49 protein-coding genes, 1 tRNA gene, 1 pseudogene and 1 riboswitch (1 of these 52 running past the window's edge) are annotated in these 57,671 nt (G+C 45.0%); of the genes and pseudogenes, 28 read left to right on the top strand and 23 right to left on the bottom strand.

Annotated elements, in window-relative coordinates; translation table 11 throughout:
• The 4 genes from yejK to asd form a co-directional block, all read left to right on the top strand.
• On the top strand, window positions 1-230 hold the end of the coding sequence (gene yejK, locus L4D74_RS11830; protein WP_428752305.1) for a nucleoid-associated protein YejK. 769 nt of this gene lie to the left of the window's left edge; 230 of the gene's 999 nt are visible here — the last part of the coding sequence; the start codon falls outside the window, past its left edge; the stop codon is at window positions 228-230.
• An 80-nt stretch (window positions 231-310) separates the two neighbouring features.
• A complete protein-coding gene (locus L4D74_RS11825) occupies window positions 311-1,810 on the top strand; it encodes an Hpt domain-containing protein (protein ID WP_428752304.1) in 1,500 nt (499 codons plus the stop codon).
• 119 nt (window positions 1,811-1,929) lie between these two features.
• Complete coding sequence (locus tag L4D74_RS11820) at window positions 1,930-3,132, top strand: chemotaxis protein (RefSeq protein WP_428752303.1); 1,203 nt, start codon at window positions 1,930-1,932, stop codon at window positions 3,130-3,132.
• A 193-nt stretch (window positions 3,133-3,325) separates the two neighbouring features.
• Window positions 3,326-4,438, top strand: a complete 1,113-nt coding sequence (gene asd / locus L4D74_RS11815) for an aspartate-semialdehyde dehydrogenase (protein ID WP_428752302.1) — start codon at window positions 3,326-3,328, stop codon at window positions 4,436-4,438.
• A gap of 79 nt (window positions 4,439-4,517) precedes the next feature.
• Here asd and L4D74_RS11810 read toward each other — a convergent pair whose 3' ends face one another.
• A complete protein-coding gene (locus tag L4D74_RS11810) occupies window positions 4,518-5,360 on the bottom strand; it encodes an ion transporter (RefSeq protein ID WP_428752301.1) in 843 nt (280 codons plus the stop codon).
• Window positions 5,361-5,462: 102 nt separating this feature from the next.
• The gene (locus tag L4D74_RS11805) at window positions 5,463-6,101 is read right to left on the bottom strand and encodes a YchE family NAAT transporter (protein WP_428752300.1); all 639 of its coding nucleotides are present in this window, start codon (window positions 6,099-6,101) and stop codon (window positions 5,463-5,465) included.
• Between the two features lie 663 nt (window positions 6,102-6,764).
• Here L4D74_RS11805 and adhE point away from each other — a divergent pair.
• Window positions 6,765-9,467 carry a bifunctional acetaldehyde-CoA/alcohol dehydrogenase gene (gene adhE / locus L4D74_RS11800; protein ID WP_428752299.1) on the top strand — a complete coding sequence of 901 codons (2,703 nt, stop codon included), beginning with the start codon at window positions 6,765-6,767 and terminating at the stop codon, window positions 9,465-9,467.
• Window positions 9,468-9,606: 139 nt separating this feature from the next.
• Here the strand turns inward: adhE and L4D74_RS11795 are convergent, their stop codons facing one another.
• The 3 genes from L4D74_RS11795 to sodB all read right to left on the bottom strand — a co-directional run bounded on the left by L4D74_RS11795 (window position 9,607) and on the right by sodB (window position 11,715).
• Window positions 9,607-10,281, bottom strand: a complete 675-nt coding sequence (locus tag L4D74_RS11795; RefSeq protein ID WP_428752298.1) for an SDR family oxidoreductase — start codon at window positions 10,279-10,281, stop codon at window positions 9,607-9,609.
• Window positions 10,282-10,485: 204 nt separating this feature from the next.
• On the bottom strand, window positions 10,486-10,989 hold the full coding sequence (locus L4D74_RS11790) for a VC2046/SO_2500 family protein (protein WP_428752297.1): 504 nt from the start codon (window positions 10,987-10,989) through the stop codon (window positions 10,486-10,488).
• Between the two features lie 141 nt (window positions 10,990-11,130).
• Window positions 11,131-11,715, bottom strand: coding sequence for a superoxide dismutase [Fe] (sodB, locus tag L4D74_RS11785; protein ID WP_428752296.1), 585 nt, complete (start codon window positions 11,713-11,715; stop codon window positions 11,131-11,133).
• 313 nt (window positions 11,716-12,028) lie between these two features.
• Between sodB and L4D74_RS11780 the strand changes: the two genes are divergently transcribed.
• The gene (locus L4D74_RS11780) at window positions 12,029-12,364 is read left to right on the top strand and encodes a Grx4 family monothiol glutaredoxin (RefSeq protein ID WP_428752295.1); all 336 of its coding nucleotides are present in this window, start codon (window positions 12,029-12,031) and stop codon (window positions 12,362-12,364) included.
• A 152-nt stretch (window positions 12,365-12,516) separates the two neighbouring features.
• A complete protein-coding gene (locus L4D74_RS11775; RefSeq protein WP_428752294.1) occupies window positions 12,517-15,483 on the top strand; it encodes a polysaccharide lyase family 8 super-sandwich domain-containing protein in 2,967 nt (988 codons plus the stop codon).
• A gap of 62 nt (window positions 15,484-15,545) precedes the next feature.
• Here L4D74_RS11775 and L4D74_RS11770 read toward each other — a convergent pair whose 3' ends face one another.
• On the bottom strand, window positions 15,546-16,871 hold the full coding sequence (locus tag L4D74_RS11770; RefSeq protein WP_428752293.1) for a Na+/H+ antiporter family protein: 1,326 nt from the start codon (window positions 16,869-16,871) through the stop codon (window positions 15,546-15,548).
• A 26-nt stretch (window positions 16,872-16,897) separates the two neighbouring features.
• Window positions 16,898-17,551 carry a ribonuclease T gene (gene rnt / locus L4D74_RS11765; protein WP_428752292.1) on the bottom strand — a complete coding sequence of 218 codons (654 nt, stop codon included), beginning with the start codon at window positions 17,549-17,551 and terminating at the stop codon, window positions 16,898-16,900.
• Between the two features lie 342 nt (window positions 17,552-17,893).
• On the opposite strand from rnt, the gene motY reads away from it, so the two are divergent.
• On the top strand, window positions 17,894-18,778 hold the full coding sequence (gene motY / locus L4D74_RS11760; RefSeq protein ID WP_428752417.1) for a flagellar protein MotY: 885 nt from the start codon (window positions 17,894-17,896) through the stop codon (window positions 18,776-18,778).
• Window positions 18,779-18,890: 112 nt separating this feature from the next.
• Here the strand turns inward: motY and proX are convergent, their stop codons facing one another.
• From proX to L4D74_RS11710, 10 genes are all read right to left on the bottom strand, one after another.
• Entirely contained in the window at window positions 18,891-19,892 is a 1,002-nt protein-coding gene (proX, locus tag L4D74_RS11755) for a glycine betaine/L-proline ABC transporter substrate-binding protein ProX (RefSeq protein ID WP_428752291.1), read from the bottom strand.
• Between the two features lie 93 nt (window positions 19,893-19,985).
• On the bottom strand, window positions 19,986-20,402 hold the full coding sequence (gene gloA / locus L4D74_RS11750; RefSeq protein WP_428752290.1) for a lactoylglutathione lyase: 417 nt from the start codon (window positions 20,400-20,402) through the stop codon (window positions 19,986-19,988).
• Window positions 20,403-20,476: 74 nt separating this feature from the next.
• Window positions 20,477-21,112, bottom strand: a complete 636-nt coding sequence (gene nth / locus L4D74_RS11745) for an endonuclease III (protein ID WP_265675251.1) — start codon at window positions 21,110-21,112, stop codon at window positions 20,477-20,479.
• Window positions 21,113-21,260: 148 nt separating this feature from the next.
• Window positions 21,261-21,950: an electron transport complex subunit E gene (locus L4D74_RS11740; protein WP_250616963.1), complete on the bottom strand. Its 690-nt coding sequence runs from the start codon at window positions 21,948-21,950 to the stop codon at window positions 21,261-21,263.
• Window positions 21,947-22,579, bottom strand: coding sequence for an electron transport complex subunit RsxG (rsxG, locus tag L4D74_RS11735; protein ID WP_428752416.1), 633 nt, complete (start codon window positions 22,577-22,579; stop codon window positions 21,947-21,949). The genes L4D74_RS11740 and rsxG overlap by 4 nt, the downstream gene beginning before the upstream one ends.
• 5 nt (window positions 22,580-22,584) lie before the next feature.
• Window positions 22,585-23,631: an electron transport complex subunit RsxD gene (gene rsxD / locus L4D74_RS11730; RefSeq protein ID WP_428752289.1), complete on the bottom strand. Its 1,047-nt coding sequence runs from the start codon at window positions 23,629-23,631 to the stop codon at window positions 22,585-22,587.
• Entirely contained in the window at window positions 23,631-26,390 is a 2,760-nt protein-coding gene (gene rsxC / locus L4D74_RS11725) for an electron transport complex subunit RsxC (RefSeq protein WP_428752288.1), read from the bottom strand. Before rsxC ends, rsxD begins: the two co-directional genes overlap by 1 nt.
• A 7-nt stretch (window positions 26,391-26,397) precedes the next feature.
• Window positions 26,398-26,979: an electron transport complex subunit RsxB gene (gene rsxB / locus L4D74_RS11720; RefSeq protein WP_428752287.1), complete on the bottom strand. Its 582-nt coding sequence runs from the start codon at window positions 26,977-26,979 to the stop codon at window positions 26,398-26,400.
• Complete coding sequence (rsxA, locus tag L4D74_RS11715) at window positions 26,979-27,560, bottom strand: electron transport complex subunit RsxA (RefSeq protein ID WP_250616967.1); 582 nt, start codon at window positions 27,558-27,560, stop codon at window positions 26,979-26,981. Before rsxA ends, rsxB begins: the two co-directional genes overlap by 1 nt.
• A 312-nt stretch (window positions 27,561-27,872) precedes the next feature.
• Window positions 27,873-27,948 (bottom strand) — tRNA-Asn (locus tag L4D74_RS11710).
• A gap of 487 nt (window positions 27,949-28,435) precedes the next feature.
• Here L4D74_RS11710 and uvrB point away from each other — a divergent pair.
• From uvrB to L4D74_RS11695, 3 genes are all read left to right on the top strand, one after another.
• Complete coding sequence (gene uvrB / locus L4D74_RS11705; protein WP_428752415.1) at window positions 28,436-30,466, top strand: excinuclease ABC subunit UvrB; 2,031 nt, start codon at window positions 28,436-28,438, stop codon at window positions 30,464-30,466.
• Between the two features lie 124 nt (window positions 30,467-30,590).
• Window positions 30,591-31,991, top strand: coding sequence for a quorum-sensing sigma-54 dependent transcriptional regulator LuxO (gene luxO, locus L4D74_RS11700; RefSeq protein ID WP_428752286.1), 1,401 nt, complete (start codon window positions 30,591-30,593; stop codon window positions 31,989-31,991).
• Window positions 31,988-32,335 carry an Hpt domain-containing protein gene (locus tag L4D74_RS11695; RefSeq protein WP_428752285.1) on the top strand — a complete coding sequence of 116 codons (348 nt, stop codon included), beginning with the start codon at window positions 31,988-31,990 and terminating at the stop codon, window positions 32,333-32,335. Before luxO ends, L4D74_RS11695 begins: the two co-directional genes overlap by 4 nt.
• Before the next feature lie 144 nt (window positions 32,336-32,479).
• On the opposite strand, the gene yvcK is transcribed toward L4D74_RS11695, so the two are convergent.
• Window positions 32,480-33,373, bottom strand: coding sequence for a uridine diphosphate-N-acetylglucosamine-binding protein YvcK (yvcK, locus tag L4D74_RS11690; protein ID WP_428752284.1), 894 nt, complete (start codon window positions 33,371-33,373; stop codon window positions 32,480-32,482).
• Window positions 33,374-33,546: 173 nt separating this feature from the next.
• Window positions 33,547-33,694, top strand: a riboswitch (molybdenum cofactor riboswitch).
• Here yvcK and moaA point away from each other — a divergent pair.
• From moaA to moaE, 5 genes are all read left to right on the top strand, one after another.
• Complete coding sequence (gene moaA / locus L4D74_RS11685) at window positions 33,683-34,672, top strand: GTP 3',8-cyclase MoaA (protein WP_428752283.1); 990 nt, start codon at window positions 33,683-33,685, stop codon at window positions 34,670-34,672. Its footprint overlaps the riboswitch before it by 12 nt.
• 55 nt (window positions 34,673-34,727) lie before the next feature.
• Entirely contained in the window at window positions 34,728-35,240 is a 513-nt protein-coding gene (gene moaB, locus L4D74_RS11680; protein WP_250616973.1) for a molybdenum cofactor biosynthesis protein B, read from the top strand.
• Between the two features lie 10 nt (window positions 35,241-35,250).
• A complete protein-coding gene (gene moaC / locus L4D74_RS11675) occupies window positions 35,251-35,730 on the top strand; it encodes a cyclic pyranopterin monophosphate synthase MoaC (RefSeq protein WP_239941082.1) in 480 nt (159 codons plus the stop codon).
• Complete coding sequence (gene moaD, locus L4D74_RS11670) at window positions 35,727-35,972, top strand: molybdopterin synthase sulfur carrier subunit (protein WP_428752282.1); 246 nt, start codon at window positions 35,727-35,729, stop codon at window positions 35,970-35,972. The genes moaC and moaD overlap by 4 nt, the downstream gene beginning before the upstream one ends.
• Before the next feature lies 1 nt (window position 35,973).
• Window positions 35,974-36,435: a molybdopterin synthase catalytic subunit MoaE gene (gene moaE, locus L4D74_RS11665; RefSeq protein WP_428752281.1), complete on the top strand. Its 462-nt coding sequence runs from the start codon at window positions 35,974-35,976 to the stop codon at window positions 36,433-36,435.
• Between the two features lie 158 nt (window positions 36,436-36,593).
• Here the strand turns inward: moaE and L4D74_RS11660 are convergent, their stop codons facing one another.
• A complete protein-coding gene (locus tag L4D74_RS11660) occupies window positions 36,594-37,400 on the bottom strand; it encodes an HAD family hydrolase (protein WP_428752280.1) in 807 nt (268 codons plus the stop codon).
• A gap of 82 nt (window positions 37,401-37,482) precedes the next feature.
• The gene (locus tag L4D74_RS11655) at window positions 37,483-38,253 is read right to left on the bottom strand and encodes a family 16 glycosylhydrolase (RefSeq protein ID WP_428752279.1); all 771 of its coding nucleotides are present in this window, start codon (window positions 38,251-38,253) and stop codon (window positions 37,483-37,485) included.
• A gap of 267 nt (window positions 38,254-38,520) precedes the next feature.
• Here L4D74_RS11655 and L4D74_RS11650 point away from each other — a divergent pair, with 267 nt between their 5' ends.
• The 3 genes from L4D74_RS11650 (at window position 38,521) to L4D74_RS11640 (ending at window position 40,652) form a co-directional block, all read left to right on the top strand.
• Window positions 38,521-39,531, top strand: coding sequence for a glycosyl transferase family protein (locus L4D74_RS11650; RefSeq protein ID WP_428752414.1), 1,011 nt, complete (start codon window positions 38,521-38,523; stop codon window positions 39,529-39,531).
• Between the two features lie 157 nt (window positions 39,532-39,688).
• Entirely contained in the window at window positions 39,689-40,132 is a 444-nt protein-coding gene (locus tag L4D74_RS11645; RefSeq protein WP_428752413.1) for a GNAT family N-acetyltransferase, read from the top strand.
• 271 nt (window positions 40,133-40,403) lie between these two features.
• Entirely contained in the window at window positions 40,404-40,652 is a 249-nt protein-coding gene (locus L4D74_RS11640; RefSeq protein ID WP_428752278.1) for a hypothetical protein, read from the top strand.
• A gap of 324 nt (window positions 40,653-40,976) precedes the next feature.
• Here L4D74_RS11640 and L4D74_RS11635 read toward each other — a convergent pair whose 3' ends face one another.
• Window positions 40,977-43,517 (bottom strand): molybdopterin oxidoreductase family protein, encoded by a 2,541-nt coding sequence (locus tag L4D74_RS11635; protein ID WP_428752277.1) that lies wholly within the window; start codon window positions 43,515-43,517, stop codon window positions 40,977-40,979.
• A gap of 415 nt (window positions 43,518-43,932) precedes the next feature.
• On the opposite strand from L4D74_RS11635, the gene cobA reads away from it, so the two are divergent.
• From cobA to L4D74_RS11610, 5 genes are all read left to right on the top strand, one after another.
• Window positions 43,933-44,754 (top strand): uroporphyrinogen-III C-methyltransferase, encoded by an 822-nt coding sequence (gene cobA, locus L4D74_RS11630; protein WP_428752276.1) that lies wholly within the window; start codon window positions 43,933-43,935, stop codon window positions 44,752-44,754.
• Between the two features lie 21 nt (window positions 44,755-44,775).
• Entirely contained in the window at window positions 44,776-47,334 is a 2,559-nt protein-coding gene (gene nirB / locus L4D74_RS11625; protein WP_428752412.1) for a nitrite reductase large subunit NirB, read from the top strand.
• A 74-nt stretch (window positions 47,335-47,408) separates the two neighbouring features.
• The gene (nirD, locus tag L4D74_RS11620) at window positions 47,409-47,747 is read left to right on the top strand and encodes a nitrite reductase small subunit NirD (RefSeq protein WP_428752275.1); all 339 of its coding nucleotides are present in this window, start codon (window positions 47,409-47,411) and stop codon (window positions 47,745-47,747) included.
• A 55-nt stretch (window positions 47,748-47,802) separates the two neighbouring features.
• Window positions 47,803-49,272: a NarK family nitrate/nitrite MFS transporter gene (locus L4D74_RS11615; RefSeq protein ID WP_428752274.1), complete on the top strand. Its 1,470-nt coding sequence runs from the start codon at window positions 47,803-47,805 to the stop codon at window positions 49,270-49,272.
• Window positions 49,273-49,416: 144 nt separating this feature from the next.
• Complete coding sequence (locus tag L4D74_RS11610; RefSeq protein ID WP_428752273.1) at window positions 49,417-51,186, top strand: bifunctional protein-serine/threonine kinase/phosphatase; 1,770 nt, start codon at window positions 49,417-49,419, stop codon at window positions 51,184-51,186.
• A 36-nt stretch (window positions 51,187-51,222) separates the two neighbouring features.
• Here L4D74_RS11610 and L4D74_RS11605 read toward each other — a convergent pair whose 3' ends face one another.
• Window positions 51,223-51,480, bottom strand: a complete 258-nt coding sequence (locus L4D74_RS11605) for a hypothetical protein (protein ID WP_428752272.1) — start codon at window positions 51,478-51,480, stop codon at window positions 51,223-51,225.
• Between the two features lie 237 nt (window positions 51,481-51,717).
• Between L4D74_RS11605 and L4D74_RS11600 the strand changes: the two genes are divergently transcribed.
• The 4 genes from L4D74_RS11600 (at window position 51,718) to udp (ending at window position 57,114) form a co-directional block, all read left to right on the top strand.
• The gene (locus tag L4D74_RS11600) at window positions 51,718-52,134 is read left to right on the top strand and encodes a CBS domain-containing protein (RefSeq protein WP_265675230.1); all 417 of its coding nucleotides are present in this window, start codon (window positions 51,718-51,720) and stop codon (window positions 52,132-52,134) included.
• Window positions 52,135-52,217: 83 nt separating this feature from the next.
• Window positions 52,218-53,681, top strand: a complete 1,464-nt coding sequence (locus L4D74_RS11595; protein ID WP_428752271.1) for an MATE family efflux transporter — start codon at window positions 52,218-52,220, stop codon at window positions 53,679-53,681.
• 81 nt (window positions 53,682-53,762) lie between these two features.
• Window positions 53,763-56,138, top strand: coding sequence for a zinc/cadmium/mercury/lead-transporting ATPase (locus L4D74_RS11590; protein ID WP_428752270.1), 2,376 nt, complete (start codon window positions 53,763-53,765; stop codon window positions 56,136-56,138).
• A gap of 217 nt (window positions 56,139-56,355) precedes the next feature.
• Window positions 56,356-57,114, top strand: coding sequence for a uridine phosphorylase (udp, locus tag L4D74_RS11585; protein ID WP_265675225.1), 759 nt, complete (start codon window positions 56,356-56,358; stop codon window positions 57,112-57,114).
• A gap of 124 nt (window positions 57,115-57,238) precedes the next feature.
• Here udp and L4D74_RS11580 read toward each other — a convergent pair.
• Window positions 57,239-57,671, bottom strand: a pseudogene (locus L4D74_RS11580) (diaminopimelate decarboxylase family protein); the annotation flags it as partial.

Below are 57,671 nucleotides of genomic sequence, written 5' to 3'. Positions count from 1 at the left end.
CATTTCTTGATTACACGCAAGAGCAGGGCTATGAGTTGGAGGAGAGTTTTCCTGCCGACCGCTCAACGGTGCGTAAGCTAACCAAATTCGTTGGCGCAGGCGGTGGCTTGAACCTGAGCTTTGATAGCCTTTTATTAGGTGAGCGTGTTTTTTATGATCCAGAAACAGATACATTAACAATCAAAGGCACACCACCTAATTTGCGAGATCAGTTGAGTCGCAATCGTTAACATCCTAGCAGAGTCTTTATAAAGCGTTACGTTTAGGTAACGCTTTTAGTCTTCGTCATACCAAGGAAGGGCTGTCGTTGTTGAAATACCGTAAGTCTTTATTTCGCGCCACTATTTTTACGTTACTCGCATGGGCGATCGTCGTCGCTGTGGTGCTGCGAGTGTCTTTTAAGGAAGAGCAAGCAACGAGGTTAGTGGATGAAATTTCCATTAGTATCGATAAACTTCGTCAAGTCATATTCATTTCCCAACCCTATCGTTCCAAAGTGACTCAGCAGATAGAACTAGATCTGCAGTTAATTCATGCTCAGACTATGCAGTTAAAGGCGTTAACGCAATCCGGTATGTCGTCAGATTTGACTCACATGGTTTATCTTCTAGAGCGCTTTGTCGAACAATCGGAGCAGCTTTCTCATGATGAGGCACGCCTTCAGGAATTTGTCTCCAATATGAGTGTAGGACTACCCGCTCTCACACCTGAAGGGCAACGTCTTAGTCATAAATTGTCTTCTATTGTATTAGAAACTTTATTTAACGATGCAATAGAAGCGCGTCAGGTGTATCTGAAGTTGGAAAGCATTCAGCAAAGTGCTTACAAGCTTCCCCTTCAGGATCAACAAGCTTTGTTGCTAATAAACTCGAAGGCTTCGGTATTATTGGCGCAGTCTGCGAATACTACCTTTTTGCTTGACCGTGTTGTGAATCACCCTGTAGTGAATGAGTTGGCTCAGCGAAAACTGCAATCAGAGACGTATTTAGGCCACCAGCTAGTCATTATATCGGTCTCGAGTTTGTTGGCGTTGCTGATCTTAGTGTTTATTAGCGCCAGGATGGTGAGGATTGGAAAGTTAGACCTATTAAGCTTACGATCTAGTAAGCGAGGTGTAAGTGAATCGCCAGCTGAAGAGCTTACGGCTAAGGAGCCTTTAAATGGGCATGTTGAAGGAAGTAGTAAGGCCCTGACACCTGAAGCTCTCACATCTAAAGCTCTCACACCTAAAGCGGCGACTCATGATACCGAACTATTGAGCGAGGCTTCTACTGGGTATGATGTTACTCGTGCTGCGGACATTAGCACGGCAGCTGAGTGTACACTCGAGACAGAAAGTCGTTCTAAGTCATTTACTGAAAGCAATAACGAATTGGTAGTGCCTGAAGCGCTAAGCGTTGAACAAGCCGCCACTGAAGCATCAACAGAACAAGTATTAAATAAAGCGACGTCGGAAGACGTTGTAAATACTACTGTTATCAATTTTGCCATGATGCTGAATACATTAGATGGTGATAAAGAGTCAGTCTTGATGCTTCTAGAGGTATTTATTAGTGAGCATCGTGATGATGTGGAGCGGCTACAAGCTTTATTAGAGAAGGATATCGAGTCGGCGACACGTATTGCCCATACGTTAAAAGGGGTGTCAGGCAGTATCTATGCGGATGCTTTGCATCAAGCTTCTTCAGACGTAGAGAAAAAACTTAAACAACAGGAAGTGGTTCCGAGTGCATTAATTGAAACGTTAAGAGAAGGACTTATGAGTGCCGTGGAGTCAGCAGAAGCTTACATTAAGCAAGAGCAATCATAATAATGTCGTCGCAAGACTCAAATAATCGACTATAAGTATCAATAGCTAACGTGAATTTGACGCTTGTGGGTTATAATTCATTCTCTATTTGTATGTGTTTTTATTGTTGAGGTTGATTGATGAACATTGTGCAGTTTATTCGCAATGTAGGGCTTTATGTCACACTTGTTTTACTCGCAGGTTGCTCATTGTTGGAAGTGAAGTTAGACAGCCAAACGACACCGTTAACGAAGCAAGAGCTTAATATGAGGTTGATGACTCGTGAGTACAGTCGTGAGTTTTTTACCCAAGTTGAGACAACGGCCGATACCTTAACCACCTTGTACCCCGAATCTGACGTGATTAACCAGTCTTATATTTTACTGTGGAAAATACACGCTGAAGAGGGCCTGCAACAGTCAGCATTTCAAGTGTCTCCAACCGCAGGATTAATCGACTCTTGGGTATTTACCACACAGATGGCGAATTTTTTTACTGATGGTGAAGGTCAGTCTCTTTTTGCCAGTCAGGACGCCAAGACCGCATCACAAGCGCTTAGTAAAAATATTGATCAGCTAGCTCAATCATTGTTTAAGGGCGACAGTTATCAAACCAGTAAAACGTTTGTTGAGAAATTTGCTCGCTTGCATCCCTTTGAAAATCTGACTTTTGCAAGAACCCCAGCGTATCGAGATTGGCTTAAAGCACAGGGTATTGACGAAAGTGAAGTTGTCTCAACATTAGGTACTATGCCGGAGGCACTCGCGGATGTGTCTGACAGGTTGGCGCTGATGTCTGAGCAAACCCCTAAGCTAATGACGTGGAAAGCGCAACTCATTGCCCTAAACAGTAATGTGAGTGGAAATGATATTCGTGGTGCACTACAAAGTTTCCAGATGAGTGCGGATGCGTTTCAGGATTTTGTGAACAATAACCCAGAGTACATGCAAGATCTCGCACAGAAGATGGCGATAGAACTCCAGCCTTTATTGAATGATTTTGATGCTAAGACGCAAGACAAATTGACGCAGCTGAGTGCAGAGCGCCAAGCGCTAGACATGATGGTCGCTCGAGAAAGGGATGAACTGATAAAAATGGTCGAGCGCGAACGTAAAGAGTTAGCAGTGCTTGTGAATACTGAACGTCGTCTATTTGCCGAAGATTTGGATAAGATTTCTCAAGATGTCGTTGCGCTTGCCGTGGATAAACTCATTCAACTCATTAAGAGCACGATTATTTACTTCATCTTGTTCATATTAGTTATTTTCTTTGCGCCATTGGGCTTAGGTTATTTCCTAGGTAAAAGAGCACAATATAAGCAAAACAACAGTTTAGAATCCTAAATACGGAACCGCTTGGTGGCTCATGCGCTGAGCCGCTGCTTTGTGGATATTGCCGTGTTTTGTATAGAATCGGCAGTAAACTGGTTGGGTTTGTTAAAAAATTACTCGGATATTTGAAATTGCGCTTGTTTTCTTGTCTCGAAAATTTTATAGATGGGGGAAGCATTTTAAATATCACATGGAGAGTAATTGGATGAGAGTTGGTTTAGTTGGTTGGCGTGGCATGGTTGGATCGGTATTGATGCAGCGCATGGTCGAAGAGAAAGACTTTGATGTAATCGAACCAGTATTTTACAGCACTTCTCAAATTGGTATCCCTGCGCCTAATTTCGGTAAGGATGCAGGACTACTTCAAGATGCCTACAATATTGATAGCCTCAAACAGCTTGACGCTATCATTACCTGCCAAGGCGGCAGCTACACTGAAAAAGTATACCCTGCGCTTAAGCAAGCAGGCTGGAAAGGCTACTGGATTGATGCCGCTTCAACACTTCGTATGGAAAGTGACTCTATCATCACGTTAGATCCAGTTAACTTGACGCAAATTCAAGAAGGCATCCATAAAGGTTTGAATACCTTTGTCGGTGGTAACTGTACTGTAAGTCTTATGTTACTAGGGCTCGGCGGCCTCTTTGAAAAAGGGCTGGTGGAATGGACTAGCGCTATGACCTATCAAGCCGCTTCTGGTGCTGGCGCAAAGAACATGCGTGAGTTGATCGGCCAAATGGGTGTTGTGAATGACGCAGTCACTTCTGAGCTAGCAAACCCAGCGAGTTCAATTCTAGATATTGACCGTAAGGTTGCTGACACTATTCGTTCTTCTTCTTTCCCTACCGACCAGTTTGGCGTACCGCTTGCAGGCTCATTAATTCCATGGATTGATGTGAAACGTGAAAATGGCCAAAGCAAAGAGGAATGGAAAGCAGGCGTTGAAGCGAACAAAATCTTAGGCTCGCAAGATAACCCTGTCGCCATTGATGGTACGTGTGTGCGAATTGGCGCGATGCGCTGTCACGCGCAGGCACTGACGATCAAACTCAAGCAAGATGTCCCAATGGATGAGGTTGAAGAGATTATCGCCACTCACAACGATTGGGTTAAAGTTATTCCTAATGAGCGTGATATTACGGCTCAAGAATTAACGCCAGCAAAAGTAACAGGAACGATGTCTATCCCTGTAGGCCGTCTTCGTAAGATGGCAATGGGCAATGACTTCTTAAACGCGTTCACAGTGGGTGACCAACTGCTATGGGGAGCCGCTGAGCCCCTAAGACGTACACTGCGTATCATTTTATCTCAACGATAATTGTCCTGATACAAACTACTCAAAGAAAAAAGCGCCGTAAGGCGCTTTTTTTATGCTCATTAAAAAGTAATGCAGTTAATTACTCTTCAGGATTGATTATTCGTTTATCTGGCTCTGCGAGTTCACTGCCACAGTGTTTGCAATACAGCGCGTCGCTTTCATGGCCTGACTGTGAACAGTTAGGACATTTAACCAGATTTCGATGTGCATGCATTTCGTTATTGAGCTCAGCAGTAATAATACCTGTCGGGACAGCAAGGATAGAATAACCAAGCAGCATAGTGAGCGATGCAATGGCTTTGCCCAATGGGGTTGCGGGTACTAAATCACCATAGCCAACAGTAGTAATGGTCACAATGGCCCAATAAATACTTTGCGGAATGCTGGTAAAGCCGTTTTCAGGACCTTCAATAACAAAGATCAAAGAGCCAAAAATGGTCACGAGGATGGCGACACAGCTAAAAAAGACCAAGATTTTTCTTTTCGCCATTAAAAGAGAGCGCAATAAAATATTCGAGTCTTTGAGATAGCGGACCAGTTTCAGGACTCGGAAAATGCGCATCACACGAAGCAAACGCAATACGCCCATAAAGGAAGCACTAGGGAATAGTAAGGCAAGATAAGTGGGCAAGATCGACAGTAGGTCAACGACACCATAGAAACTTTTGGCGTAGGCTTTAGGTTTCGGAGAGCAGTAGAGTCTTAGTAGGTATTCGATAGTAAAAAGCGCAGTGAAGGCATACTCTAATTTTTCTAGCGTTTCGCCCCATTCAACCGCCACGTTAGGAAGGGAGTGGACGACTAATACGGTAAGAGACATCAAAATCGCAATGATCAGGGCAACATCAAATGCCCAGCCAGCTTTAGTGTGAGTACCAAATATAATGATGTAAAGCTTGTGTTTGAATTTATGGTCGGTCATTAGCTGTGTAACAGGCTGAAAAGATTACTTACTATTATATACCGCTCTGACAGTAAAGGGTATTTGGCTCACTAATCGGGAGTAATTAGCGAGCCATTTTGATTAGGCTAACCCAGGGAAAAGAGCACGTAGACCATTTGCCATAAACTCGATGCCAAGAGCGCCAAGGATCAAGCCCATGATACGAGTGATGACGTTGATACCGGTTTGCCCTAGGAAGCGAACAATTAAAGGCGCTGAACGGAATAGTAGCCATGAACAGAGAGCAAATAGTGCAATGGTGATAATGATGCCGACGGTTTCTAGCATGTTTGGATAGCGAGATCCGTAAACAATGGTGGAGCTGATTGCACCAGGACCTGCCATCAATGGCATGGCAAGTGGCACAACGCCAATCTGCTCTTTGCTGACATACTCAGATTTTTCCTGCTTGTTCTGTTTATCTTCCCCTAATTTCCCCGACATCATCGAAAATGCAATGCTGAGTAATAGTAGGCCGCCAGCGACTCGAAATGAATCGAGTGAAATGCTGAACATATCCAGCAGCACTTGTCCTGCGAGTAGAGAAACAATGAGGATAATCGCCACGGCAATATTTGCTGTAGCCGCGGTTTTATTTTTGTCTTCTAGTGACATATGCCCTGAAAGAGAGACAAACACTGGCATGATGCCAACAGGGTTAACCGCAGCGACAAGGCCAAGGAAAAACTGTAAGTAGATAGCAAGTTCGATGTTATTCATGTGGATGTTCTTCGACGAAAGAGATTTAAACCTAGCGCTACACTCAGCGCCAATTCAGCACGCGCTAATGTACGCCAACATAGGCTTTTTGGCGAATGAAAAAAACTAACGGATCGCATAAAAAAAACACCAAGAATCGCTTTCATTTTTCTTGCGTAGAAGTTATGACCAGTTGTGAAGATTTATGTCTATCTATTGGTCTGGAAAGTCTGTCTTTGTATGGAAAGTGTTAACGATGACTCAGTTTTTAATAAAATATCAATAACTGATGGATGGGTTGGCTTGCCTGTATATACTATCTGTAGCACGGATCGTGCGGTTTACTTGGAAAAATCGTACGAAAATGAAACTTTTTTACATTTTGCGTAAGATTTTTTAAAAAAATAATCTAAGTGTTACTTTTTTAATCACCTGTTACCTTGGGTTTTATATCTTTAAAAACAGTAGGTTATGCGATGTTACCCTTAGTGGTTACTACTAAGTAGGTAAATTACTTTTCAGAACTGATCTGAGTCAATTTTTTTCATGTCGTGAAATATTATACTCAGCCATGAAAGCAATTTACTAAGTAGAGTTGAACTGCCGATGGGTGATTCATTAGTTTAAACAGCTAACTTACTAAAAAGTTTTTAGTTTTTTATTTTTATTTTTAGGAGATTCATTATGCCTGTAACTAATTTGGCTGAACTAGATGCTCTAGTAGCACGTGTTGAAGCAGCACAAAAAGAGTTCGCAACTTACTCTCAAGAGAAAGTTGATGCGATCTTTCGTGCAGCATCATTAGCGGCGAACCAAGCACGTATCCCTCTAGCTCAGCAAGCTGTAGCAGAATCTGGCATGGGTATTGTTGAAGACAAAGTAATTAAAAACCACTTTGCTTCTGAGTTTATCTACAACAAATACAAAGATGAAAAGACGTGTGGGATTCTTGAAGAGAACGAAGAATTCGGCACAATGACTATCGCTGAACCTGTTGGCATCATCTGTGGTATCGTTCCAACAACGAACCCAACGTCAACGGCTATCTTCAAATCTCTTATCTCTTTGAAGACTCGTAACGGCATCATCTTCTCTCCACACCCACGCGCTAAAAACTCAACGAACGATGCTGCAAAACTTGTTCTTGACGCAGCGGTAGCAGCGGGTGCTCCAAAAGACATCATTGGTTGGATCGACCAACCTTCAGTAGAGCTTTCTAACGCGCTAATGAAGCACGATGGCATTGCACTTATCCTTGCAACTGGTGGTCCAGGCATGGTTAAAGCAGCATACTCTTCAGGTAAGCCAGCAATCGGTGTTGGTGCAGGTAACGTTCCTGTTGTTATCGACGAAACGGCTGACATCAAGCGTGCTGTTGCTTCTGTTCTTATGTCTAAGACATTTGATAACGGCGTAGTTTGTGCTTCTGAGCAAGCAGTTATCGTAATGGACGAAGTCTATGACGAAGTGAAAGAGCGTTTTGCTACTCACAAAGCTCACGTACTAAGTAAAGCTGATGCGGACAAAGTTCGTAAAGTATTGCTAATCGACGGCAACCTAAACGCGAAGATTGTAGGTCAACCTGCAACGGCTATTGCTGAAATGGCTGGTGTTAGCGTTCCTGCAGATACTAAGATTCTTGTTGGTGAAGGTATTGGCGAAGTTTCTTACGATGACGAATTCGCTCATGAAAAACTGTCTCCAACGCTAGGTATGTTCCGTGCGTCTTCTTTCGAGAACGCAGTTGAGCAAGCTGTAACAATGGTAGAAATTGGCGGTATCGGTCACACATCTGGTCTTTACACTAACCAAGACACTAACGCAGACCGTATTCGTTACTTCGGTGACAAGATGAAGACTGCACGTATTCTTGTAAACATCCCAACTACTCACGGTGGTATCGGTGACCTTTACAACTTTAACGTAGCACCTTCTCTTACTCTTGGTTGTGGTTCATGGGGTGGTAACTCTATCTCTGAGAACGTAGGTCCTAAGCACCTTATCAACAAGAAAACTGTAGCGAAGCGAGCTGAAAATATGTTGTGGCACAAACTACCTAAGTCAATCTACTTCCGTCGTGGTAGCCTTCCAATCGCAATGAGCGACCTAGAAGGTAAGAAACGTGCATTCCTAGTTACTGACCGTTTCCTATTCAATAACGGTTACGCAGACGAAATCGTTAAGCTACTTAAAGCTCAAGGCATTGAAGTTCAAACTTTCTTTGATGTAGAAGCGGATCCAACACTATCTGTAGTTGAGAAAGGTGCAGAAGCAATGAAGAGCTTCCAACCTGACGTTATCCTAGCACTAGGTGGCGGTTCTCCAATGGATGCTGCGAAGATCATGTGGGTAATGTACGAGCACCCAGAAACTCACTTCGAAGAACTAGCAATGCGCTTTATGGATATCCGTAAACGTATCTACAAGTTCCCTAAAATGGGTGAGAAAGCTGAACTAGTATGTATCACAACAACTTCTGGTACAGGTTCTGAAGTAACGCCATTTGCCGTTGTTACTGACGACAAAACAGGTGCTAAGTACCCACTAGCGGATTACGAGCTAACGCCAAACATGGCTATCGTTGATGCGAACCTAGTGATGAACATGCCTAAGTCTCTAACAGCATTTGGTGGTTACGATGCAGTGACTCACGCTCTAGAAGCTTACGTGTCTGTTCTAGCGAACGAATACTCAGATGGTCAAGCTCTTCAAGCACTTAAGATGCTTAAAGAATACCTACCATCAAGCTACGCAAACGGCGCAGCAGACCCAATCGCTCGCGAGAAAGTACATAACGCAGCAACTATCGCGGGTATCGCGTTTGCGAATGCTTTCCTAGGTGTATGTCACTCTATGGCTCACAAAGTGGGTGCAGAGTTCCACGTACCACACGGTCTTGCTAACGCACTGCTTATCTCTAACGTTGTACGTTACAACGCGAACGATAACCCAACTAAACAAACGGCATTCTCTCAGTACGCTAGCCCACAAGCTCGTCGTCGTTACGCTGAAGTAGCAGACCACCTAGGTCTAAGCCAAGTTGGTGACCGTACTGCTCAGAAGATTGAACGTCTACTAGCATGGTTGGAAGAACTGAAAATTGCTCTAGATATCCCGCTATCTATTCAAGCGGCTGGTGTACCAGAAGCTGATTTCCTAGCGAAACTAGACCAACTATCTGTTGAAGCGTTCGATGACCAATGTACAGGTGCTAACCCACGTTACCCACTAATCAGTGAGTTGAAAGAAGTACTAACGGCTTCTTACTACGGTAAAGCATTTGTTGAAGGTGAAACCTTCGAAGGTACGACTGTTATTAAAAAAACAGAAGACCAAGTTGCAGCTAAACCTGTAGCAAAGGCAAAGAAACAAAAAGCTGAAGCTTAATTTCGAACGTAGTTTTCGCTAGCACGGATACTGCATCAAAATAAGCAACATCGGGAAAAGATAAAGGCCCCTCTTCTTAGAAGAGGGGCCTTTTTTTCGCTTGTGAGGGGGCTGTTATACCGTTGTCGCTGACTAGACCTTAGGCCTCAGTGCTGACGACTCGGCCGCTAAAGTAGTCATTAGTGACAATGTATTCCGTAGTGCGAGTGAGCTCATCTTGTATTTCTGCCCAATGCCCGGAAATATTAAAATTATGGCTTTTCATGGGAATGACGCCACCAACACGTACATTGTGAGGTTCTAGCTCTTTCGCCCAACTCTTAGTAAACCCAGAGACCATCGACATGGTGTTATCTAAATCACTAAGATCTTGGTTAGGATCTTGTGCTACCACATTAACGATCACTCCGGACTGTCCCTGAGACATTCTTTCTGCTGCGACTTGCCCAAACATGAATAGACTAGATGCAAGCAACGAAAACTGAGTAATAAACTGCCGACCTGAAACAATATCGGTTAAAGATTGTCTTGGTAGCGAAAGCCAGTGATTGACGAGTACGTCAGGTGCTTTTCCCGATTTCTTCTCAACAGCATTAAATAGCTGTTCAATATTAGGGATAGAAAGGTCATCAATCAGGATCTTTTCAACGTGATGCGTCATATCTTTGCAGCGGGTATAGGTATTGTGCAGTTTGGATGCATTGGTGTCGCATAGAAAGACATGCGCTTCCAAACGGGCGAAATGAATCGCTAGCATGGCACCTAGCGTGGTACCGGCAGAGGTAATCAGCACTACCGAGTCTTTAATGATCATAGAATCTCCGAAAATTGGTTTCGGTTAGCCTAAATAGGCCACGTCAGTGATTTAATAACTTGGTATATAAACTGTGCATGAGTTGTGAATATCGTCAAGGTTTTGTATATGCGTACGGTTTAATTTGGTTAAATTTGCAGCAAATCACATTGCGCGTAGCATGAATGTTGATTGTTGCAGTAGTTATCCATATTTTTTAAGGGGTTATAAGCGAACGGAAATTTGATCTTTACGGTAAGCGGTGGAGAGTTGGTTGTACAACACATCAACCTGTTGCTGATGAGGAGTGCCATGTGTAAGTTGTCTGCGCGTGTGCCCGGACAGGTTTTGGTATACCTCTTCGGTTAAGCCTTGTGTATGTGTTGGTTGGAAGCTTAGTGGTTCAGGGGAACTATAGTGGCGCAGTTTGGCGCTGGCGAGACCACCTTGATGAAATTGATGAGCAATGGCGGCCGAATTGTCGTAGTCATCTAGGCTCCCTTTTAGCTTTTGTGCCGTAGGGACATCAAATCTTTTTTTCAGTAGCGCTTCATCAGTGATGGAAGAGTCAACGTCTTCAATCACGGAAGTTTCTCGGGAGTCATTGCTGAGCATAGAAAGCAGCAAAGCAAAATCGGCACGTCGACCTTGTACAACAGCACGACTAAGTGATGTTCCACATTGTAATTCGTTGATTAAGTGTGCTTGGTCTAACGTATGAATTTGCATAGTATCCTCGATGGTCAATAGAGTTATCGGCGAGTCGAGGGGGCACTTTAGTATTTTCTTATCTAAGTTGATTTTTTCTTACTTAAAGACACAAAAAAGCCTGCGAAAGCAGGCTTAATATCACTAGTTGGAAATACTCGCTTATTGAGCTAGGTTTTTCTCAACGAATGACCAGTTAACAAGTGCCCAGAAACCGTTCATGTAGTCAGGACGAACATTGCGGTAGTCGATGTAGTAAGCGTGTTCCCACAAATCAACCGTCAATAGTGGTGTAACGCCTTCTTCAGTTAGCGGAGTAGCTGCATTTGACGTGTTTACGATATCTAGCGTGCCATCTGCTTTTTTCACCAACCATGTCCATGAAGAACCGAAGTTGTTGATAGCTGAATCAGTGAACTTTGCTTTGAACTCTTCAAAAGAACCGAATGCAGCGTTGATTGCGTCTGCAACAGCACCCGTTGGTTCACCGCCTGCATTTGGAGCAAGACAGTGCCAGTAGAATGTGTGGTTCCAGATCTGTGCAGCGTTGTTGAAGATACCGCCAGTAGATGTCTTAACAACTTCTTCTAGTGTTTTGCCTTCAAACTCAGTACCAGGAACAAGGCCGTTAAGCTTCACAACATAAGTGTTGTGGTGTTTACCGTGGTGGAAATCCAGTGTCTCTGCTGAGATATGTGGTTCTAGTGCGTCTTTCGCGTACGGAAGTGCTGGTAATTCGAATGCCATTGCTCGCTTCTCCATTGAGTGTAGTAAGGGGCTAACCCTATGATTGCTTCCAATTTATTTTATATATGAGTCAAGGTATTGACTGACTGATTGTTATTTTAGCAAGTTTTTACTTTATTAAAAGAGTTATGTCTGATTTTCTTGCACTGAGTCTTTACTCATCAGTCTTTAAAGGGGCGTTTATAATTGAAATATGTTTAATAACATCGACAATTGTGAACACGACTATAACCTTATAATTATTGTGCTTTTTATTCTGCGCCGATTCGCTAGAATGTGAACACATCCGCAGTACTAGTATTTCGAGGAAGCAATGGAAACTATCGATAAAATCAAACAGCAAATTGAAGAAAACACGATCCTTCTTTATATGAAAGGCTCACCAAAACTACCAAGTTGTGGCTTTTCTTCACAGGCAGCGCAAGCTCTAATGGGTTGTGGTGAGAAGTTTGCTTATGTTGATATTCTGCAAAACCCGGATATCCGCGCAGAATTGCCAAGCTATGCACAATGGCCGACGTTCCCACAACTATGGGTTGAAGGTGAGTTAGTTGGTGGTTGTGACATCATCATGGAAATGTTCCAGAAAGGCGAGCTTCAACCTTTAATTAAAGAAGCAGCCGCGCGCAACGCTGGTGATGCTGAGTAGTTACCGTTTGTGACATTGACGGTAAGCTACATTATGTTAAAGGCCTGTCCATTTATTGGATGGGCCTTTTCTATTTTTGAGACATCATGGATTTACTTAGGATTAATTAGAATCCACTACTAGACTGATGAGTAGTAAAGTAAGGAGGTTCTATGTTGCAACTGACGGTGAGAAACATTGTAGTCGTACTAATCGCTGCATGTATGACTGCGGTGCCCGCACTACAGGCGTCGACACTTGAAACCATTGAAATAGAGGGGGATACCTTTGAAATTCAAGTGGGTAGTGCAGAGAATTCGGTAGTGATAGGGTCGATTGGGTTAAGCAAAAGTGCTGTAGCTAAAGATTACGATTATAAACTGCTTACCGTTGACCCCAATAATGAAGAACGCTACGAACTTAGAACCTATGTTGACTATAGTGGTGTCCCGAGAGGTGAATTCGTTGTTGCTAAGGGGCAAACGGTTAAAAGTGTGGGTGAAACGGAGTTAGCCGTGGGTGTGTTTGATGCCGATGGACAACTTGTTGCAAGCCGAGATGTAACAATAGATGAGGTGACTCAGACCCAATGGCAAACTTACTTTGATCGATTAAAGGAGTTCGTACTCTCTAGTAAGCGAATGTGGGGAGATCGTTATTACAGTCAATCTGAAGTGGACAGTTTGACAAAAATGCTGCGCGAAAATAATGGCTCATTTACCGACTTGAGTATTTATAAAGCGGATTTGTCAGCGAACAAGTCCACGGTAAATGGTAAAGAGTTCGAGGAAGCCGTTAATCGGATTGGTGGCCTAGGGTATGCTTATTACTCTGAATCCGATCGGGACAGAAAGGAATTGATTAGAGTCTCCATTGTTAAAGCGTTCAATCGTTTAGCCGTGATATTTCCTCATAAAGGGTTTGCTTCAAACAAAAATTTCACTCATGCCGATCGCACTCACCAATGGCGGTTTCTCGATGCTCTTTCCTTACCTTTAGTTTATATATTTGAAGAGACTTATCAAAAAAGCCAAGGTAGTGATACTGAAGCGACGACATTTTTAACCAACGTGAATGCGTACTATCAGATTGCGTTTGATATTCCAGAAAGCGACCGTGATCCAGAAAGACTCCGTTATTTTTTAACGGAAGATATGTCTAAATCACCAGGAACATGGGCCGACGCGAATAGGGGGCATCGATTACGTTCTTGGTCGGTGTTGGTCGGTTTGTGGAGAGACTATAATCGCCCGATAACTGATCTAGAGTGGTGGTACGAAGATTACGCACCGTTTAAAAAACTCAACACATCAATTTTTCCCGAATGGACACCGACAGGTAGCTTTAGCGATCTCAAAGTATGGGGAGATACTAATAGTCGGCGCCCGTACAAATATGGTCAATCAGGTTATCTGCCAGACGGGTCGTTATCGCATCATGTTAGTCACCGACAGGACATGGCGATGTTGGCGTATGGGTTTGAATGGTACGCTGAATCAGTGTTCGAGGTTGCTCATCTATTGCAAGGCACTCAATGGGCAATGAGCGCAACGACCTTTGAAGAAACCACGGAAGTCATGCTATATAGCTACGATCGCTTAATATATAAAGATGCCCTCGATTTTCAGGCAGCAGGTCGTACCTTCTTATCAAGCAACGCCAATATATTCGGCTCCAAGAACATCAACAAGGCGATTACGCATATCGAAGATGCGAGTGGTGATATGGAGTTTGGGCGCTCCGCTGAGCTCACGCAACTGCAAGAAGATTTAGTTGAGCAAACCCATAGCAACACTTCAACAACCGCATTTTGGAACTCGGATATGTTGGTACACCGAAACGACGCTGACCCGAAAGCTTCTTGGTACTCTTCATTTAAAATGCAATCTTCAAGAACCAGAGGTGCAGAGAGTTTTCACCAAGCTCCAGGTATGCACAACGGGTCGGGAGTGTTACAAATCAAAGTACTGGGAAACGAATATACCGATGCCCGTTATAACTGGGACTGGCACGCGATACCAGGTATAACCGAAGAGTTGAAGACAGACGGTATACCTATGCAATCTGAGCAAGATGCGTTTAATCCAAGCCCGTTTGCTGGGACACTAAGTGATGGCTTTACTGGATTGGCGAGCTTCCATTATGGCAGTGAGAACACCTATACCAGTGCAACGGCGAAGAAAAGTGTCTTTTACCTAAGCGAAGCGGTTGTTGCTCTAGGGAGCGATGTTGCTCGTGTTGAGCGAGATAATGATTCCAGTACATACCAATCGATTATAACCACGATTGATCAACCACGTTGGTTCGACACTATCACTTATTACACCAAAGAGCAGGGAACTGACACGATTGATTGTTGTATCGTAAAGGATAAAAAAGTTGGTAGTAGCGATCCGGCGTGGTTTCATCAAGGAAGGGTTGGTTATATTACTTTTCCTAACTCAGGGCAGAAGCAGCGCCATCTGTTAGTGACGGGATCGGGTGTTAAAGATACATTGCCGACAATAGGGGATGATCCTGTCTTTTTGCTAGCAGTAAATCATACTGCTGAACCAAAAGATGATGAGCAGTTCTATCATTATGTATTGGTGCCAAACGCTATAGCAACAGAGATGCCCGCTAAAATGGCGTATTTTGAAAAACATTTGACGGTTATAAACACCAGTAATGCGCAAGGCATTCGGTTTAATGATGATGAACAAGATATCTACCAGGTTGTATTTCACCAAGCTGGTACTGTAACGCTGGGGGAGAACACCATAACTGCCGCTCAACCGATGCTGTTGCAAATGACAAAGCTCCCACAAGGTTGGCGTATCACGGCACAAAATCCTACTGCGCATAATAAAGAAGTCGTGCATGATGAGGGGACAAAGCATAAATTTGGTGTGACGTTAAAAGCGGTTAAGAATGAGCTGCGAGTGACGACGTCCATCAACTTACATGAAGGCACCTATCGTTACGATACACAAGGACCTACGCAAAAGTTTGTTGAAGGACAAGAGGTATCTGTGGCGTCGATTTCTGAGGGGAGTGAGCTACTGTTCAACTTACCGGGAAATGAGGATGAGAAAGCTTATGATTACAGGCAGCAACTATATAGTGGTATGCCTGCGATTATTACCGTTGAAAATAGATAAAGCCTAGAAAGTAGAGTGCTGCTAGAGAAAAGCGGGAGATTTGGTTCTCCCGCTTTTTTTGTTTACAACGTCATTGCCGCAATCCAACCAAAGACAATCAATGGTAGGTTGTAGTGAACGAATGTAGGAACAACGGTTTCCCAGATATGCTCATGCTGACCATCGGCGTTTAGACCAGATGTTGGACCCAATGTGGAATCCGAGGCGGGAGAGCCTGCGTCACCAAGTGCTGCTGCGGTTCCAACTAGAGCAACGGTAGCCATTGGGGAAAAACCAAACGCAAGGGCAAGAGGGACATAAATGGTTGCTAGAATTGGAATGGTAGAGAAAGAAGAGCCAATGCCCATTGTAACTAGTAGTCCAACGATAAGCATGAGTAGTGCTGCAAGTGGCTTATTGTTGCCAATGCTGGTGGACAAAGCTTCAACTAATGACTCTACGCCACCAGTTTGCTTCATAACTGCCGCAAAACCTGCTGCCGCAATCATAATAAAGCCAATCATAGCCATCATGTGAACACCTTTGGTAAACACGTCTTGTGTTTCTTTCCACGCAATGACGCCACCAAATGTAAAGACCATGAAACCGGCTAGCGCACCTATGATCATTGACCCAGATGTTAGTTGTACTGCTAAGGCAACCACAATCCCAGTCAACGCAACATAGATGTTTTTCTTATTTATGTGCGTTGGCTCGGTATCGACATGCGTTAATTCTGTTTCTTGGTATTCACGAGGCTTGCGATAACTAAAGAACACAGCAGCGAGCAGTCCGGTAACCATACCAATCGCTGGGAGAATCATGGCCATAGGGACTTGTGCCGCAGTGATGCTCTCTAGGCCGTTATCGTGTAGATTCTTTAACAAGATGTTATTTAAGAAAATACCACCAAAACCAACCGGTAGGATCATATAGGGTGTCACTAGTCCGAATGTTAGAACACAGGCGACAAGGCGACGGTCAAGCTTCATCTTGGCAAAAACGCCCAATAGAGGTGGGATCAAAATTGGAATGAAGGCGATATGCACAGGAATGATATTTTGAGAAGAGACGGTAACGAGAATAAGGGCAATAAGCACGGCATACTTAAGTCCCGTTGCTGAAGCGGCATTCTCTTTGCCGTGAATGCGTTTAATAACATTTTGTGCAAGTAAGTCAGTCACGCCTGATTTCGAGATAGCAACGGCAAAGGTACCAAGCATGGCGTAGCTTAGTGCAATAGTTGCGCCTCCACCTAAGCCACCTTCAAAGGCACTAACAGCGTCAGTGAGTGACATACCAGAAACGACACCGCCAACGATGGCACTAAAAGTCAACGCAACGACAACGTTGACGCGCATTAGTGCTAGCAGCAGCATGATGCAAACGGAAATAACGACAGGGTTCATATTAAGCTCTAAAAGTTGTGTTTGTATTATTGTTGATCATCATCGTTAGTGAGCGGCCAACCACCAAGGGCTTTCCACTTATTAACGATTCGGCAAAATAGCTCAGCGGTTTTCTGAGTATCGTAGAGTGCCGAGTGGGCTTCTTTATTATCAAATTCCATCCCTGCTGTTTTACAAGCTTTCGCCAAAACGGTTTGACCGAAAGCAAGGCCACTTAAGGTAGCGGTATCAAATGTAGCGAAAGGATGGAAAGGGACACGTTTTAATTTTGAACGTTCATTCGCAGCACTGACAAAACTATGATCGAAGTTAGCATTATGTGCGACCATGATGGCGCGACTGCAATCATGCTGCTTCTGTTCTTTACGAATGACTTTGTAGATTTCTTTTAGCGCTTCTTGCTCAGAAACCGCCCCACGAAGTGGACTAAAAGGGTCACGAATACCTATAAACTCTAACGCTTCTTTTTCCAGGTTAGCGCCTTCGAATGGTTCAATGTGGTAGTGTAAAACACTCGCAGGGACAAGATCCCCGGCATCGTCCATTTTTAATGTGATGGCACAAATTTCGAGTAAAGCATCGGTCTTGGCGTTAAATCCAGCCGTCTCTACATCGACAACTACAGGAAAATAGCCACGGAATCGCTTTTTTAAGGTGAGAGCTTCGTTTTCTACAGTCATTTTAGATCTATCAATGGTGACGAAGGTTGCATTATTGCAGATTATTCACCTATAACATACCTGCTACTGCATTTAATTTAGCCAATATTTGTCGCTATTTATTGAATCTATTCGTTAACAGTAAAGCTAAAGCTCATTATGTGTATTTAGTTGATGCTAATGTGCGCATATCAACCCGGTTAAAATGCGATGGTTGTGCGTAAATTAATCAGCGGTTTTTACTTAAACGTGGCGTCAGTGAAACTGGCTAGATTTTTGCAACGTAAAAAGGAGTTAGAATTAATAGGCGGCATAGCGGCAATCCCATGCCGCTACGCTGTAAGAGTCGAGTTATATATCTTTATGAAATTAAAAGCCTTATTCACCTTGCCATTGTTATCTTGCTTGCTGGCGCCTCAGGTTGAAGCGGCAATAGAAAAGCGCTATGTGGCCACGCCGACTCAATCTCAATGGGAAATGGTGATGAATACACCGCTGGAGTGTCAATTGGTGCACCCTATTCCTAATTTTGGAGACGCACAGTTTACCGCTAAAGCGGGTAAGAAAATGAATCTCGATTTTGAACTGAAAATGTTACGTTCGATGGGAGAAACTCGAAATGTTAGCTTAGTTTCTTTGCCACCACCCTGGCGGCCAGGAGACAGTGCAGACCGTATTTCCAATTTGCAGTTTTTCCGACAGTTTAACGGTTATGTCGGTGGGCAAGGCGCATGGAGCTTACTCAGTGAGTTAGAGAAAGGGCGTTATCCGACGTTTAGTTATCAAGATTGGCAGAGCCGCGACGAACGTATCGAAGTATCCTTGTCCTCTGTGCTATTTCAGGCTAAATACAATGTATTTAGCGACTGTATCGCCAACTTATTGCCATATAGTTTTGAAGATATCTCGTTTACGATCCTGCACTATGATGCCAATAGTGAACAGCTAAATAAAACATCTCAACACCGGCTACAACAAATAGCCGAGTACGTTCGCTATAATCAAAATATTGATTTGGTTTTAGTGTCTACTTATACAGACGCATCAGAAACAAAGAGCGAGAGTCAACGGTTGTCCGAAAAACGTGCCACGATACTGCAAGATTATTTTCAATCGCTTGGCTTACCAAAAGATCGAATCCAAGTTCAAGGTTATGGAAAGCGTCGCCCTATTGCAGACAACTCATCTCCAATAGGTAAAGCAAAGAATCAGCGTGTTGTAATTTCATTTGGTCGGACTGAGGTATGATGCTGAGTTAGGCTAACGACAGAGTATCGCTAGACTATGCCGTCACAAACGCAACCTAATCAAGCACAGTCGTAGTGTGTGCTTGATTAGATGGACCAAGCTTTTTGGGGCTTTATTTTTTTACTTCTTTCGCGTTTTTTGCTTCCTCTATCCATGCAGAAAATGTTGGTTTGTTTTCCTCTATCCATTTTTTCGTATATTCAGCGGCACTGTAACCGTCAGTATTACTGTTGTTTTGATGCCAGTTCTCTTTACTTATATCGCTGGTTGCTAGGCGCATTACTTCAAATAATCGGTGAATGTCTGCGTTGTGCAACACTAGGGACTTATTTGCGACAATATGTTGTGTATTGACTTCGAATCCGAAGTTACGACCATGAGGTAATGTGGTATCTATCTTTTGTCTAGAGCCTGGAAGTGCAGAAAATGGTACTTCAAGCCATACGGTATCTTCATTGGGAATTAAGGCATTAGCGACCCAGTTTGGTGTCCATGTGTAGTAAAGAATAGGTTTGCCATCTTGATAGCGCTGTATTGTCTCAGCCATAAGGGTGTCATAGTCCCCTTGGTGGTGTGACACGGTTTTAATAATGCCAAAACGCTCGATTTGATGATTGATAACTTCAGCGCAGCCCCAGCCTTCTTTACAACCAACTAAATCTGCTATCCCATCGTCAGTGTGATCAAATAGTTTGGCTATCTGAGGATCTTTAAGTTGGTCAATATGCGTTATATCGTATTTCAGGGCCGTTTTTTTGTCGATCATATAGCCCTGAGCGGATCGTGGAACATAGTTCCCCCCAAGATAAAGCGATTTACTGGCATTGGCAGCACGGTACTTGTCTTGATGAAGAGGTAGCCATCCTGCAGCGAAAAAAGCTTCTGGGTGTGCGCTGACATATAGATACGCTTCGTCATAACTCATAGTTTTTGTTGGGGCGATTTCATATCCCAACTGTTTTAAGCTTTCGATAACCAGCATGGTTTGAAAACTTTCTTCCGAAATATCTGATTGAATAGGTTGCAGGGTCGGTTGAGGGGCTGCTGGCAGTAGTGCGGAAAAAGTGAGAGTAATAAATAGCTTAGCCAACAGCATGATACGGGTAACTTTCATTCAAGCCATCCTTTACGTTAATGTGTTGACTAAACTATAGGTGCATAATTACGTGGTCGCGAATTTATATCGTAAGACGACCAAAGTGGTCTTTTATCCTTCTAGACCAGCAGTTGCCTGCTTGTTTTGAATAAGCTCAATCATGTAGCCATCAGGATCTTTTACAAATGCGATCTGAGTTGTGCCACCTTTAACAGGTCCCGGCTCACGAGTCACATTGCCACCTGCCGCTTTAATCGCATCACACGTTGAGTAGATATCATCAACACCAATGGCAATGTGTCCATAAGCAGAGCCTAGTTCATACTCAGTCACACCCCAGTTATAGGTGAGCTCAATAACGGAACCTTCAGACTCATCACCAAAACCTAAAAATGCGAGTGTGTATTTATACTCGGTATTTTCATTTTTACGCAGTAGGTTCATTCCAATCACATCGCTATAGAAAGAAATCGATTTATCCAGATCTCCTACGCGTAGCATGGTATGTAAAATACGACCGTTTGACATGCATTGCTCCTTAATTGTCTTTGTATAGCCAATACTTGTTTATGTAAACACGATGATTTGTCGCATCGTTTGGTCTATACGTCGGTTTTGTCTTTAAATTCACATAAGTCTTCGATGATGCAGCTGCCACAGCGAGGCTTTCGAGCTACACAGGTATAGCGACCGTGTAGAATTAACCAGTGGTGAACATCTAGTTTGAATTCTTTCGGTACGACTTTTAATAGTTTGGTCTCGACGTCATCAACGGTTTTACCCATTGCTAACTTAGTGCGATTTGAAACGCGGTAAATATGAGTATCAACGGCGATAGTGGGCCAGCCGAAAGCGGTGTTGAGTACGACGTTTGCGGTTTTACGCCCTACACCCGGTAGCGCCTCTAAGGCTTCTCGGTTCTCAGGAACCACGCTGCCATGCTGCTCAATCAATATGCGGCAGGTTTTAATGACGTTTTCTGCTTTTGAATTAAATAAGCCAATCGTCTTTATGTACTCTTTTACTCCATCAACACCTAAAGCCAAGATCGCTTCTGGTGTGTTAGCGATAGGGTAGAGCTTATCTGTCGCTTTATTTACACTGACGTCGGTGGCTTGCGCTGACAGCAGTACTGCGATCAATAACTCAAATGGACTACTCCAGTTGAGCTCTGTTTCAGGTTTAGGGTTATTCTCTCGAAGCCTTTCTAGGATTTCTCTTCTTTTTATATTATTCATGACTTGCTAACTTTTTCTTCCGGTGAATAAACGCTCTGTGCCATACATATTTTGAATCATGCATATGTTTTGAATCATACATATACGCTGAATTATATCTATAGTCTTTACAATAATGCCCCAAAAATTGGGGCATTATTAGGCGTGATTAGTTGGTGACTCTTGCTCGCTCAATCGTTGGCTTTTCTTGTGTTGGTTGACGCATTGCTATTTTACGATCGATGACGTTTTTAAGGGCAATAAGAAAACCAACGCCAATGAACGCTCCCGGTGGCAGCAGGGCGAGCAAGAATTGGCTATCAAACTGGAACAGTTGAATTCTAAGCGCTAACGCCCAGTCACCCAGAAGTAAGTCTGCACCATCAAACAAGGTACCGTTACCTATGATTTCGCGCATTGCGCCTAAAACAACCAGAACCGCAGTCATGCCGAGCCCCATCCATAAACCGTCGAGCGCGGCTGGCAGAACTTCATTTTTCGAAGCAAAAGCTTCGGCGCGTCCAATGATGATGCAGTTGGTCACGATCAATGGGATGAAGATACCAAGTGACAAGTACAATCCATACGCGTAGGCATTCATGAGTAGCTGTACACAGGTTACGAGCGCCGCAATAATCATGACAAAAACCGGGATTCTAACTTCTTTTGGCACATAATCGCGTATGAGCGAGACGGTGACGTTAGAGCCGACTAATACCGCAAGAGTGGCCAGCCCTAAACCAAGCGCATTGGTTATGGTCGAAGAGACTGCTAATAGGGGGCATAGTCCTAGCAGCTGAACTAAAGCCGGGTTGTTATCCCACAAGCCGTTTTTTGCGAGTTGTTTTGACGTACTCATGATTCATCTCCACAGTTTAGTGGCTGCTTTAATAGATTAGCTTGGTTGGCATTGACAAAACTAACGGTGTTTTTTATCGCTTTGACCACGGCTCGTGGCGTAATCGTCGCACCAGTGAAGGAGTCAAATTGCCCACCATCTTTACGCACTGCCCACTCGGACTCATTGTCTTGGGTGACTTGCTTTCCAGCGAAGCCCAATATCCAATCGGTGATCCTTAAATCGATTTTATCACCAAGCCCAGGGGTTTCTTGGTGCGCCAAGACTCGAGAACCTAAAATGATCCCGTCAGTATCAATACCAACAATAATACGAATTGCACCATTGTAACCATCCGGCGCGACACTTTCGATTGCCATTGCGGTAGGTACGCCCGCTTTGGTCGCGATATAAAGTGGCTGAGCAGCGTCACTACCAAGTAAGGGATCACGCACTAGCGTACAAGAGGCATAGAGTTCGTTATCGTGTAGGTCATGTGGAATAACCTCATTTAACGTTGCCTGCAATTGAGCTCGTTCTTGCGCGAGAATTTGATCTTTTGTGAGATATTGAGTCAACGCGACCACACCAGTCGAGGCGCAAGCGAAGATTGCAAGTATAAGCCCATTTTTACGAATCGAATTTAACATAGCCATTAATGTCCGTAAGTTCTAGGTTTAGTGTAGTAATCAATAAGTGGTACGCACATGTTGGCAAGAAGTACCGCGAAAGCGACGCCATCTGGAAACCCACCCCAGGTACGTATGACAAAGACCATAACCCCTATAAAAGCGCCGAATATTAATCTGCCTTTAACCGTTGTCGATGCTGATACCGGGTCAGTAGCAATGAAAAATGCCCCCAACATTGTTGCACCGGATAATAGGTGTAGCAATGGTGAGGCGGATTCGCCAGGGAAGACCAGAGCAAATAAACCACTGATTATCACCAACGCACCGAGGAAGGCAACAGGGATATGCCACTGAATAATGCGTAGTTTAAGCAGCACCAGTCCGCCGGCTAAATACGCCAAGTTTACCCACTCCCAGCCGATACCCGCTAAACCGGAGAAGATCGGTTGCTGAAAAATTTCTGTGGCAGTGTAACTGTTTTTAAAGCCTGTTTTTAATGCATCCAGTGGCGTCGCCATCGTAATGCCATCAATTCCAGTTCTAATTTGCTGTAACGAGTAGCCATCTACGTCAAAGCCGGTAAAGATCAGCGAAAACGTATCTTGGAACGTGATTGACTCACCGCTCAGAGAGAGTGGGGTAATCCAGCTGGTCATTTCTACAGGGAATGAAATAAGGAGCACGACATACGCGACCATCGCGGGGTTAAATGGGTTTTGCCCCAGTCCGCCGTAAAGATGTTTAGCGATAATAATCGCAAAAATTAAACCGATGACAACCACCCACCATGGCGACATTGGCGGGATAGCTATCGCTAATAACCACGCAGTAACTAGCGCGCTATAATCGCTAAGCGCCCGTTTTGGAGAGCGTTTGCGAAGCAGCATCACCAACGCTTCAAGCGCTAAGCCAATGACAAGAGCCAAACACAGCTGGATAATGGTGCCCCAGCCAAAGAAGTAGCTTTGGGTGAGTAAGCCCGGTAGTGCACACAGTGCCACGCCTTTCATGAGATCGGGGGTACGCTTGCGATTGTGCGCATGCGGAGAGCTAGCAATAAAGAACGCCACTAGTTGTTCTCCTTATCTTGTTGTTCATTTTTAATCTTACGTGCCTTTGCACGGGCAATTGCCGCCGCAACTGCGGCTTTTTTCGGGTCACTGCTAGCCGATGCTGCATCGTCTGAATCTGGCTGAGTCTCGCTTGGCGTGACAGGTTGCGCAGGCTTTTCTGCTTGCTGCGCTTTGCGTGCCTTTGCACGGGCAATTGCCGCCGCAACCGCGGCTTTTTTCGGGTCACTGCTAGCCGATGCTGCATCGTCTGAATCTGGCTGAGTCTCGCTTGGCGTGACAGGTTGCGCAGGCTTTTCTGCTTGCTGCGCTTTGCGTGCCTTTGCACGGGCAATTGCTGCCGCAACAGCCGCTTTTTTCGGGTCGCTGCTGACCGATGCTGCGTCGTCTGAATCTGGCTGGGCCTCGCTTGGCGCGACAGGTTGCGCAGGCTTTTCTGCTTGCTGTGCTTTACGCGCTTTTGCACGGGCAATTGCCGCAGCAACCGCAGCTTTTTTCGGGTCACTGCTAGCCGATGCTACATCGTCTGAATCTGGCTGAATCTCGCTTGGCGTGGCAGGTTGCGCAGGCTTTTCTGCTTGCTGTCCTTTACGCGCTTTTGCTCGGGCAATTGCCGCAGCAACCGCAGCTTTTTTCGGGTCACTGCTAGCCGATGTTACATCGTCTGAATCTGGCTGAGCCTCGCTTGGCGTGACAGGTTGCGCAGGCTTATCTACTTGCTTCGCTTTGCGTGCTTTCGCGCGGGCAATTGCCGCCGCAACCGCGGCTTTTTTCGGGTCACTGCTGAGCGATGCTGCGTCGTCTGAGTCTGGCTGAGCCTCGCTTGGCGTGGCAGGTTGCGCAGGCTTATCCGTTTGCTGCGCTTTACGCGCCTTCGCACGAGCAATTGCAGCAGATACAGCGGCTTTTTTCGGGTCTGAGTCGATGGTTTGTTCTGATTGCGATAGTGTTACTTCTGCTTCAGATGCTTGTTGTGCCTTACGGGCTTTTGCACGGGCAATAGCGTCGGCAACCGCTGATTTTTTATCATCGGATTGAGCGGCATTATCTGCAGCAGATTGGCTTGCTTTTCGCTCTCGAGCGAGGCGTTTACGCTCTTCCCTTAACTTCGCCATCTCACTGTTATCGGGCTCTGCGGAATCGGAGGCTTTTGCCGCTGCTTGCTTGGCTTTAGCACGAGCGATTGCCGCCGCTACGGCAGGTTTTACTTCGTCGTTTTTAGGTTCAGCTTTTTGTGCTTTCACTCTTGCAATTGCCGCGGCAACGGCATCATCACCATTTGAGGTCGCCATCTGTTTACGACGATCATCGGCGGCTTTTTTAAAGCGGTTTTCTCGTTCAGCCTTATCTCGTTCCAAGCGCGCTTTTCGCTCTTCAAACCGCACTCTTGCGCGCTCTGCTGCTTCGGCTTCTTTTGTCCGAGTTCGGATCTCAGCTTTTGCTTGGCGATAGTACTGAACCAGTGGGATTTCACTTGGGCAGACAAAAGCGCAGGCTCCGCACTCTATACAGTCTTTGAGGTTTAGTTCTTCACATTTATCGAATTCTTGTGATTTTGCGTACCATTGAAGTTGCTGCGGTAACAACGAGGCAGGGCAGGCTTCTGCGCATTGGCTACAACGTATACATGCCATCTCATCTTGGCGTGGGTCAATCTCACGAGAGGTTGGCGCCAAGATACAGTTAGACGTTTTGGTAATCGGCACATTTGCGTGCGGAAGAGTGAATCCCATCATGGGGCCACCCATAATTAAACGGGGGGCTTTTTTGTCCGCTTTATAACCAAACTCATCGAGCAGTGATTGCACCGGGGTACCGATTCTCGCCCAGACATTTTGCGGTTGTTTAAAGGCTTTTCCGGTTAGAGTGACCACACGCTCTAAGAGAGGCTCTGCATTGCAAATAGCACGCTTAATCGCGTACGCGGAGCCAATATTTTGCACTAAAAGGCCAATATCTGCCGGTATACCACCAACTGGAACCTCTAGGTTAGTCAGTATTTTAATTAACTGTTTTTCGCCACCGGATGGGTATTTTGTTGGGATCACACGAATGACGATATCGTCATCTTTTGCGGCAACTTCCAAGGCTTTAATAGCGTCAGGTTTGTTATCTTCAATGCCAATAATGGTCAGTTTCGGCTGTAAAATATGCTTGAGGACTCGGATTCCTTCAATGACATCGTCAGCGTAGTCTTGCATGAGTCGGTCATCGGCGGTGATATAAGGCTCACACTCAGCAGCGTTTAAGATCAGGATGTCTGTTCTTTGTAAACCTGCTTGAATTTTCTTGGCGGTGGGAAAGCCTGCTCCACCCATCCCTGAGATACCCGCTTGACGAAGTGTTTCAATAAGTTGCTCAGGTTGCGATAAGTGATAGTCGTTTACAGGCTCTCGCTCGATCCACTTATCTTCGCCATCAGGTTTAATGATGATGCATAAATCAGTCAGTCCGGAAGGGTGAGCGACCGTTCTTGGCTCAATCGCTATGACTTGACCGGATGTCGGTGCGTGAACTGGTAGCATAAACGCCGCGTTCACTTCACTCAGTGGTTGGCCTTTTAATACCAGACTGCCCACTTCAACTAGCAAATCTCCGGGTTTACCGATGTGTTGCTTAATAGGGATCACCAACTCAGCAGGAATTGAAGCGCGAGAGATAGCTTTCTTGTTGGACTGCTTTTTATTTTCAGCTGGATGGACTCCACCTGGGAAATCCCATAATGAGCCAGATTGAATTTGTTCAATAAGTGACAACATACCCTACCTACTGCTTATTTGGCTGAGTGTTTGAATCGGTAATATTAACCACCGGAATGGTATTTAATTGCCATTTCCAAGTATCAACGGTGGCCTGGACTGGAATCATTTCAATACAATCGGTTGGGCAAGGCGCAACACACAGATCACATCCAGTACATTCATCCTTTATTACGGTATGTAATGCTTTAGTGCCGCCAACAATGGCGTCAACCGGACAGGCTTGAATGCATTTGGTGCAGCCAATACACATATCTTCATGGATAAACGCGACTTTTTTCAGCGATTTCTCATCATCATGGGCGGAGCTTTCGACTTCAACGCCCATTAAATCGGCGAGCTTCTCAATGGTAGCTTGACCGCCAGGAGGGCACTTATTGATAGCATCGCCATTTGCGATAGCTTCCGCGTAAGGTTTACATCCTGGGTAGCCACATTGACCACATTGCGTTTGCGGCAAAATAGCATCAATTTGTTCGACAATAGGATCGGCTTCCACTTTGAATTTAATGGAGGCGAAGCCAAGTATTGCGCCAAAAAAGGCGGCGAGGACGACAATCGCCGTTACTGCAATAATTATCGCGCTCATTACAGTTTCACCAAGCCAGTAAAGCCCATAAAGGCAAGAGACATTAGCCCTGCTGTGATCATTGCAATGGACGCACCTTTAAACGGAGCTGGCACATCAGCAGCCGTGATACGTTCACGCATAGAAGCAAATAGAATTAACACCAATGAAAAACCGACAGCCGCACCAAAACCATAAATTATGGACTCCATGAAATTATGATTTTCATTAATGTTGAGCAATGCAACACCTAGTACGGCACAGTTGGTCGTAATAAGTGGCAGGAAAATACCCAGAAGGCGATACAAGGTAGGACTGGTTTTGTGAACGACCATTTCAGTAAATTGCACAACAACGGCAATAACTAGGATAAAACTCATGGTTCTTAGGTACTGAATACCAAGAGGAATGAGAATATAAGTTTCAACAAGGTACGCACACACTGAGGCCAAGGTAAGGACGAACGTCGTCGCCAACCCCATGCCGATTGCGGTTTCTAATTTTTTTGATACACCCATGAAAGGGCATAAGCCAAGAAATTTTACCAGTACAAAGTTATTGACGAGGACTGTGCCCACAAGCAATAGGAAATATTCGGTCATAATAGTAAGTGTAAAGAGCTCCGATCTGGTTATTATCGTGCTTTGTGTGGCTAATAACAACCAATGAAACATAAGGTTTTATTGGTTTGTCGTAAATTTATTGGTTTCTAGCAAATTTGTCGGACTTCTGGTCAATATTGTTCGCTTCTTGTGAACAGTCTGGGTTCTATCTGAAATGGTTAGCGCTTAGAGATATTGATTCGTCTTACGAGAGTTTGTCCACTTTGGGTGTGATGGCCAGTGTCAAAGACTTTAGAATTGATGACATCTAGAACGAAAAAAGCCGCATCAGATGATGCGGCTTTTCGAATTTGGCTCCCCCTGCAAGACTTGAACTTGCGACATACGGATTAACAGTCCGCCGTTCTACCTACTGAACTAAGGGGGAATTGCTTTAGCGCGGCGAATATTAGCGATAGCGAGGTTTTGAGTCAATGGTTTTTTCAAAAAAATAAAAACAAAATATTCTTAGAAATATCTTTACTTTCTTGGATGCCTTATCAGATATGAGGTGTTTTTAGTTATCCACCAAAATTGTGGATAAAGGTGTTAATTGCCCGGTACAAAAGTTATTAACTGACATAAATGAAAATAAGGAGTGTGAATAACTTGCAGGGGATGTTTGTAAAGTTATTGATTTTATTGTGTTTTTCTGGGTTTTTTAAATAATTTAGAGAGTTGAGTTATTCTCATAATTGAGAGTGTTCTAAAAATTTGGGGACAAGCCGTGGATGAAATTTACGATCAACACGTGGCAGCTTGGAGTAGGAGGGCGATTAATATACCTAAACTCGCGGAGAAAAGCGAGCAAAGAGTTGCAAAAGTAGCGGAGTAACGGCGACAATATGAGCGGGATAAACAAAGGACTCGGTATCATGGCAAAACACTTCGAATTAGTTTCAGATTATCAGCCCTCAGGCGATCAACCCGCTGCTATTGAGCAGTTGCTAGAAGGTCTTGATTCTGGTCTCGCGCACCAAACCTTGCTAGGGGTCACGGGTTCGGGTAAGACTTTTACCTTGGCAAACGTAGTCGCAACGGCACAGCGCCCTGCTATCATTCTTGCTCCAAATAAAACACTAGCTGCGCAGTTGTACGGAGAGATGAAGGCTTTTTTCCCGAATAACGCTGTAGAGTACTTTGTTTCTTACTACGATTATTATCAACCAGAAGCGTATGTGCCAACGACGGATACCTTTATTGAAAAGGACTCTTCCGTTAACGCCCATATTGAGCAGATGCGTTTGTCTGCAACCAAAGCATTACTCGAACGCAAAGATGCCATTATTGTTGCGTCTGTTTCTGCGATTTATGGTCTGGGTGATCCGCAGTCGTATTTAAAAATGATGCTACACGTGACTCGAGGAGATGTGCTGGATCAGCGAGATATTATCCGCCGTTTGGCTGAGCTTCAGTACTCACGTAATGATGTTGCGTTTGAACGTGGTCAGTTCCGAGTTAGAGGTGAAGTCATTGATGTATTTCCTGCCGAATCCGATCAAGAAGCTGTCCGGATTGAGATGTTTGATGATGAAATCGACTGTATTAGTCTCTTTGACCCGTTAACGGGGGTTGTCGTTCAACGTGACCTTGCCCGCTATACCATTTACCCTAAAACTCACTACGTAACGCCAAGAGAACGTATTCTTGAAGCGATCGAAGAGATAAAAGTAGAGCTAAAGTCTCGCCAGGCTTACTTAACCGAAAATAATAAATTACTCGAAGAGCAACGAATTTCTCAGCGCACTCAGTTCGATCTTGAGATGATGAATGAATTAGGCTTTTGCTCGGGCATCGAAAACTACTCACGTTATTTGAGTGGTCGTAGTGAGGGTGAGCCGCCCCCGACGCTATTTGATTATTTACCTGCTGACGGTTTACTCATTATCGACGAATCCCACGTGACAGTTCCACAAATCGGGGCGATGTATAAAGGCGACCGTTCTCGTAAAGAAACGTTAGTGGAATATGGTTTTCGTTTACCATCGGCACTGGATAATCGTCCGATGAAATTTGATGAATTTGAGATGCTGGCACCGCAAACGATTTATGTTTCTGCCACGCCTGGTAATTATGAAATGGAAAAATCAGTGGGTGCGGTGGCGGATCAAGTTGTCCGCCCTACTGGCTTGTTAGACCCAGAGCTTGAAGTGAGACCAGTCGCGACTCAAGTGGATGACTTGCTATCGGAAGCCAAGAAGCGAGCGGCAAAAGACGAGCGTGTGTTGGTGACGACGTTGACGAAGCGTATGGCAGAGGATTTAACAGAATATCTGAGCGAACATGGCGTACGTGTTCGTTATTTGCACTCTGATATTGATACCGTTGAGCGAGTAGAGATAATCCGCGATCTTCGTTTAGGTGTGTTTGATGTCCTTGTCGGGATCAACTTGTTACGAGAAGGTCTTGATATGCCTGAAGTTTCGCTGGTTGCCATTTTAGACGCCGATAAAGAAGGTTTCCTTCGCTCTGAACGCTCGTTAATCCAGACGATAGGTCGTGCCGCGAGGCACTTAGAAGGTCGCGCTATTTTGTACGCGGATAAGATCACTAAATCGATGGAAAAAGCGATGGGCGAAACTAGCCGACGTCGTGAAAAACAGCACGCTTACAATGAGCTTAATGGATTGGTCCCAATGGCATTGAAAAGAAATGTTAAGGATATTATGGAGCTGGGCAGCGCGACGAAAGCCCGTAATAAGCAACCGTCTAAGCAAGTACCATTATCAAAAGTAGCGGAGCCATCTCAAACTTATGTTGCAATGTCTTCTCAAGACATTGAGAAACAGATCCTCACACTTGAAGGGGAGATGTATCGCCATGCTCAGAACCTTGAATTTGAGCAAGCCGCCCAAAAACGTGATGAAATAGAAAAGCTTAGAGCACATTTTATTGCTAACAGTTAACAAAACTCGCCATCTTTGTTAGTGTGCTCAAATATTGGTCATAGAAGTGTTGGCCATAGATTAGAATTAGCCTTAGACGTTATGCTCAGTTTGCATTCGTTTATCATGATAGTAGTTAGGAATTATGCAGCAGATTATTAGTGAGCCAAAATCTCGGTATCTATTAATGGTAGAAGATACCGCTTCCGTTGCCGCGCTTTATCGCTCATACCTGACACCGCTCGGTATTGACATTAACATCGTTGGTAATGGGCGAGATGCGATCCAGAGCCTTGCTCACCGCACTCCAGATTTAATATTGCTCGATTTGCGTCTACCGGATATGACTGGAATGGATGTTCTTGATGCTGTTCGCGAAGTGAACCCTAATGTGCCAGTTATTTTCATGACGGCACATGGCTCTATCGATATAGCTGTAGATGCAATGCAACATGGTGCGCAAGACTTTTTAATTAAACCTTGTGAAGCTGACCGGCTACGTGTCACGGTGAATAACGCGATTCGTAAAGCGTCAAAAATGCGCAATGAACTTAATGAAACGGGTAGCCCAAGCTATCAAGGGTTCATTGGTAGTAGTCAGACAATGCAGGCGGTGTATCGTACAATCGATTCGGCAGCGACCAGTAAAGCCAGCATTTTCATCACCGGTGAAAGTGGCACCGGCAAAGAAGTATGCGCGGAAGCGATCCATGCAGCGAGTCGACGTGGTGATAAACCTTTTATTGCGATTAACTGTGCGGCCATCCCTAAAGACCTGATTGAAAGTGAGCTATTTGGTCACGTTAAAGGCGCGTTTACCGGGGCGGCCACCGATCGCCAAGGCGCAGCGGAGCTTGCCGATGGGGGCACGTTATTTCTCGATGAGCTGTGTGAAATGGATTTAGAACTGCAGACCAAATTACTGCGTTTTATTCAAACCGGAACCTTTCAAAAAGTAGGATCGTCGCGAATGAAAAAAGTCGACGTCCGCTTTGTATCTGCGACTAACCGAGATCCGTGGAGGGAAGTGGAAGAAGGGCGTTTTCGTGAAGATCTGTATTACAGATTATATGTGATACCGCTGCATTTGCCGCCGCTTCGAGAGCGGGGTGAAGATGTCATTGAAATCGCGTACTCATTGCTTGGTTTCATGTCGCACGAGGAAGGTAAGAGCTTTGTTCGTTTTTCTCCTGATGTTATTGATCGGTTTATTCAATATGAATGGCCAGGCAACGTGAGGCAGTTGCAAAATGTTCTGCGCAACGTGGTGGTGCTTAATCAAGGCAAAGAGATTTTATTGGACATGCTACCTCCACCACTCAATATTCCCGTTGAAGCGAAAGTGGTGACCATTGAGCCGGTCGCTAATATGGCCTTTCGACCGCAAGACATTGTCCCACTTCATCAAAGTGAGCGAGCGATCATTGAACAAGCTATCGAAGCCTGTGACGGAAATATCCCTATTGCAGCGGGCTATTTAAGTGTTAGCCCATCCACCATTTATAGAAAAATCCAAGCATGGAATGCCAGTGAGAAAAATACATGAATTATATGAATCACGATAAAGTGAAAAAATTAGGTTCTGAGATTGGAATGGATAATCTGCCTATTTTGCTTGGTATTTTTACCGGGGAGCTCGTGACCTATCAAGATCAGTTAACAACAGGGACGCTGAGTGACAAAGTGGCGTGCATGAAAGAAATCTCCCATGCGTTAAAAAGTAGTGCGGCCAGTTTTGGTGCTGAGGCGTTATGTGATTTTGCGCTTGCTGTCGATAGTGATGCAAAAGAACATGTGTTGCAGAACGACCAAAGCCGTATTGATGCGATGCTTACTCACTTACACGCAACGCATGGACAATATACTGAATTCTTGAATGGTTTGGATTGAATCGAGAATGAACGTAAGCTCATAACAAACTTAAGCTCATAGCAAACCTAGCAGGGTAAACCCCTAGGTTTGTTATGGGCCATAATTTGCTATCGAACTTGAAGTGGTAAACTCACGGTTTGATACTCAATGAAGCATCTGAGACTACTCTGATGACAACAGAGAGGTGATAGCATGCTTGAGCTTTTCACGATCATGGCGCCAATCGCGATTTGGCGAAGCAAGAGGTCGCGTGATGCATGGCCAATCTTCCATGAGCTCCGGATGCACTTCTTCACCAAGAATAATATCTAGCTTTCGGCCTTGTAGCGCACGTTCGCACCACTCTAGTTTTTGCTTCAACGTCATTCTTCCTGCCGGCCCGTATTCAGGCGACAAGTTCTCGACAAAAACAATTTTTGCCTGCTTGTTTTGATTCATCGCCTTGCTGATATCTGCGAGCAGTAATGGCGGCATAATACTGGTTAAAAAGCTGCCAGGGCCAAGAATAATACAATCGGCTTGTAATATGGCTTCCACCGCTTCTTTTGTTGCTGGCACAATCGGATCCAAGTCTAAGCGTTGTAAATCTTGCTCCATTTCGTCGACAGAGGTTTCACCAGTGACCCAGCTTCCTTCGACCGATAGCGCGGTAAGATCAGAAGGGTGTTCAGACATTGGAATAATATTGACGTCAACTTTAAGCATGCTCCGGATCAAGTCGATGGCCTCTAATGGACGAACCGACAAGTTATCGAGTGCGGTGAGCATGAGGTTGCCCAGATTGTGACCGTTTAGCTCTCCGGCGCCGCGAAAGCGGTATTCAAACATCATGGAGCTAATTGAAGGCTCGGTGATCAATTGATTGATACAGTTTCGAGTATCGCCCCATGCAATGCCACCTTGGCAGTCACGGATACGACCAGTGGAACCGCCATTATCGGTTGTCGCAACGATACCCGTTGCGTTGGAACCAAAATCGGCTAATGCCGCCAACATACGCCCAAGTCCATGACCGCCGCCAATTGCCACGACTTTTTTTGATGAATATATGCTCATCTTATTCTTCTTTTATGAATTATCTTATCTATACAAGATAAGGGAATTTGTTCAACTGATATACTCAGCTACAATAAAAATGATGAATATGTAAGGTTTTTTTACATTAGAGGTAGAAAACCATACTGTAATTGAGTATTTTACTCATAAAGCTGTCCTCGTGAAAATAGCGAAGATTGCCATAACTCCGAGCTCTACACGCTAAGTCTTCGCTGGTATAAGCCAAGATACGCCTCTAGAGCCAGTGACAAGTTGTCACCAGGGCAGAATTGGAAATGATTTTGCCTCCCGTATTTGGAAAGGTGTTCCGTGGCGCAACAATTTGAAGATAAATTCCATCGCAAGTTTTATTACTTGCGCTTGTCTGTTACCGATGTGTGTAACTTTAAATGCACTTATTGCCTCCCTGATGGCTATAAGCCGCCCGGTCAAAAACGACCGGCTTTTCTGACGCTTCCAGAAATTAAGCGCGTGGTTACTGCGTTTGCTGATTGTGGTACGTCCAAGGTTAGGATCACGGGTGGTGAGCCTAGTTTAAGAAAAGATTTCCCTCAGATTATCGAGACCGTTGCTAATACCCCTGGTATTGTCAAGGTCGCGACGACGACGAATGGCTATCGCATGGCTAAACAAGTCGATCAATGGCAGAGCGCCGGTTTAACCCATATCAATGTTAGCGTAGATAGTCTTGATCCTCGTATGTTTTACCAAATAACGGGTGAAAACAAGTTTGCCGAAGTGATGCAAGGTATCGATCGTGCGCTTGAGATTGGCTACAACCAAGTCAAGGTCAACGTCGTATTGATGAAAGATCTTAATGCCAAAGAACTTCCAGCTTTCCTTCGTTGGATCAAAGATCGTCCTATTCAGTTAAGATTCATTGAGCTTATGCAAACGGGTGAGATGGATGACTTGTTTCAAAAGCATCATGTATCCGGTGTCGACATCCGCAATCAACTTATCGCTAATGGCTGGATTTTAAAAGCCAGAAGCGAAAACGATGGTCCAGCACAAGTTTTCGTACACTCGGATTATCGTGGTGAGATTGGTTTGATCATGCCGTATGAAAAGAACTTTTGTGAAAGCTGTAATCGTCTAAGAGTCTCTGCGATGGGCAAGCTACACTTGTGCTTGTTTGGCGATCACGGTGTAGAGTTGCGAGATTTGCTACAGCAAGATACTCAAGAACAAGCATTGATCGAGCGCATTCAAGCGCAACTGCAAACTAAATCAGTGAGTCATTTCTTACAGGATGGAAATTCTGGAATGACACCTCACTTAGCTTCAATTGGCGGCTAGTTCGTACTGAGTCGCTCCATAAATTATAAATAAATTTTGATAGGGTGAACAAATCATGGGTCACGCAGAAAGTAAATTTGTGCCAGCTAACATTGCAGTGTTAACCGTTTCTGATACACGTACAGAAGACAACGACACATCGGGTCGTTATTTAGTTGAGAACTTGCAAGACGCAGGGCATACCCTTGCGGACAAGAAAATTGTTATTGATGACATCTACCAAATTCGCGCTATCGTTTCACAGTGGATCGCGGATGAATCGGTACAAGCTGTGATGATCACGGGTGGTACGGGATTTACGTCTCGTGATAGCACGCCAGAAGCATTAGTCCCGTTGTTTGATAAGCAAGTGGAAGGTTTTGGTGAGCTGTTCCGTCAAGTTTCTTACGAAGAGATTGGCACATCAACGATTCAATCTCGCGCCATTGCCGGTTTTGCTAATCACACGGTGATTTTTGCTATGCCTGGTTCAACGGGCGCTTGTCGCACAGGTTGGACGAAGATTATTAAGCAGCAGATGGACGCGAGCCATCGCCCTTGTAACTTTATGCCACATCTAAGTATCTAAGGGAGCTGGAATGTCAGAGTTTACTCATATTAATGCGTCAGGCGAAGCCAATATGGTGGACGTTTCTGCCAAAGCAGAAACCGTACGCGAAGCTCGCGCAGAAGCGTTTGTTCACATGGCACCTGAAACATTAAAGATGATTACTTCTGGAAATCATCACAAAGGTGACGTGTTTGCGACCGCTCGTATTGCTGGTATTCAAGCAGCGAAGAAAACATGGGATCTTATTCCTCTATGTCACCCGTTGCTGCTATCCAAGGTTGAAGTTCAACTAGAAGCTATCGAAGCCGAAAACAAAGTTCGCATAGAGTCTGTGTGTAAGCTGGCGGGTAAAACTGGCGTAGAAATGGAAGCCCTCACTGCAGCGTCTGTAGCAGCGCTAACGATATATGACATGTGTAAAGCTGTGCAGAAAGATATGGTGATTGAAAACGTCCGTTTACTTGAAAAAACGGGCGGAAAATCGGGACACTTTAAGGTGGAATCATGATTAAAGTACTGTTTTTCGCACAAACACGTGAGTTGTTAGGCACTGATAGCGTAGAGCTTGAAGGTGAGTTCTCATCCATCGAAGCGGTACGTGCTCACTTAGCAAATCAAGAAGGTAAGTGGTCACTTGCTCTTGAAAGTGGCAAGTTATTGGCCGCTCGTAATCAAGATATTGTCGCGATGACCGAAGCTGTGATTGACGGTGATGAGATAGCGTTTTTCCCTCCTGTGACTGGTGGCTGATATGAAGCCAAGAGTAACAGTACAAGCCGACGACTTTAACGTGGGTGAAGAGTATGACGCTTTAGCTCAAGGTACCGCATCGGGCGCTGTAGTGACGTTTGTTGGCAAAGTGCGTGATATGAACCTTGGTGATGATGTGGTTGGGCTTTCTCTAGAGCACTACCCAGGCATGACGGAAAGATCGTTGGAAGCTATCTGTGATGAAGCTGAAAACCGTTGGTTACTCAACGGAATCCGTGTGATTCATCGTGTTGGTGATATGGACGCTGGCGATCAAATTGTATTTGTTGGTGTATCGAGTGCTCATCGCGGCGCGGCTTTTGAAGCGTGCGAATTCGTGATGGATTACCTTAAAACCAAAGCGCCATTTTGGAAAAAAGAACGCACGACGCAATCAACGCGTTGGGTTGATTCTAGAGAGTCCGATGCTCAAGCTGCCTCAAGATGGCAACAAGAAGACTAAGTGTTTCAAGGAGAATAAGCGTTCAATGGCTGATTAAATAGGCGAACAAAAACGTTATCGTTCGATTAAGCTATTAAATAGAAAAGCACACGTATCCAATAATCCGAATTGGATACGTGTGCTTTTTTGTATGTGCGGTTATCGCCACTCCTCAACAGTTAGTTGAGCGTATCTAAATAGGCGCTGATAACCTGCTGCACACCATTTTCGCTGTTACTTGGCGCACTGAATTTTGCATACGTTTTTACTTTTTCGTGTGCGTTGTCAACAGCATAAGAATGATAGCTGGCCTGCAGCATCTCTACGTCATTAAAGTAATCGCCGAAACTCATGGTTTGTTCGTGTGTAAAGCCAAGCGTTTCTTGGAGGTGACGTATCGCTGTGCCTTTTGAAGCTTGGGCATTCATGACATCGAGCCAGATCTTGGCGCTGACGACGACTTGATGGTCATGGCCAAATCCTTTGTCGATAGCGGGGAATACGTGCTTTTCTGTACCATCAAAATGGCAAATGGCGACTTTAATGAAATCATCATCAACACTGAGTAAATCTGAAACAGATTCACGGCGGTGGTAGTACTTGGCAATCTCTTCTAGTGCCTGACTATCATCTGTTTCTATGTAGGCTGAACGCTTTCCACATAAAACGACATACGCGTTAGGGATTTTGCGAACTTCAGTAATGATGCGATGAATAGCTGATTTGTCTATTTCACAACTATACAGCTCTTTACCTTGGTGCATGACAATCGTGCCGTTTTCAGCGATAAACATCATCTCATCTTGAATTGGCGCAAAGGTTTCTAACAGGCTGTAGTACTGGCGACCAGACGCAGCACAGAATAGGATGCCTTTGTCACAGATTTGGCGGTGTAGGTCCAAGAAATCAGCGGGCAGCTTACCTTGTGGATCAAGCAGTGTTCCGTCCATATCAGAGGCAATAAATTTTATGTTATTAGTAGGCATTCGCACTTTCTCGTTAAGGGTACTGGCCGATTATAAGATGATTCAGTTTCATGTCATAGCGTGAAACTGAATCGTTAAAGGGCTATTTGTTACATCGAGACGTTTTGTAACGAAAGTTACGATAGTAAGCGGAATATTTAAGTCCCATTTCTGTGTTGTACTCACCAGCCCAATTACTAATTTGTGGGTCGATGGCCCAAACATTCATCATGGCTCTGAGTTTCGTGTCCGATTTCATTGGAATCGGAAGGTGTTTTGAGTGCCTGACCTTATAAACAATCTGGCCATCGATAAACCAGCGGATGACGCGGTGGTTCCATTCAATAGCATAGGTATGGAAATCTTCAGAGGCATCAAAATCCAAATAATGAATGTATTCGTTTTTCTGTTCATAGCTATTATCGTTAGTCCAAAAGTTAAACTGGACTAAATTAGTATTGGAACCAAGAAATTCGATGTCAATTTCGTTGTGAAGCCCATTACCATCATCAGGTTGATCATAAGGACCAGCAAACAAGAAAAAGGCACTTATGACACCGTCGGCTTTTATCGGCTTAATGTCTACTTGAAAGCAGCCATTACCGTAAAAATCTAATGTCCTAATTTCCCCAGAAATGATATCCAAATAGCCATGATTGTCTTCAGTATTCTCTAAGTGTATCGCCATTCCACTTGGACTAAACTCAACTTGACTATCTTGCCAGCGGTTTAGAAAGGGGTATCCATTTTCCCAATCGTGAGCGAGAAACCAGCGTGAACGGTCTAATTCATTGAAACCGTCTGAAAATGGGGTGTCAGCATATGACAGCGAGCTCAGCCCTGCGGTGAGTAGCACTAGGCATTCTTTTTTCATCAGTTATGTCCTTGCTTTAGGCGTCAATAATTCTTCCGTAAACATAACTAGTGTGACGGTTTCTAGAAAAAACTGACGTCTAGTTTTTGAGAAATAGCCAATAAGATGCTGAGCAACGTTATGATTACTCAGCGGGCAGCTAGCGTAAGTCATTGAGGTCGCACAGATATGATGAGGTATGTCGCTTTAGAAAATTAGAGCTTGCGAGAAGAGGCGGCTGAATTACAATTGGTGACTAGTTAGTTAACGCAAGATAAGGGAATGAGCTTGTCAATTATTAAAGAATGTATCAGAACCGTCGGCAGAGGCTCTCGCGGGCGAGGTCCACTAACACAAGAACAAGCCAGAACAGTCATGCAGCAATATGTCGACGGCCAAATCGACGATGATCAAGTGGCGATGCTGCTCATGCTCATTCGTGTAAGAGATGAGACCGCAGAAGAAATCGCTGGATTTGTTGAGGCATTGAAACCGAAAAATCACCATGTTCAAGCTGATTTCGATTGGCCTTTGTACGCAGGAAAGCGCGTAGGTCAAATGTCGGGTAAGCCTTGGCATTTACTTGCCGCGAGTATTTTGGCGGAAAACGGCGTAAAAGTGTTGCTTCATGGCGATCTGGATAAAGAAAGTGAGCGTATTCATGCTCGCGACTGCCTGTTGTCACTCAACATCACCAAGGCAGACGACATTGAGCATGCTGGGCAAATGTTAGCGCAGCAAAATATCGCGTATTTACCGCTCAGCCACTTCTCACCGTTAGCGAAACGAATGCTAGATTGGAAGCATCGCTACGGATTAAGAACGCCTATCAATACGGTGATAAGAGCACTGAATCCGGCAAATGCCCCCTATGGAATGAGAGGCAGCTTTCACCCTGGCTTTCAAGAGTTACATGCTCAAATAGAACACTTGCTCGTTCGTCATGCAGGAAGTGAACATGAATACAAGCGCATGTTGTCTTTTAAAGGACAGTCCGGGGAAACGGAGTTTAACCCTAAGGTAAGCCAAACCGTGTGGTGGGTAGAGGGCGATTCGGTGCATTCAACCTATATCGAAGAAACGATGCAGGACAGAGAAGTACCGAAATATTGTCCGTTTGAGACGCCGCAAGATGAATGGCAACTCATGGCCAATACCGTTGTGGCAACGCTAGCTGCGGCACTTTTCACCATGTCAGGCGATTATTCATTGTCGGTATCAAAAGCTGAATCGTATTGGTCTGCGTATTGTCGCAATACTTATACAACGGATTTAAGCCAGTCTTTAAAAACGTGCTAAACCATGAATAGCAGTTTGCCGTATTATTTGAGCTGACGGTTATCTAGGCGCTAGCGCACTGCTTTCCGAGTAACCAAATCACTCGTTTTGGTTACTCGCTATTGTGTCTGCCGCCATGCTAATCGTTTTATTCATTTTCCAAGGAATTCAATGAATGATGTCTAAAGTCAGCTTGTTGCAAATCGATGAAAACTCTCCGCTAATTAGTGCCTTAGCGTCCATGTTTCACTCTGAATGGCCTGACTTTAAGGTCAGTGACTTAGGTATTTCAAATCCAGAAGTCCCATTACCCATTGCTGCTTTATCAGATGGTAAGTTAATTGGTGGCTTGGCCTTTTCCCTATTTGAGGAGCCGGGATGCACTCATAAAGTCGTTTGGTTAAACGCCGTCTATGTTAGGTGTGATTTCCGTGGGCAAGGAATAGCAAGCCAGCTGATTCGATATGCTCAAAGACAACTCAAACCCTCTCAATCTGGTCTGTATGCATACACAAATGTTCCAGCCCTGTATCAATCACTGGGTTGGTCAGAGATTGATACAGAGTCGGAGCCAAACCATAAAGTCATGAGAGTATCTCGAACCCCTCAACGACAGGTTTAGAGCGCTTTAAAGGACAGACCCCGAAAGCATGATTTAGTTTCTATCGGTGACTTATTGCCGGGAATACTCGATGTAAAGGACGGTCGTGAAAGGTTTGTTAGAAATGCCTGAGCTCTCCTTACGTTCTATCCTAAGACTTATATTCTAATGTCTTCGCCCTCATTTCATACTTAGCCGAGCTAAACATTTACACACAGTTTTGTGTTAAAAATTTGTTGATACCAAGTATATTAATAATTACTCTGATGATGAATTATTGAGGAGAGCAAAGATGGCTACATTTCAATTTTACCAAAAAGATAAAGTACTATTACACTTGGATGTCAGTAGTCCATCATTTTTAGCAGAAAGTGAACAACTCATTGATCAAGGGTTTGAGTGCATTGGTGATATTGTAGAAGCCGAAAATAGTCAGATAGCGCATGAAAAATTTAAAACGATTCATGGTGATGAATTAAAAGTTTTGGCGAAATCGCAATTGGTGGTGGGAGTTGTTACCGCGGGAACTGCTGGGCTGTAAAGCTGAAGTATTGCGTCATATAGGCGTTAGTCAGTACAAATGTTTTTCAATTGCACTGACGTTCGCTTAAAGTCTATCGGTTAATAAGAGAGCTAAACCAATGGTCGTGGGTTATTATGGTTACTCTCTGTTTATCAAATCACATCGGTGCGTTGCATGAATTTCGCTTCAGCCTTTGAGTAGCACTGACCATCTAACATTCGGGTAAATTGAAATTGCCGTGTGTTGGTTGCAAAAGGCAGGCAGAAAATGAAAGCAATTCGAGGGCGTAAGCTTTAATCCCTCTCGTGCTAATTTCCTAACTTCCTTACTTCCTTACTTACGTTATGCCTTCATAAAGTGCTCTTCCAACGTTTCACTATTAGCTTCTGAAAGTAGCGCCATAAACCAGTCAATATCGAGCTCCGATAGGGTTGTTTTTACCACGAAGGCGCAATGAAGCGATTGTGATGTGAGATGTGCCTGCCTAAACCCTAGCGAAGCGTCACCCCCATCCACCGATAGTGTTTTCTCTGCGTCGATACGCATGTAATCAGTGAGTGCCACGATCAACTGCATTGGATTTTTCTGCGATGCAATCCGATATAAATACCCTCCGGAGACCTTTTGTTGCGCCCAATAGTCGATGTTACTCAGGTTCAAAGGGAGTTGGCTAAAGAGCAGAGCTTCACACCGTTGTGGCCATGCTGATAGGGATACTGGCGTGTGTTTGAATTCAGGTTGACCAGAGTTAACGTCTGAGTTTGGCTCAATGAGCGAACAAGGTTTACCGTTGCTGGCGGTTGAGTTGTTCCAATGTATCGGCATAAACAGCTGGTTTGGTGTCATAGCGGTAGAGCAATGAACACGGGCTTGAATGGCTGTTTGAGTGTTGTTTATGCTGGCGATGTGTCCATGCTTAACGCCGAAGCGTTGTGCGGTATCAGGGTGAACGGTGACATACGGCTCAGGTGAATGGCTTGCCAGACTGGTTGATAATCCGGTACGGCTCATGGTGTGCCAGTGATCACGTGCTCGTCCACTGTTAAGAATTAACGGTAACTCTCGAGAGGGGCTACTTCTCGGTGCCTGGTGGCGAACGGCAATAAATTGCGCACGCTTGTTGGGAGTAAAAAATTGATTATCGCTAAATAAACGGTGGTTGACGATCTCAGATTGTCGCTCTGTGACTGGCCATTGCTGGGGGGACAATCGGCTATAGCCTTTATCATCAAGTGAAGTGAGACCAATCAGGTTGAGGTCGCGTTGGCCTGCCTCATTGCCGAGTGTTGTCATCATGGCGTATTCGCTGAAAATTTGTCCTTCATGCAAGTAATTAAACGCTGAGGCAAAGCCCATTTTTTTCGCGACCTGACTGATGATCCACCAATCTGGTTTTGCAAGCGCAGGGCTTGGCAGGAGGCGGCGTTGGCGTGAAATACGTCGCTCTGAATTGGTCACGGTACCTGATTTTTCACTCCAACCTTGAGAGGGGAGGATAACGTCAGCGAACTGGGTCGTTTCGGTATCTTGGATGCAGTCCGACACGACAACGAAGGGACACTGACGCAGTGCTGCTTGGATCTTTTGGCTATCAGGAAGGCTCACTACAGGATTGGTGGCCATTATCCATACCGCTTTGATTTTGCCAGATTCAATGGCATCAAACAGTTCAATAGCTTTTAAACCGGGCTTGGTGGCCAGTTGGCTGGTTTGCCAATAGTCTTGGATAAGGGATTGGTGTTGTGGGTTATCAAACTCCATGTGACTGGCGAGTGTGTTGGCAAGGCCACCCACTTCTCGACCGCCCATTGCATTTGGCTGACCAGTTACAGAGAAGGGCCCTGCGCCAGGCTTGCCTATTTTGCCTGTCGCTAAGTGACAGTTGAGTATGGCATTCACTTTGTCTGAGCCTTGGCTGGATTGATTCACGCCTTGAGAGTATACGGTGACGACCTTTTCAGTCTTGGCAAATAATGTATAGAAACGCTCAAGCTTTTCTAAATCAAGCCCTGTTACCTCTAGGGTGTTTTTTTCAGTGTTAGCCATCTTCAGCGCGGCATCAAAACCGTCGGTGTAAGCGTCGATATAGTCATGATTAAGGTGTTTGTGAGTACAAAGATACGCCAATAAGCCATTGAACAACGCCACATCGGAGCCAGAGTTAAGGGCTAGGTGCAGATCTGCGATCTCACAGGTGGCCGTCTCTCTTGGATCAATGACGACAATGTTCATAGTTGGGTTTTGCTGTTTTGCGAGGCGAAGACGCTGAAATAACACAGGGTGACACCATGCGAGATTTGAGCCTGTGATAATCACCAGTTCGGCCTGCTCTAGATCTTCGTAACAGATGGGAACCGTATCGGAACCAAATGCTCGCTTATGACCCACGACACTCGATGCCATACATAGCCGCGAGTTACTGTCGATATTACCGCTGCCTATGAAACCTTTCATCAGCTTGTTTGCTACGTAGTAATCTTCGGTAAGCAGTTGTCCAGAAACGTAGAAGGCGACGGAGTCGGGACCGAATTGCTCAATAGTGCGGGTAAACTGGGTCGCTACGTGCTCGGTGATGGTCTCCCAATCACTGACAGTGTCTACGTGTGTCGTAACCTTGCCAGATTCTTCTAGAGCATGGTTGACTGCTTCGGTGCTATTCGTGGGGGCTTTCGTCAATGAGCGAAAGAGTGGGAAGCGTGCTCGTCCATCTTGAATCACGGTCTCACCTAGCGCAATGCCCTTACTGCAAAGCTTGCCATAGTTTGATGGATGAGATTTATCTCCCCTTACTTCGAGCAATCCTTTCGCGGTAGGTCGTGCTTCTATTCCACACCCTACACCACAATATGGGCACGTTGATTTAGTCCAACTACCATCATCCATAATTTTCTCTCTCTGTTCAGAGTTAATCCACGATATGTATGAGTGAGCAAGTTCCGCGCCATATCGCCTTAAAGTATGGTGAGGCTAAGTTTTCACAATAAAAGTTATATAAATCAATGGATAAAAACAGTACCACTAAAGTGGTATGTGGTGATTTTTAGCCTATCTCTGAAGTAAACTTGAGAAGATGCACTGTTTTGGAAGTAAATGCACTAAAAGTGCTCAAAAATGGGGGTTAATTGTGTTTTTGGCGACAGGGCTTTGATTGAAGACTTCAGGGTTGTTGTTGGTAGTTAATTGTTTTTAAAGTGATTTGTTGATTATTTTCCATAGGGTCTGTTGTGTTGGCACTGTCTTTGCTCAAGCTATAGTAGACAAAATGAGAGTGAGTCATTGAATGACCATGGAGTGCTATATGAAAGGATTCAGCCATCACGCCACTGTTTCGCTGATTGGTGCAGGACCGGGAGATCCCGACCTGCTAACCATTAAAGCGATGAAAGCCATACAAGCCGCAGACACGATCATATTTGATAATTTGGTCAGCGAGCCGATTCGAGACTTATTTCCTAGCACAGCCACGTTAATTTTTGTTGGAAAGCAGAAAGGTTGTCACAGTTCGACTCAAGATGAGATCAACCAAACATTACTAGCGCGAGTGAATGCAGGTGAGCGAATTTGCCGGGTTAAAGGAGGAGATTCATTTGTGTTTGGCCGCGGTGGTGAAGAGATGCTGTGGCTTAGTCAACATGGTATCGACGTTGAGGTTATCCCTGGTATTACGGCGGCGTCCGGTTGCACAACGTATTCTCAGATCCCGCTTACCCATCGCGGGTTAGCACAAGGCTGCACATTCATCACTGCCCATGCAGAGCATGACTTAGAAGTGCGTTGGGATGCGTTAGCCAAATTGAACCAAACATTGGTGATATACATGGGCTTGACCAAGACGCAGCTGATATCCACGGCGCTTATTGATGCTGGCATGGATCCTAATACACCTGTGGCATTGATTGAAAAAGGTTGTTGTCCCGAGCAGCGTACGCTTATTGGTACGTTGGACGAACTGGATGCATTGAAGCAGCAGCACAAGGTGCAGTCTCCAGCGCTTATTGTCATTGGTCAGGTGGTGACCGTCGCTGAAAAAATGCAGTGGCTAGCACAACGCTCAATGAATGCCGTAATGGATGAATCAGCAGTCGACACTGAACTGCGAAGATTAAAACTGACAGCTTAATATTTTTAAAAGGAATTAATGATGAGTAAGCAGAAAATAGTTGTTGTTGGCAATGGAATGGTTGGCCACAAGTTTATTGATTCAATTATTTCGTCTGAAACGGCAGAGTTTCAGGTTATTACATTTTCAGAAGAGCCTCGTTTGGCTTACGACCGAGTACAACTCACGAGTTATTTTGATGAAGGAAAAGGAGCCAGTGATCTGGCACTAACGGACGCCAGTTACTATGAAGAAAACGGCATCCAGTACGTGCTAAATGACAAAGTAGTATCACTGGACACAGACGCTAAAACCGTTGTCACGCAAAGTGGTCGACGTGAAGCTTATGACAAGCTGGTACTAGCAACAGGGTCATTTCCGTTTGTGCCGCCCATCCCTGGTAACGATCAGGCTCACTGCCACGTTTATCGAACCATTGAAGATTTGGACGCTATTGAAGCATCAAGCAAAACCAGCAAGAGCGGCGTGGTGATTGGGGGTGGGTTGTTAGGTTTAGAAGCGGCGAATGCAGTTAAAAACTTAGGTTTGGAAACACACGTCGTAGAATTTGCCCCCCGTTTAATGGCGGTGCAATTAGATGATGGTGGCGGCGCATTACTGAAGCGAAAGATTGAAGATCTTGGCGTCACCGTTCATACGCAAAAAGCGACCACAGAAATTGTTGCGGGTAGTCATTCTCGCTATCGCATGAACTTTGCTGATGGTACTCACCTTGAAACGGATGTGATTGTTTTCTCCGCAGGTATCCGCCCACAAGATGAATTAGCAAGGCAGTCAAATATTACCATTGGAGAACGTGGCGGTATTGTGATTGACGATAGCTGCCAAACCAACGTCAAAGATGTCTACGCAGTGGGTGAATGTGCGTTATGGGATAACAAAATTTTTGGTTTGGTGGCACCGGGCTACCAAATGGCAAAAGTGGCCGCGTCACAAATTCTCAGCAATGGTCAGTCGGGTTCGTTATTTACTGGCGCAGACATGAGCACCAAGCTTAAGTTGCTGGGCGTAGACGTGGCGAGTATTGGTGAAGTGCATGGTCAAACACCGGGCGCGCAATCTTACACTTACAATGACGAAATAGAACAAGTCTATAAACGGTTAATTGTCTCTGAAGATGGCAGTAAAATCGTTGGGGCGGTATTAGTTGGCGACGCGGACGCCTACGGGACGCTGTTGCAGCTTAAACAAAATGATATGCCATTACCAGAAAACCCATCCGTGCTGATTCTACCAAATGTCGCAGACGATAGCGCGACAGGACTTGGCGTGGATGCATTGCCAGATTCGGCCGTAATCTGTTCTTGTTTTGATGTGACTAAAGGGGACATCAAACAAGCGGTGGCAAGTGGTTGTAATACGATGGCCGCGCTAAAAGAGACAACGAATGCGTCTACGGGTTGTGGCGGTTGTTCCGCTCTTGCCAAACAAGTTCTAGACAGCGAATTACTTAACCTCGGTGTAGAAGTCAATAACGATATTTGTGAGCACTTTGCTTATTCGCGCCAAGAATTGAGCGACATTGTGCGCGTCAACCAAATCAAAACGTTTGATGATTTACTGGAAACGCACGGCAGTGGGCTTGGCTGCGAGATTTGTAAGCCGACCGTTGGCTCAATATTGGCGTCATTCTGGAATGACTACATTTTGGAAGAGCAGCATATGGAGCTGCAAGACACCAATGATATTTATCTTGGCAACATGCAAAAAGATGGCACTTATTCGGTTGTTCCCCGTATTGCTGGGGGGGAAATTACGCCAGATAAGCTAATTGTACTGGGGCAAGTGGCAAAAGACTTTGATTTGTATACCAAGATAACCGGTGGCCAGCGTGTGGACCTGTTTGGTGCTCAATTAAACGAGTTGCCGCTGATTTGGAAGCGATTGGTCGATGCTGGCTTTGAAACAGGTCATGCTTACGGCAAATCCGTGAGAACCGTTAAATCGTGTGTGGGGAGTACATGGTGTCGATACGGCGTGGCAGACAGTGTGGGTTTCGCCATTGACCTTGAGAATCGTTATAAGGGGTTACGTTCACCCCATAAGCTTAAGTTCGCAGTCTCAGGCTGTACGCGCGAATGTGCCGAAGCTCAGTCAAAAGATATTGGTGTGATTGCCTCAGATAAAGGCTGGAACTTATACGTATGTGGTAACGGTGGTATGCGCCCTCGTCACGCCGATTTATTGGCAACGGATCTCGATGAAGAAACCTTGATACGGTATATCGATCGTGTGTTGATGTTCTATATTCGCACCGCAGATCGTTTGCAACGTACTTCGGTGTGGTTAGAAAATTTAGAAGGAGGCATCGAGTACCTCAAACAAATTATCGTCGACGATAAGCTTAACCTAGCCGAAGAACTTGAAGCCGATATGGCCACCAACGTTGGAAAATATCAATGTGAATGGAAAACCACGTTAGAGAACCCAGAAAAACTAAAACGATTCCAACACTTTATTAATACTGAAGAACTGGATAGTAACTTGCAGTTCGTCAATATTCGCCAGCAAAGATTCCCAACTAACAATAAGAAACAAGCGCTCATTTTGGAGCAACGTATTGATGTGGTTGAAGTGTAACCGCCAAGTTTACGTCAAAACATAATGGTGTTTACACCAGCAGAAAATAGATTTTGATAGTTAAGGAGAAGACTATGAGTCAGTGGTTAACCGTCTGTTCAACGGACGACTTGGTTCCCCATACCGGTGTGTGCGCCAGAGTGGAAGATAAACAAGTCGCGATTTTTTATTGTCAGCGTAGTGATGAGCTGTATGCGCTTTGTAATTACGATCCTTTTGGTCATGCCTATGTGATGTCCCGCGGCATTATGGGTTCATTTGATGGGCAGCCTTGTGTGGCCTCGCCCCTCTATAAGCAGCATTTTAACTTACAGACCGGGGTCTGCATTGAGGAACCTGCCATTAAGCTCACGCGCTTTGACGTGAGGGTGAGTGGTGGTGACGTGCAACTTAAATTGCCCATAGCGGCTTAAACGGTTCTATTAAGGAGCTCTGGTTGGGAAACTGATCAGTAAAAGGGATTTTATTATGGAAAGCACTAAGTTTAATTTGTTTTCATTTTCGGGAAAGATGAAAACGCTCCACCTCAGTTGGATGGCGTTCTTTATTACTTTTGTGGTGTGGTTTAACTTTGCGCCATTGCTGCAAATGGTCAAAACGTCACTTGGGTTGTCCACACAAGAAGTTAAAACGTTATTGATTCTTAATGTCGCATTGACGATACCAGCAAGGGTCATCATCGGGATGTTAACCGATAAATATGGCCCTAGATTGGTCTACTCTGCCTTATTGGCGGTGTGTTCAATACCTTGTTTTGTCTTTGCGCTGTCTGATTCGTTTATTCAAGCTGCAATAGCCCGTTTCCTGTTGGGTTTTATCGGTGCAGGTTTTGTTATCGGTATTCGTCTAGTTTCTGAGTGGTTCCCTCATGATGAGCTCGGCACTGCAGAAGGTATCTACGGGGGATGGGGCAATTTTGGCTCGGCGGCGGCAGCCTTTACACTGCCGACACTTGCGTTGATGTTTGGTGGTGAAGAGGGTTGGCGTTACGCGGTTGCTATTACGGGTTTGATGAGTCTTTTGTTCTCGTTTGTTTTTTATCGAAGTGTACAAGACACGCCTAAAGGTTCGACGTATTTTAGACCCAAGCACTTAACGGCGATGGAAGTCACGTCAAAAGGGGACTTTTTCTTCTTACTCATAATGAAAATTCCGATGTACGCAGCACTTGCTTTGCTTGCATGGAAACTGTCGCCGTCAAATATCGCCATGCTAAGTAGTACTTTGGTAAACAGTTTCTATGTAGGGTTGCTTGTTCTCTATGTGTATGAAGTTTCTCAAGTATGGAAAGTGAATAAGTCGGTGTTCTCTGAGCCGGTTCCTGAAATACATAAGTATAAATTTAAACAAGTTGCGGTATTAAATGTGCTCTACTTTGCAACGTTTGGCTCCGAGCTTGCCGTGGTATCCATGCTACCGCTATTTTTCTTAGAAACGTTTGAGTTAACCCCTGTTCTAGCTGGGATGGTCGCGTCGGCTTATGCCTTCATGAATTTAATGTCTCGTCCCGGTGGTGGCTGGATTTCAGATAAGTTTGGTCGTAAGTCAACTCTGCTGATTTTAACGGCAGGACTGGCAGGAGGCTATTTCATGATGGGTCAAGTAGACAGTGAATGGCCATTATGGCTAGCGGTTTGCGCTGCCATGGCATGTTCGTTCTTTGTTCAGGCTGGTGAAGGTGCGGTGTTTGCAACGGTGCCACTAATCAAGCGTCGTATGACTGGGCAGATAGCAGGAATGACAGGGGCTTATGGAAACGTAGGGGCGGTAGTTTACCTGACGGTGTTGTCATTTGTTGATTATCAAACGTTCTTCTATGTGATTGCGGGAACAGCCGTGCTTGGTTTTGTCACCTTGATGTTGATGGAAGAGCCAAACGGCCAAATCGCAGAAGTGAATGAAGACGGCAGTGTGACATTGATTAATGTCTCTCATTAACTAGAAATCGGGAGAGAGGGGATTGGCGTAGAATTATTGAAACCATTCCCTTCTCGTTCAAAGGCCTCGCTAGCACGGGGTTTTGTTCGAATTGTCATTTTCTATTTAGCAGTGAATGAACGCTTTGCTTGCAGCGAGGAAATCATGGAAAGACCCGACATGGAACACCAAGTGTCTTTATCATTGAGTTATGGCGGTGCGTCTTTAAAGGGACCTCGTGAAGAAAATCAAGATGCATTTGTGGTCCGTCATCCTGAAGAAAAAGCGGAAAAAGAAATGAAAGGGACGATCGCCTGTATTGCTGATGGGGTGAGTTGTAGTGCCCACGGACAAAAAGCCAGCCACACCAGCGTGATGCAATTTGTGTCTGATTACTATGCGACGCCAGACAGCTGGAGCGTGCAGCATTGTGCCAGCCAAGTGTTGAAGTCACTTAATGCTTGGTTATATGAGTCAGGAGCAAAGGAGGCGCTTCGTCACAATGGGTTGGTGACAACATTTAGTTGCGCGATTTTTAAATCCAACACCGCGCATATTTTCCATGTTGGTGATAGTCGCGTATATGTATTTCGAGCTGGCGCTTTACGCCGACTCACCCGTGACCATCAGCGAATAAATGGTGGGAAAAATGCCTATTTGACTCGCGCCTTGGGGATGGATACCAAACTGGAAGTGGACTATCAAACGATAGAATTACACAAGGGTGACCAGTTTTTATTTACCACCGACGGTGTGCATGATGCGCTGGAAGACACATTGCTTTGTCAGGCGATGCTGAAAACACAGGCTGCTGCGGGGTTAGATTCGGTTCTAGAGGAAAAAGCGCATCAGTTATGTAAGCAAGCGATTGATGCTGGTGGCCAAGACAATGCAACGTGCCTACTCGTCTCGGTGAATGACTTACCACAGTTAACGTTGTTCGAATTTCAGCAGCGAACGCTTAATCGGGTGATTCCGCCTGCTCTTAAAGTTAATAATCGAATAGATCACTACCGTGTGACAAAAGTTATACATTCGGGAAGCCGTAGCCATGTATATGAAGTGATAGATGAAACCACGCAACGACGCTATGTGCTGAAAGCTCCCTCACAACATTACGCCGATGATACCGACGCACTCGTGTGTTTTAGTAATGAGTACTGGGTCGGAAGTCGGGTGAATAACCATCGCATTATGAAGGTCTATCCACAGCCCGAATCATCGCCTTATCTTTATCATCTATGTGAGCGGATAGATGGAATAACACTGCGGCAATGGATGTATGACAATCCAATGCCGACGTTAAAGCAAGTAAGGTCGGTTCTTGATGAGCTCATAAAAGCGATTCGAGTCCTACAACGCCTTGATATGGTTCACCGAGATCTTAAGCCCGAGAATGTCATGATTAGTGATGATGGGTCGATAAAAATTATTGATTTAGGCGCAGTATCCGTCAAAGGATTGGAAGAAAGCCAGACAAGGAAACGTATTGAGAACCCTTTGGGCGCCGCCAATTATATAGCGCCAGAATATCTATTTGGCGAGTCAGCAACGACGACGTCGGACCTATTTTCAGTGGCGGTGATTGGTTATGAAATGTTGTGTGGGGCATTACCCTATAAAGAAGTCACGGCTTTGTCTGTGCAACAAGCACGGCATCAAAAGTGGCAATATCGAAGCATGCTCCAAACAAGGGATGATGTCCCGTTATGGTTTGAATTAGCTATCAAGAAAGCTTGTCACCCTTTACCTGCATCTCGATATCGAGTGCTGAGTGAATTTGTTACCGATATTACTTCACCCAACGCAATGTTGCTCAAGGGAGTAGAAGCCAGCCCGCTGATGACCAAACATCCGGTACTGTTTTGGAAAGGCATCGCGATACTGTTTGCGCTGATTGCCTTGGTTGAGTTCGTGATACTGACACAAGGCTAGCGGCGGATATGAGCAGAACCATGTCACGCTCTTGTGTCATTTAACTCGCATGAGCTGGTGTTGGGTAGGTCCAAGTTCGAAGACTAGGATTTGAGAGCGTTTCATACACTCAACTTGTTCGAGCATTGACGAGGAATAGCCCTTACGTTGCATCCACTCTAAAGAGGTTTTGAAGCTGTCTTCGTTGACCACATAAGATTGATCTTTGAGTAGCGACTCTGAAACGTGAACGACCCAAATCCGAGAACGGTATTCAACGGCGTCGGCAAGTACCGCGAGTATTTTCTTAAACAATGGTAATAATCCTAAATGTAAAACAGAGGCACAGCTTTGAGATTGTTACAAATTTCTTGTCGGGAAGATAGGCAAAGCTGCCGTTTTCGTCTTACGCTTAGTAAAAAGGAAGGGAATCGAGTGAGGGTTGATAGACACGACCTATGGATAAAATTACTCATTCCAGTTTAGCAAAATCGACAAATTAGACGACAATGAAAATAACGAAGTAAGTTATTGGGGATTAAGGAGAACATCATGGAATCTTTAAAAGTAAGAGATTATATGACCCAAAGAGCAATCACGTTTACCGTTGATATGCCGTTGAGCGCCGCTTTAGATAAGGTGATGGAATCAAAGCATCTAGGTGGACCTGTTATTGATGAAAATGAAAAAGTGATTGGCTTTATTTCGGAACAAGATCTTTTAGAAAAGCTGGTGAAGGTCACATACCACTGTCAAGATACCCACACTGTGGGAGATTGCATGTATAAAGAAGTGCTATCCGTCACGCCTGAAATGTCGATCATTGAACTCGCAGACATGATGAAAGTAGGGAAACCGAAAGTGTACCCCGTTATCGATCAAGGTCGATTAGTTGGAATGATTTCACGCCGAGACGTATTACAGGCAATTGGTAAGAATTTGAAAGAGTGCTTTAAGCACCCAGTGTAGAGCGTCTCGCTTTTCAAATGATTTAAACGGTTAGTAGGCGCGAAAGCGCCTTATTTTTTGGTAACGTGATACAAAGGATTGTGATGACAGAGCCATCGGCTAAGTTTCTAGAAGGATCAACCATGCGCCACATCCTTGTGATGTCGGGCGCTGGTTCCATCGGGTTAATGTCGTTATTCGTTGTTGATCTGCTTGATATGCTGTTTATTAGTATGTTGGGTCAAGTTGAGCTAGCCGCTGCGGTGGGGTTTGCCGGAACGTTAACGTTTTTTGCCACATCTGTCTCTATTGGTACGTCTATCGCTATGGGCGCACTCATGTCGAAAGCGATTGGCGCCAAAAATACCGCCTTTGCTAAGCAAATAGGCAGTAGTGTCTTAGTGATTGCTTTCGTCATTAGTGCCATTGTTACGGCGATAATGTGCGCGTACATTCCTGAACTACTTACCGCTATTGGGGCTGAAGGTCGTGCTCATGAAAGGGCAGAAGCGTACCTATGGATTATCATGCCGAGTAGCCCATTGATTGCGCTAGGTATGGCAAGTGGCGCGGGGCTGCGCGCTGCTGGTGACGCTAAGCGTTCTATGTGGGCAACGCTCTATGGTGGGTTAGTGAATGCGGTTTTAGACCCTTTGTTCATTTTTGGTTTTGGTTGGAATGTTGAAGGAGCGGCTATAGCGTCGGTTATCGCGCGCTTCACGGTGTTTTATTTCTCGTTTATGCCACTTCTCAAAGTGCATCAATTACTCTCTGCACCACAATTGCATCAAGTCATAAAGAATAGTCGAGTGATACTCGCGATTGCGTTGCCTGCCATTATCGCTAATACGGCAACGCCCATCGGCAATGCGATTGTGACCACGTCCATTGCACAATTTGGCGAAGATTTTGTTGCGGGTTATGCGGTTATTGGCCGCTTGATACCGGTTTGTTTTGCGGTCATTTTTGCTTTATCTGGTGCGGTAGGTCCGATCATCGGACAAAACTTTGGCGCGCTTAGAATTGATAGGGTAGAAGAAACCCTACGTAACTCTCTAATTGTTACCACCACCTACACGATTGTAGTTTGCCTCATTCTTTACCTAGTCAAAGACTACGTCATAGCAGCCTTCTCTTTGACGGGGGATGCTGCCCTAATCGTGGTGACATTTGCCACTTACGTCGCGATCACGTTTATTTTTAATGGTGCGTTATTTGTGGCGAATACTTCTTTTAATAACCTTGGTCGACCACTCTATTCAACCGCGCTAAATTTGGGTAAAGCGACAGCGGGCACTTTACCGTTTGTTTATCTCGGGGCACATTGGTTTGGTGCATTGGGCGTTCTCTATGGGCAAGCCATTGGTAACATCGTGTTTGGCGTGTTGGGGCTGATTGTTCTTAAGTATCATATTCTGGAATTGCGAAGAACGGGGCAGTGCCAACAAAACAAAGATCCGAGTTTGACCAGTGTGAACTCCCAGCCTTTCTGTACTCATGATGCGGTCTTAATTGAAGATGTGGCGAAAAATAAACAAGGAACGTCACCTGTTTCCATGATTGACTAATTAATCCTTGACCTTGGAGTTAGCTCCAAGGTTTAAACTTGTATTAACAGATACTGGTTTATGTCAATCAAGGAGATCCTCATGTGTAATAAACATGATGCATGCCGTACTCAAAAAATTAATGCCATTCGTCCAGTAGGCGCGAGTTGTAGCACACCAACCATAGGCTCTATTTCATCCGTTGAAGAGGCATCATCAAGCTGCTGTTCGACTGAGGGGGAGTGTCGTTCAAATGAACCCGAAGAACCCCACGCCAGAGGTGGGGATATAGGGGGTAAAGGTGAAGATAAAGAGACCAAAGATGAAGATAGAGAGACAAGCGTCTCCCTTCATTCATGGAAAGTCGTGGGAATGGATTGCCCAGCATGCGCCCGAAAAGTGGAATCTGCCACAAGCAAAATTCCAGGAGTAGTTAGCGCTAAAGTACTTTTTGCGACGGAGAAGTTAGTCGTTCGAGTGAATGATGTGGCGCTTGTGCCCAGTGTAGAGTCGGCGGTGATGAATGTTGGTTTTACGCTTCAGTCACTTAATGGCGGTCCCTCTTCCAATACCAATCAACCCCCTATTCAATCGGGTTGGAAAAAAACGCTATTCGATAATGCCCATATTTTAGCCATCTCGTCAGGAATGTTGGTTGCTGCGTTGAGTCGCTCTTCTTTTCCGCAAGTGAGTGAGTGGCTGTTTATCTTAACCTGTTTGTTAGGGTTAATGCCCATTACTAAAAAAGCGTTTCAGCTAGCAAAATCGGGTACGCCCTTTGCGATAGAAACACTGATGAGTGTTGCGGCAATTGGCGCGCTGTATCTCGGTGAAACCGTTGAAGCTGGCATGGTGCTGCTATTGTTCTTGATTGGTGAACGCCTTGAATCCTTTGCCGCCTCAAAAGCAAGAAGTGGCGTACAAGCTTTAATGTCACTAGTACCTGAAGATGCCACGGTGGTGATCGACGGCGTTCGTTCCAAGAAAAGTGCCTCGGAGTTACAGCCTGGCGATATGATTGAAGTCGCACCGGGTGACAGGTTGCCTGCAGATGGTGAATTGGTTTCGACTAGTGCCAGTTTCGATGAAAGTGCATTAACTGGTGAGTCTTTGCCTGTTGAACGCCTGATTGGTGACAATGTAATGGCAGGTGCTGTGTTGACTGACAAGGTGGTCATATTAAAAGTCACCTCGAAGCAAGGTGAAAACGCGATTGATCGAATCTTACATCTCATTGAAGAAGCGGAATCTCGTAAAGCACCGATTGAGCGATTTTTAGATAAGTTTAGCCGCTGGTATACACCGTTAATGATGCTAGTGTCTCTTGCTGTCATTATTACGCCACCTTTGTTGTTCGCTCAGCCATGGGAAACCTGGGTATACCGTGGATTGGCACTGTTGTTGATAGCTTGTCCATGTGCACTGGTGATCTCTACTCCTGCCGCGATTACCTCTGGTTTAGCAGCGGCAACGCGACGTGGTGCCCTCATTAAAGGTGGTGCGGCGCTAGAGCAACTCGGTAACGTAAAAGCTATCGCCTTTGATAAGACGGGAACATTGACATTAGGTCGACCTCACGTAACGGATACGATAGCGCTAGTAGACTTTACGCAGGATAACCTGCTTGAGGTTGCTGCTGCGATTGAAGCTGGCTCTAACCACCCTCTCGCGACGTCGTTGGTTCGTTATGTTGAAGACAAAGGTCTAACGATTCCAGAAGCAACGGAAAAGAGAGCGTTGGTGGGTGTTGGTATTGAAGGGATTGTCCATGATCAGCACTACGCTTTACTTGCGCCAAGTAAAGTGACATTCGAACTTACCGCTGATACGCAGTCACAGATCGCCCTGTTGGAAGATCAGGGCAAAACAGTGGTAGTACTAACCAACCAAAGCGCGACTTCAATGAATGAAGGGCAGGAACTTGGTCTTATTGCTTGGCGAGATGAAGTGAGGGCTGACGCGGCTGAAGCAGTAGAAAAGTTGGCTAAACTGGGTATTAATACCATCATGTTAACCGGCGATAATGCTCGCAGCGCCCACGCTATTGCCACGCCATTGGGTATGGACTACAAAGCGAGTTTGTTACCTGCTGATAAAGTCGCTTATGTTAATGAGCTTGCTCAGCACCAACGAGTTGCCATGGTCGGTGATGGTATTAATGATGCACCAGCGATGAAAGCGGCGAATATAGGTATTGCGATGGGAGGGGGGACAGATGTCGCATTAGAAACCGCGGATGCTGCGCTCACTCACAATCGTTTAGCTGAACTCCCGGTGATGGTTGAGTTGTCTAGAGCCACGCTCAATAACATCAAACAAAATGTGACGTTAGCATTAGGGCTAAAAGCGGTATTTTTGGTGACGACCTTGCTTGGGATGACGGGTCTTTGGGTCGCGGTACTTGCTGATAGTGGCGCGACAGCCATCGTTACCTTAAATGCATTAAGGCTACTTAGACATAAATCGAAATTAGACTAAGCTAGATAAGTCATTATGGATGTGCCCACCTCATTGTGAGGTGGGCGTTTAGTTTTTATACCAATTATTGGCCGCCACACCAAAAAAGTGTGATGCCAAACGATTTAATTTGTAATTTTGTGCAATTACCTTTCCTAAAGTGTGATCTGTGAGCGGAAAGGCTCACGGTTATCTTATAAGCTTGATCCCATAACTAAGAAATAAGAGGAACCACCCTATGTCCCAAGCTGTTTTCCATTTAGGCGTAAACCAAGATGATCTTCAAGGTGCAACGTTAGCGATTATTCCTGGCGATCCTGCTCGCGTACAAAAAATCGCAGAGTTGATGGATGAGCCTGAGTTTTTGGCCAGCCAACGTGAGTACACGGTGTATCGTGCTAAGTTAGACGGTAAGACAGTGGTCGTATGCTCTACTGGTATCGGTGGTCCTTCGACTTCTATTGCGGTAGAAGAATTGGCACAACTTGGCGTGCGTACTTTCCTTCGCGTAGGAACTACGGGTGCGATCCAACCGGATGTGAATGTGGGTGATATGATCGTCACGACGGGCTCGGTTCGTCTTGATGGCGCAAGCTTACATTTTGCCCCAATGGAGTTCCCTGCGGTTGCTGATTTTGATGTAGCAACGGCAATGAAACAAGCGGCTATCGAAGCTGGCTCTACGGTACATACCGGCGTAACGGCTTCAAGTGATACGTTCTACCCAGGCCAAGAGCGCTATGATACGTTTTCTGGCCGTGTTGTGCGTCGCTTCCAAGGCTCTATGGATGAATGGCAACAAATGGGTGTGCTTAACTTTGAAATGGAGTCGGCAACCTTGTTGACCATGTGTGCAAGCTCAGGTCTGAAAGCGGGTTGTGTGGCAGGTGTGATCATCAACCGTACACAAAAAGAAACGCCAGACCATGACACGTTGAAGAAAGCAGAAACGCGTTCTATTAAGATTGTGGTTGAAGCGGCGCGTAAGCTGATTTAGCGCGTGATTTAAATAGCAGATACTAATGAAGAACCTCCTATATGGAGGTTTTTTTGGTTAGAAATAACAGGTATAAAAAAACCTCTCACCGAAGTGAGAGGTTTTGTTTTCTATCCGTTAACGCTTAAGCTTTAGCGGTTTTCTTTTTCTCGATCTCAGCTTTTGCTTTTACAAAACGCTCTGGAAGGATTTGCGTTGCAAATACGTCTTCTACTGTTTCAGCACGTTTGATTAGCTCGGCTTCGCCGTCTTTAACCAGTACTGTTGCAGGGCGTGGCAGTGAGTTGAATTGGCTTGCTTGAGACTCTGCGTAATGACCCACATCCATGATAGCAAGTACGTCATTTGGTACTAGAGCTGGCATCGTTGCGCCGCTTTCCCAGATTGATGGGATACAGATAGGGCCCGCGATTTCAGTGGTTTTAGCAACAAGAGGTTGAGTCATCTTGTTAGCTGGAAGTACAGGGTTTTTAGACTCTTGAGACTCAACTAGCGTTGCTAGGTAAGTAGACGCGTCCACCATGGTGTAGGTGTAGTCCATCTCTTGGTCATCTTTT

Source organism: Vibrio cionasavignyae, assembly GCF_050337155.1.
Lineage (GTDB): Bacteria > Pseudomonadota > Gammaproteobacteria > Enterobacterales > Vibrionaceae > Vibrio > Vibrio nomapromontoriensis.
The sequence above is the reverse complement of the archived record's forward strand: the minus strand, read 5'-3'. Positions and strand labels throughout refer to the sequence as shown.

Coding starts and splice junctions, on each gene's coding strand:
- L4D74_RS11820 (WP_428752303.1), top strand. CDS start 1,930: ATGAACATTGTGCAGTTTATTCGCAATGTAGGGCTTTATGTCACACTT.
- asd (WP_428752302.1), top strand. CDS start 3,326: ATGAGAGTTGGTTTAGTTGGTTGGCGTGGCATGGTTGGATCGGTATTG.
- L4D74_RS11810 (WP_428752301.1), bottom strand. CDS start 5,360: ATGACCGACCATAAATTCAAACACAAGCTTTACATCATTATATTTGGT.
- L4D74_RS11805 (WP_428752300.1), bottom strand. CDS start 6,101: ATGAATAACATCGAACTTGCTATCTACTTACAGTTTTTCCTTGGCCTT.
- adhE (WP_428752299.1), top strand. CDS start 6,765: ATGCCTGTAACTAATTTGGCTGAACTAGATGCTCTAGTAGCACGTGTT.
- L4D74_RS11795 (WP_428752298.1), bottom strand. CDS start 10,281: ATGATCATTAAAGACTCGGTAGTGCTGATTACCTCTGCCGGTACCACG.
- L4D74_RS11790 (WP_428752297.1), bottom strand. CDS start 10,989: ATGCAAATTCATACGTTAGACCAAGCACACTTAATCAACGAATTACAA.
- sodB (WP_428752296.1), bottom strand. CDS start 11,715: ATGGCATTCGAATTACCAGCACTTCCGTACGCGAAAGACGCACTAGAA.
- L4D74_RS11780 (WP_428752295.1), top strand. CDS start 12,029: ATGGAAACTATCGATAAAATCAAACAGCAAATTGAAGAAAACACGATC.
- L4D74_RS11775 (WP_428752294.1), top strand. CDS start 12,517: ATGTTGCAACTGACGGTGAGAAACATTGTAGTCGTACTAATCGCTGCA.
- L4D74_RS11770 (WP_428752293.1), bottom strand. CDS start 16,871: ATGAACCCTGTCGTTATTTCCGTTTGCATCATGCTGCTGCTAGCACTA.
- rnt (WP_428752292.1), bottom strand. CDS start 17,551: ATGACTGTAGAAAACGAAGCTCTCACCTTAAAAAAGCGATTCCGTGGC.
- motY (WP_428752417.1), top strand. CDS start 17,894: ATGAAATTAAAAGCCTTATTCACCTTGCCATTGTTATCTTGCTTGCTG.
- proX (WP_428752291.1), bottom strand. CDS start 19,892: ATGAAAGTTACCCGTATCATGCTGTTGGCTAAGCTATTTATTACTCTC.
- gloA (WP_428752290.1), bottom strand. CDS start 20,402: ATGTCAAACGGTCGTATTTTACATACCATGCTACGCGTAGGAGATCTG.
- nth (WP_265675251.1), bottom strand. CDS start 21,112: ATGAATAATATAAAAAGAAGAGAAATCCTAGAAAGGCTTCGAGAGAAT.
- L4D74_RS11740 (WP_250616963.1), bottom strand. CDS start 21,950: ATGAGTACGTCAAAACAACTCGCAAAAAACGGCTTGTGGGATAACAAC.
- rsxG (WP_428752416.1), bottom strand. CDS start 22,579: ATGTTAAATTCGATTCGTAAAAATGGGCTTATACTTGCAATCTTCGCT.
- rsxC (WP_428752288.1), bottom strand. CDS start 26,390: ATGTTGTCACTTATTGAACAAATTCAATCTGGCTCATTATGGGATTTC.
- rsxB (WP_428752287.1), bottom strand. CDS start 26,979: ATGAGCGCGATAATTATTGCAGTAACGGCGATTGTCGTCCTCGCCGCC.
- rsxA (WP_250616967.1), bottom strand. CDS start 27,560: ATGACCGAATATTTCCTATTGCTTGTGGGCACAGTCCTCGTCAATAAC.
- uvrB (WP_428752415.1), top strand. CDS start 28,436: ATGGCAAAACACTTCGAATTAGTTTCAGATTATCAGCCCTCAGGCGAT.
- luxO (WP_428752286.1), top strand. CDS start 30,591: ATGCAGCAGATTATTAGTGAGCCAAAATCTCGGTATCTATTAATGGTA.
- L4D74_RS11695 (WP_428752285.1), top strand. CDS start 31,988: ATGAATTATATGAATCACGATAAAGTGAAAAAATTAGGTTCTGAGATT.
- yvcK (WP_428752284.1), bottom strand. CDS start 33,373: ATGAGCATATATTCATCAAAAAAAGTCGTGGCAATTGGCGGCGGTCAT.
- moaB (WP_250616973.1), top strand. CDS start 34,728: ATGGGTCACGCAGAAAGTAAATTTGTGCCAGCTAACATTGCAGTGTTA.
- moaC (WP_239941082.1), top strand. CDS start 35,251: ATGTCAGAGTTTACTCATATTAATGCGTCAGGCGAAGCCAATATGGTG.
- moaD (WP_428752282.1), top strand. CDS start 35,727: ATGATTAAAGTACTGTTTTTCGCACAAACACGTGAGTTGTTAGGCACT.
- moaE (WP_428752281.1), top strand. CDS start 35,974: ATGAAGCCAAGAGTAACAGTACAAGCCGACGACTTTAACGTGGGTGAA.
- L4D74_RS11660 (WP_428752280.1), bottom strand. CDS start 37,400: ATGCCTACTAATAACATAAAATTTATTGCCTCTGATATGGACGGAACA.
- L4D74_RS11655 (WP_428752279.1), bottom strand. CDS start 38,253: ATGAAAAAAGAATGCCTAGTGCTACTCACCGCAGGGCTGAGCTCGCTG.
- L4D74_RS11645 (WP_428752413.1), top strand. CDS start 39,689: ATGTCTAAAGTCAGCTTGTTGCAAATCGATGAAAACTCTCCGCTAATT.
- L4D74_RS11640 (WP_428752278.1), top strand. CDS start 40,404: ATGGCTACATTTCAATTTTACCAAAAAGATAAAGTACTATTACACTTG.
- L4D74_RS11635 (WP_428752277.1), bottom strand. CDS start 43,517: ATGGATGATGGTAGTTGGACTAAATCAACGTGCCCATATTGTGGTGTA.
- cobA (WP_428752276.1), top strand. CDS start 43,933: ATGAAAGGATTCAGCCATCACGCCACTGTTTCGCTGATTGGTGCAGGA.
- nirB (WP_428752412.1), top strand. CDS start 44,776: ATGAGTAAGCAGAAAATAGTTGTTGTTGGCAATGGAATGGTTGGCCAC.
- nirD (WP_428752275.1), top strand. CDS start 47,409: ATGAGTCAGTGGTTAACCGTCTGTTCAACGGACGACTTGGTTCCCCAT.
- L4D74_RS11615 (WP_428752274.1), top strand. CDS start 47,803: ATGGAAAGCACTAAGTTTAATTTGTTTTCATTTTCGGGAAAGATGAAA.
- L4D74_RS11610 (WP_428752273.1), top strand. CDS start 49,417: ATGGAAAGACCCGACATGGAACACCAAGTGTCTTTATCATTGAGTTAT.
- L4D74_RS11600 (WP_265675230.1), top strand. CDS start 51,718: ATGGAATCTTTAAAAGTAAGAGATTATATGACCCAAAGAGCAATCACG.
- L4D74_RS11595 (WP_428752271.1), top strand. CDS start 52,218: ATGACAGAGCCATCGGCTAAGTTTCTAGAAGGATCAACCATGCGCCAC.
- L4D74_RS11590 (WP_428752270.1), top strand. CDS start 53,763: ATGTGTAATAAACATGATGCATGCCGTACTCAAAAAATTAATGCCATT.
- udp (WP_265675225.1), top strand. CDS start 56,356: ATGTCCCAAGCTGTTTTCCATTTAGGCGTAAACCAAGATGATCTTCAA.